The sequence below is a fragment of the Variovorax sp. YR566 genome, assembly GCF_051992195.1.
Classification (GTDB): Bacteria; Pseudomonadota; Gammaproteobacteria; order Burkholderiales; family Burkholderiaceae_C; genus Variovorax.
The window spans coordinates 1,783,362-1,840,222 of the sequence record NZ_CP197092.1 but is presented as its reverse complement, the minus strand read 5'-3'; the positions used below and the strand labels follow the sequence as shown (position 1 = coordinate 1,840,222).

The 56,861-nt window shown below is 67.4% G+C and carries 47 protein-coding genes and 1 tRNA gene (2 of these 48 cut by a window edge); 21 read left to right on the top strand and 27 right to left on the bottom strand.

Annotation, left to right across the window (positions count from 1 at the left end):
• The 4 genes in view from ACTG4X_RS08465 to ACTG4X_RS08450 are tightly spaced (at most 33 nt apart) and all read left to right on the top strand, a layout consistent with a single transcriptional unit that may run on beyond the window.
• Nucleotides 1-510, top strand: partial view of a branched-chain amino acid ABC transporter permease gene (locus tag ACTG4X_RS08465; RefSeq protein ID WP_097199926.1) — the 3' portion only. The gene continues 429 nt to the left of window position 1, outside the view; 510 of the gene's 939 nt are visible here — the last part of the coding sequence; its start codon lies beyond the left edge, outside the window; the stop codon is at nt 508-510.
• Nucleotides 503-1,255 carry an ABC transporter ATP-binding protein gene (locus ACTG4X_RS08460; protein ID WP_440533596.1) on the top strand — a complete coding sequence of 251 codons (753 nt, stop codon included), beginning with the start codon at nt 503-505 and terminating at the stop codon, nt 1,253-1,255. The genes ACTG4X_RS08465 and ACTG4X_RS08460 overlap by 8 nt, the downstream gene beginning before the upstream one ends.
• A complete protein-coding gene (locus tag ACTG4X_RS08455; protein ID WP_440533595.1) occupies nt 1,252-1,962 on the top strand; it encodes an ABC transporter ATP-binding protein in 711 nt (236 codons plus the stop codon). The genes ACTG4X_RS08460 and ACTG4X_RS08455 overlap by 4 nt, the downstream gene beginning before the upstream one ends.
• A 33-nt stretch (nt 1,963-1,995) precedes the next feature.
• Nucleotides 1,996-3,447, top strand: a complete 1,452-nt coding sequence (locus ACTG4X_RS08450) for an aldehyde dehydrogenase (protein ID WP_440533594.1) — start codon at nt 1,996-1,998, stop codon at nt 3,445-3,447.
• 9 nt (nt 3,448-3,456) lie between these two features.
• Here ACTG4X_RS08450 and ACTG4X_RS08445 read toward each other — a convergent pair whose 3' ends face one another.
• The 6 genes from ACTG4X_RS08445 to ACTG4X_RS08420 form a co-directional block, all read right to left on the bottom strand.
• On the bottom strand, nt 3,457-4,086 hold the full coding sequence (locus ACTG4X_RS08445) for a hypothetical protein (protein ID WP_440533593.1): 630 nt from the start codon (nt 4,084-4,086) through the stop codon (nt 3,457-3,459).
• The gene (locus ACTG4X_RS08440; RefSeq protein WP_440533592.1) at nt 4,086-5,666 is read right to left on the bottom strand and encodes a substrate-binding domain-containing protein; all 1,581 of its coding nucleotides are present in this window, start codon (nt 5,664-5,666) and stop codon (nt 4,086-4,088) included. Before ACTG4X_RS08440 ends, ACTG4X_RS08445 begins: the two co-directional genes overlap by 1 nt.
• On the bottom strand, nt 5,663-6,916 hold the full coding sequence (locus ACTG4X_RS08435) for a toxic anion resistance protein (protein WP_307613743.1): 1,254 nt from the start codon (nt 6,914-6,916) through the stop codon (nt 5,663-5,665). The genes ACTG4X_RS08440 and ACTG4X_RS08435 overlap by 4 nt, the downstream gene beginning before the upstream one ends.
• Nucleotides 6,917-6,948: 32 nt before the next feature.
• Nucleotides 6,949-8,073 (bottom strand): hypothetical protein, encoded by a 1,125-nt coding sequence (locus tag ACTG4X_RS08430; protein ID WP_093048770.1) that lies wholly within the window; start codon nt 8,071-8,073, stop codon nt 6,949-6,951.
• A gap of 65 nt (nt 8,074-8,138) precedes the next feature.
• Nucleotides 8,139-9,440: an aminotransferase class V-fold PLP-dependent enzyme gene (locus ACTG4X_RS08425; protein ID WP_440533591.1), complete on the bottom strand. Its 1,302-nt coding sequence runs from the start codon at nt 9,438-9,440 to the stop codon at nt 8,139-8,141.
• Nucleotides 9,441-9,443: 3 nt separating this feature from the next.
• Nucleotides 9,444-10,340, bottom strand: coding sequence for an amino acid ABC transporter substrate-binding protein (locus tag ACTG4X_RS08420; RefSeq protein ID WP_093172423.1), 897 nt, complete (start codon nt 10,338-10,340; stop codon nt 9,444-9,446).
• Nucleotides 10,341-10,495: 155 nt separating this feature from the next.
• On the opposite strand from ACTG4X_RS08420, the gene ACTG4X_RS08415 reads away from it, so the two are divergent.
• Nucleotides 10,496-11,428 carry a LysR family transcriptional regulator gene (locus ACTG4X_RS08415; RefSeq protein WP_440533590.1) on the top strand — a complete coding sequence of 311 codons (933 nt, stop codon included), beginning with the start codon at nt 10,496-10,498 and terminating at the stop codon, nt 11,426-11,428.
• Nucleotides 11,429-11,442: 14 nt separating this feature from the next.
• On the opposite strand, the gene ACTG4X_RS08410 is transcribed toward ACTG4X_RS08415, so the two are convergent.
• Complete coding sequence (locus ACTG4X_RS08410) at nt 11,443-11,628, bottom strand: hypothetical protein (RefSeq protein ID WP_093048758.1); 186 nt, start codon at nt 11,626-11,628, stop codon at nt 11,443-11,445.
• 318 nt (nt 11,629-11,946) lie between these two features.
• Here ACTG4X_RS08410 and ACTG4X_RS08405 point away from each other — a divergent pair, with 318 nt between their 5' ends.
• Nucleotides 11,947-13,476, top strand: a complete 1,530-nt coding sequence (locus ACTG4X_RS08405; RefSeq protein ID WP_440533589.1) for an FAD-binding protein — start codon at nt 11,947-11,949, stop codon at nt 13,474-13,476.
• A 217-nt stretch (nt 13,477-13,693) separates the two neighbouring features.
• Nucleotides 13,694-14,929 carry a lactonase family protein gene (locus ACTG4X_RS08400; RefSeq protein WP_440533588.1) on the top strand — a complete coding sequence of 412 codons (1,236 nt, stop codon included), beginning with the start codon at nt 13,694-13,696 and terminating at the stop codon, nt 14,927-14,929.
• Here ACTG4X_RS08400 and ACTG4X_RS08395 read toward each other — a convergent pair whose 3' ends face one another.
• From ACTG4X_RS08395 to ACTG4X_RS08355, 9 genes are read right to left on the bottom strand one after another with little or no spacing between them, the layout of a single operon-like run.
• A complete protein-coding gene (locus tag ACTG4X_RS08395; protein WP_093172431.1) occupies nt 14,930-16,405 on the bottom strand; it encodes an N-acyl-D-amino-acid deacylase family protein in 1,476 nt (491 codons plus the stop codon).
• On the bottom strand, nt 16,402-17,316 hold the full coding sequence (locus ACTG4X_RS08390; RefSeq protein ID WP_093048748.1) for a MurR/RpiR family transcriptional regulator: 915 nt from the start codon (nt 17,314-17,316) through the stop codon (nt 16,402-16,404). Before ACTG4X_RS08390 ends, ACTG4X_RS08395 begins: the two co-directional genes overlap by 4 nt.
• 10 nt (nt 17,317-17,326) lie before the next feature.
• Nucleotides 17,327-18,634, bottom strand: coding sequence for an amino acid deaminase (locus ACTG4X_RS08385; RefSeq protein WP_257014929.1), 1,308 nt, complete (start codon nt 18,632-18,634; stop codon nt 17,327-17,329).
• 2 nt (nt 18,635-18,636) lie between these two features.
• Entirely contained in the window at nt 18,637-19,623 is a 987-nt protein-coding gene (locus tag ACTG4X_RS08380) for an ABC transporter ATP-binding protein (RefSeq protein WP_093172435.1), read from the bottom strand.
• Nucleotides 19,620-20,657, bottom strand: a complete 1,038-nt coding sequence (locus tag ACTG4X_RS08375) for an ABC transporter ATP-binding protein (protein ID WP_093048739.1) — start codon at nt 20,655-20,657, stop codon at nt 19,620-19,622. Before ACTG4X_RS08375 ends, ACTG4X_RS08380 begins: the two co-directional genes overlap by 4 nt.
• The gene (locus ACTG4X_RS08370) at nt 20,657-21,496 is read right to left on the bottom strand and encodes an ABC transporter permease (protein ID WP_093048736.1); all 840 of its coding nucleotides are present in this window, start codon (nt 21,494-21,496) and stop codon (nt 20,657-20,659) included. The genes ACTG4X_RS08375 and ACTG4X_RS08370 overlap by 1 nt, the downstream gene beginning before the upstream one ends.
• 3 nt (nt 21,497-21,499) lie before the next feature.
• Nucleotides 21,500-22,441, bottom strand: coding sequence for an ABC transporter permease (locus ACTG4X_RS08365; protein WP_093050319.1), 942 nt, complete (start codon nt 22,439-22,441; stop codon nt 21,500-21,502).
• A gap of 8 nt (nt 22,442-22,449) precedes the next feature.
• Nucleotides 22,450-23,712, bottom strand: a complete 1,263-nt coding sequence (locus ACTG4X_RS08360; RefSeq protein ID WP_097199938.1) for a lactonase family protein — start codon at nt 23,710-23,712, stop codon at nt 22,450-22,452.
• Nucleotides 23,713-23,728: 16 nt separating this feature from the next.
• On the bottom strand, nt 23,729-25,303 hold the full coding sequence (locus ACTG4X_RS08355; RefSeq protein WP_097200881.1) for an ABC transporter substrate-binding protein: 1,575 nt from the start codon (nt 25,301-25,303) through the stop codon (nt 23,729-23,731).
• A 190-nt stretch (nt 25,304-25,493) separates the two neighbouring features.
• Between ACTG4X_RS08355 and ACTG4X_RS08350 the strand changes: the two genes are divergently transcribed.
• Nucleotides 25,494-25,883: a RidA family protein gene (locus ACTG4X_RS08350; protein ID WP_093048728.1), complete on the top strand. Its 390-nt coding sequence runs from the start codon at nt 25,494-25,496 to the stop codon at nt 25,881-25,883.
• Here ACTG4X_RS08350 and ACTG4X_RS08345 read toward each other — a convergent pair whose 3' ends face one another.
• Nucleotides 25,884-26,498 (bottom strand): ATP-dependent Clp protease proteolytic subunit, encoded by a 615-nt coding sequence (locus tag ACTG4X_RS08345; protein ID WP_371127339.1) that lies wholly within the window; start codon nt 26,496-26,498, stop codon nt 25,884-25,886. It abuts the gene before it with no gap.
• A gap of 81 nt (nt 26,499-26,579) precedes the next feature.
• Here ACTG4X_RS08345 and ACTG4X_RS08340 point away from each other — a divergent pair, with 81 nt between their 5' ends.
• A complete protein-coding gene (locus ACTG4X_RS08340; protein ID WP_440533587.1) occupies nt 26,580-27,347 on the top strand; it encodes a sigma-70 family RNA polymerase sigma factor in 768 nt (255 codons plus the stop codon).
• On the opposite strand, the gene lolD is transcribed toward ACTG4X_RS08340, so the two are convergent.
• Complete coding sequence (gene lolD / locus ACTG4X_RS08335; protein WP_093048718.1) at nt 27,344-28,021, bottom strand: lipoprotein-releasing ABC transporter ATP-binding protein LolD; 678 nt, start codon at nt 28,019-28,021, stop codon at nt 27,344-27,346. The genes ACTG4X_RS08340 and lolD overlap by 4 nt on opposite strands.
• Nucleotides 28,014-29,270 carry a lipoprotein-releasing ABC transporter permease subunit gene (locus ACTG4X_RS08330; RefSeq protein ID WP_093048715.1) on the bottom strand — a complete coding sequence of 419 codons (1,257 nt, stop codon included), beginning with the start codon at nt 29,268-29,270 and terminating at the stop codon, nt 28,014-28,016. The genes lolD and ACTG4X_RS08330 overlap by 8 nt, the downstream gene beginning before the upstream one ends.
• Before the next feature lie 55 nt (nt 29,271-29,325).
• Between ACTG4X_RS08330 and ACTG4X_RS08325 the strand changes: the two genes are divergently transcribed.
• From ACTG4X_RS08325 to ACTG4X_RS08285, 9 genes are all read left to right on the top strand, one after another.
• A complete protein-coding gene (locus ACTG4X_RS08325) occupies nt 29,326-30,288 on the top strand; it encodes a hypothetical protein (protein ID WP_440533586.1) in 963 nt (320 codons plus the stop codon).
• Nucleotides 30,285-32,006, top strand: a complete 1,722-nt coding sequence (recJ, locus tag ACTG4X_RS08320; RefSeq protein ID WP_093075836.1) for a single-stranded-DNA-specific exonuclease RecJ — start codon at nt 30,285-30,287, stop codon at nt 32,004-32,006. The genes ACTG4X_RS08325 and recJ overlap by 4 nt, the downstream gene beginning before the upstream one ends.
• A gap of 9 nt (nt 32,007-32,015) precedes the next feature.
• Nucleotides 32,016-33,173, top strand: a complete 1,158-nt coding sequence (locus tag ACTG4X_RS08315; RefSeq protein WP_440533585.1) for a diguanylate cyclase domain-containing protein — start codon at nt 32,016-32,018, stop codon at nt 33,171-33,173.
• A gap of 111 nt (nt 33,174-33,284) precedes the next feature.
• Nucleotides 33,285-37,433, top strand: a complete 4,149-nt coding sequence (locus tag ACTG4X_RS08310) for a WGR and DUF4132 domain-containing protein (protein WP_440533584.1) — start codon at nt 33,285-33,287, stop codon at nt 37,431-37,433.
• Nucleotides 37,430-37,849, top strand: a complete 420-nt coding sequence (locus ACTG4X_RS08305; RefSeq protein WP_440533583.1) for a hypothetical protein — start codon at nt 37,430-37,432, stop codon at nt 37,847-37,849. The genes ACTG4X_RS08310 and ACTG4X_RS08305 overlap by 4 nt, the downstream gene beginning before the upstream one ends.
• Nucleotides 37,850-37,866: 17 nt before the next feature.
• On the top strand, nt 37,867-39,003 hold the full coding sequence (locus ACTG4X_RS08300) for an ATP-binding protein (protein WP_093075842.1): 1,137 nt from the start codon (nt 37,867-37,869) through the stop codon (nt 39,001-39,003).
• Between the two features lie 10 nt (nt 39,004-39,013).
• Nucleotides 39,014-41,458, top strand: coding sequence for a DUF5682 family protein (locus ACTG4X_RS08295; RefSeq protein WP_440533582.1), 2,445 nt, complete (start codon nt 39,014-39,016; stop codon nt 41,456-41,458).
• The gene (locus ACTG4X_RS08290; RefSeq protein ID WP_093172457.1) at nt 41,455-42,579 is read left to right on the top strand and encodes a VWA domain-containing protein; all 1,125 of its coding nucleotides are present in this window, start codon (nt 41,455-41,457) and stop codon (nt 42,577-42,579) included. The genes ACTG4X_RS08295 and ACTG4X_RS08290 overlap by 4 nt, the downstream gene beginning before the upstream one ends.
• On the top strand, nt 42,576-44,732 hold the full coding sequence (locus tag ACTG4X_RS08285) for an SWIM zinc finger family protein (protein WP_440533581.1): 2,157 nt from the start codon (nt 42,576-42,578) through the stop codon (nt 44,730-44,732). Before ACTG4X_RS08290 ends, ACTG4X_RS08285 begins: the two co-directional genes overlap by 4 nt.
• 41 nt (nt 44,733-44,773) lie before the next feature.
• On the opposite strand, the gene ACTG4X_RS08280 is transcribed toward ACTG4X_RS08285, so the two are convergent.
• From ACTG4X_RS08280 to ACTG4X_RS08250, 7 genes are all read right to left on the bottom strand, one after another.
• Nucleotides 44,774-44,849, bottom strand: a tRNA-Thr gene (locus tag ACTG4X_RS08280).
• 64 nt (nt 44,850-44,913) lie between these two features.
• Complete coding sequence (locus ACTG4X_RS08275; RefSeq protein WP_093048685.1) at nt 44,914-45,489, bottom strand: ClpXP protease specificity-enhancing factor; 576 nt, start codon at nt 45,487-45,489, stop codon at nt 44,914-44,916.
• A 41-nt stretch (nt 45,490-45,530) separates the two neighbouring features.
• Entirely contained in the window at nt 45,531-46,142 is a 612-nt protein-coding gene (locus ACTG4X_RS08270; RefSeq protein WP_007835362.1) for a glutathione S-transferase N-terminal domain-containing protein, read from the bottom strand.
• A gap of 96 nt (nt 46,143-46,238) precedes the next feature.
• Nucleotides 46,239-47,012 (bottom strand): cytochrome c1, encoded by a 774-nt coding sequence (locus ACTG4X_RS08265; RefSeq protein ID WP_093048682.1) that lies wholly within the window; start codon nt 47,010-47,012, stop codon nt 46,239-46,241.
• Between the two features lie 34 nt (nt 47,013-47,046).
• Nucleotides 47,047-48,483, bottom strand: coding sequence for a cytochrome b (locus ACTG4X_RS08260; RefSeq protein WP_093048679.1), 1,437 nt, complete (start codon nt 48,481-48,483; stop codon nt 47,047-47,049).
• Between the two features lie 14 nt (nt 48,484-48,497).
• Nucleotides 48,498-49,115 carry a ubiquinol-cytochrome c reductase iron-sulfur subunit gene (gene petA / locus ACTG4X_RS08255; RefSeq protein ID WP_093048676.1) on the bottom strand — a complete coding sequence of 206 codons (618 nt, stop codon included), beginning with the start codon at nt 49,113-49,115 and terminating at the stop codon, nt 48,498-48,500.
• A 168-nt stretch (nt 49,116-49,283) separates the two neighbouring features.
• Nucleotides 49,284-50,060 carry a LuxR C-terminal-related transcriptional regulator gene (locus ACTG4X_RS08250; RefSeq protein WP_440533580.1) on the bottom strand — a complete coding sequence of 259 codons (777 nt, stop codon included), beginning with the start codon at nt 50,058-50,060 and terminating at the stop codon, nt 49,284-49,286.
• A 618-nt stretch (nt 50,061-50,678) separates the two neighbouring features.
• Here ACTG4X_RS08250 and ACTG4X_RS08245 point away from each other — a divergent pair.
• From ACTG4X_RS08245 to mscL, 3 genes are all read left to right on the top strand, one after another.
• Nucleotides 50,679-53,009 (top strand): YadA-like family protein, encoded by a 2,331-nt coding sequence (locus ACTG4X_RS08245; RefSeq protein ID WP_440533579.1) that lies wholly within the window; start codon nt 50,679-50,681, stop codon nt 53,007-53,009.
• 158 nt (nt 53,010-53,167) lie between these two features.
• On the top strand, nt 53,168-55,657 hold the full coding sequence (locus tag ACTG4X_RS08240) for a tetratricopeptide repeat protein (RefSeq protein ID WP_440533578.1): 2,490 nt from the start codon (nt 53,168-53,170) through the stop codon (nt 55,655-55,657).
• A 59-nt stretch (nt 55,658-55,716) separates the two neighbouring features.
• Nucleotides 55,717-56,148, top strand: a complete 432-nt coding sequence (gene mscL / locus ACTG4X_RS08235) for a large conductance mechanosensitive channel protein MscL (RefSeq protein ID WP_093048667.1) — start codon at nt 55,717-55,719, stop codon at nt 56,146-56,148.
• On the opposite strand, the gene pdxA is transcribed toward mscL, so the two are convergent.
• Nucleotides 56,149-56,861 carry the 3' portion of a 4-hydroxythreonine-4-phosphate dehydrogenase PdxA gene (pdxA, locus tag ACTG4X_RS08230; protein WP_440533577.1) on the bottom strand. Its footprint extends 328 nt past the window's final position, so the window shows 713 of its 1,041 coding nt (coding positions 329-1,041); its start codon lies beyond the right edge, outside the window; the stop codon is at nt 56,149-56,151. It abuts the gene before it with no gap.

Genomic DNA, 56,861 nt, shown 5'->3' with positions numbered 1-56,861 from the left:
ACCGTGGTGCCGTCGAACGAGACGGTGTACCTCACGGTACTGGCGATTGCGGGTGCGGCGATTGCCACTGCCCTGCTGGTCAAGCGCAGCCGCTTCGGGCTCGCGCTGTCTGGCATCGGTGCGGACGAGCAGCGGGCGCAGACACTGGGCGTGGACACACGGCGCGTGAAGATCATGGGCTTCGCGCTCACCGCCGCTTTCGCCGGCGCAGTCGGCGCGGCCATGGCGGTGCGCTGGACCTACATCGACCCGCCCGCAGTGTTCAGCCCCTTCATCGGCTTCCAGACGGTGCTGATCGCGATGATCGGCGGCGCGGCCAGCATCGGCGGTCCGGTGGCCGCGGCCATCGTGTTCAGCCTGCTGTCGGAAACGCTGCGCCTGCAGCTGCCCTACGGCTACATGATGGTGCTCGGGCTGCTGCTGATCCTGTGCGTGATGTACCTGCCCAACGGCCTCGCGTCGCTGTGGCAGCGCAAGGCGATGGTGTTGCGGAGGCACGGCCATGAGTAGCCGGCAGCTCCTGCTCGAAGCCCGCGAACTCACGGTGCGCTTCGGGGGCCTCACAGCCGTGGATGCGGTCAGCGCCACGCTGCATGCGGGCGAGATCGTCGGAATCATCGGACCGAACGGCGCGGGCAAGACGACCTTCTTCAACGCGATCTCGGGCGTGGTCATGCCGACATCTGGCACGCTGCTGGTCGAGAACGGAATCGACCTGACGCGGCGTGGCCCGCATCTCTACGCCGCCCACGGCATCGCGCGCACCTTCCAGACGCCGCGCGTGATGGCCGACATGACGCTCGAAGACAACGTGCGCTTCGGCATGCAGTTCGCGGGGCGGCATCGCGCGCCCATCGCGGGACTGGGCAGCACGGGAGAGATTCTCGACATGCTGGGCCTGGGCGGCCTGGCTCAGAACATCGCCGCCGACGTGACACCGTCGCAGCAGCGGCTGCTCGAAATCGGCATGGCGCTGGGCACCCGGCCGCGCGTGCTGCTGCTTGACGAGGTGGCTGCGGGCCTCACCGAAGCCGAGGTCGACGCGATGGCACGGCGCATCCACCGGCTGCGCGACGAGCACGGGCTCACGGTCGTGTGGATCGAGCATGCGGTCACCACGCTGCTGAAGTACGTCGAGCGCGTGCTGGTGCTGCACCAGGGCCGCAAGATCGCCGACGGCACACCGGCCGAGGTGGTGCGAAATGCGGAGGTGGTCGAGGCCTATCTGGGCGACGAGATGGAGGCGACAGCATGAGCACCAGCCAGATGAGCGTGCGCGGGCTGTTTGCCGGCTACCACGGCTTTCAGGTCATTCAAGATATGAGCCTCGACGTGAAGCCCGGCATCACCGTCGTGCTCGGCCCCAACGGTGCGGGCAAGACCACGCTGCTGAAGGCGCTGGCCGGCCTGCTGCCGCGCTCGGGTGAGGTTTTGCTCGACGGCGCGGCGCTGCCATCGAACGAGGCCACCGCTTGCGTACGGCGTGGCCTCGCGCTGGTCGCCGAGGGTCGGCAGCTCTTCGCGCAGATGACCGTCACAGAGAACCTCGAACTCGGCGGCTGGCTGCTGCCCGCGCGGCTGCGCACCGAACGCCTCGCGCGCGCCTTCGATGACTTCCCTCGCCTGAAGGAACGCGCCACGCAGCTCGCCGGCACCATGAGCGGCGGCGAGCAGCAGATGGTCGCGGTGGCGCGCGCCATGATGAGCGGACCGCGCCTGCTGATGCTCGACGAGCCCTCGCTGGGCCTCGCACCGCGCATGGTCGACGAGCTGCTGGCCATCGTGCGACGCATCGCCTCGCAGGGCGTAACCGTGCTGATGGTCGAGCAGAACGTGCGCAAGGCGCTGCAAGCCGCCGACCGCGGCTATGTGCTCGAACGCGGCCGCGTCGTGGCCTCGGGTGAGGCGCAGGCGCTGCTGCATTCCGACGCGGTGCGCCAGGCCTACCTGGGCGTCGCCTGAACAACCCCTCCCCTCTTTTTGCAAAGGACACCCATGACCGACATCTCCATGCTCATCGATGGCGAACGCCGCGCTGCCACAGGCGGCGCAATCTTCGAGCGCCGCAACCCGTTGGACGGCGGCATCGCCACGCGCGCACCGGCCGGCACGCCAGCCGACGCAGTCGCTGCCGTCGAGGCTGCGCACCGCGCCTTCGCCGCATGGTCGACAGCCGGACCCAACGAACGCCGTGCATTGCTGCTGAAGGCCGCGCATGCACTCGAAGCGCGCGCCGGCGCCTTCGTGCAGGCGATGGCGCGCGAGACCGGCGCTTCGGCGCTGTGGGCCGGCTTCAACGTGCACCTCGCGGCCGGCATCCTCACCGAAGCAGCCTCGCTCACCACGCAGATCGCGGGCGAGGTGATTCCGTCCGACGTGCCCGGCAGCCTGGCACTGGGCGTGCGGCAGGCGGCCGGCGTGGTGATCGGCATCGCACCGTGGAATGCACCGGTGATCCTCGCCACCCGCGCCATCGCAACGCCGCTGGCCTGCGGCAACACGGTGGTGCTGAAGGGCTCGGAGCTGTGCCCCGAGACGCACGCGCTGATCATCGAAGCGCTGAACGAGGCCGGGCTGCCTAAGGGCGTCGTCAACTTCGTCACCAACGCGCCTGCCGATGCCGGCGCGGCGGTCGAGGCGATGGTGGCGCACCCGGCCGTGCGGCGCGTCAACTTCACGGGCTCGACGCGCGTGGGACGGCTCATCGCGCAGACCTGCGCCAAGTATCTGAAGCCCGCAGTTCTCGAACTCGGCGGCAAGGCGCCCTTCGTGGTGCTGGACGACGCAGACATCGACGCGGCCGTGAACGCTGCCATCTTCGGCTCGTTCGCCAATTCGGGGCAGATCTGCATGTCGACCGAGCGCATCGTGGTCGACAACGCGGTGGCCGATGAATTCGTCGCGAAGTTCGCGGCCCGCGCGCAGGCACTGCCGCTCGGCGATCCGCGCGAAGGCCCGGTGGTGCTCGGCTCGGTGGTCGATATGAGCACGGTGAAACGCTGCAATGCGCTCATCGACGACGCACTGTCCAAGGGCGCGAAGCTGGTGTGCGGCGGCAAGGCCCAGAACACGCTGATGCCCGCCACCGTGCTCGACCATGTGACGCCCGCAATGGAGATCTACCACGAGGAATCCTTCGCGCCGGTGAAGGCGGTGGTGCGCGCGAGCGGCGTGGAAGAAGCCGTGGCCATTGCCAACGACAACGAGTTCGGCCTTTCATCGGCCGTGTTCGGCCGCGACGTGGCGCGTGCGTGGAACGTGGCGCAGCGCATCGAGTCCGGCATCTGCCACGTCAACGGCCCCACGGTGCACGACGAGGCGCAGATGCCCTTCGGCGGTGTCAAGGCATCGGGCTACGGGCGCTTCGGCGGCCGGGCCGGCGTGGAGGCCTTCACGGAACTGCGCTGGATCACGGTGCAGACGACGCCGCGGCACTACCCGTTCTGAAAGAGCGCTTCAACCCGCCAGGAAGTCCGGCTGGCGAAACTTCTTTTCAAGAAACTGCCCGTTGGCCACCAGCGCGGCCGCATCGCTCGAAGCCACGTTGGCGACGATCTCGCGCAGCTTTGCATCGAGCAGGCCCAGTTGCTCGCCGAGCAACTGGCGCGCGGTCTTGCCGTCCTTCACCGCATGCGTGATGCGAAAGGCCGGCGGCAGCGCGACGTAGTTGGCGAGCGTTTCGGGCAGGTAGCGCAGCACGGTCTCGCGCACGGTGAACAGGTCGTCGCCATGCGAGCCCGTACCGACGAGGCGCGGCAGCACTTCGCCCACCGAGCCGCGCACGTTGTCCAGGCTCTTGCGCATATCTTCGGTGAGATGCGGCTGCGCCTGCGCGACCACGCGGTCGAGGCGCTCCAGCGTCTGCTCGACGCTGAGGCTGTCTTCGATGCGGCGTTCGAGTTCGGGTGCCCTGCGGCCCAGCAGCCAGCCGGCCACGTACAGGCCGGCGGTGATCGGCAGCCACCCGGTGTCGATGACGCCGGCAAACAGCAGTGCCGGCCCCAGCAGCGCCAGCGCGCAGCCAAGGATGTTGCCGTTGCCGTAGAGAAACAGCAGCGCGCGCAGTTTGAGCGAGCGCTCCGGCATCACTGGTAGCCCCGGATTTCCTTGAACACCTGCCCCAGCTGCAGCTTGCGGCCGTCGAACTCGCGCCCGCCAGAGAGCTGCGCGATCTCCTGCATCTCGCTCACGTTGGCCTCGCCGAAGAGGATGGGGAAGATGCGCGCGGGCAGGCCGCCCGCGGCATAGCGCTCGCGGAACTCGCGCGGCTTCAGGCCCGCGTTGTTCTCGCCGTCGGTCAGCAGCACGATGCTCACGAAGCGGTCGGGTTCGCGCTGCTGTTCCTTGCGCGCCACTTCTTCAGCGACGGCGAGTGCCGAATAGATGGCCGTGCCGCCGTTGGCCGTCATCGCGTCGGCCTGCTCGCGCAGCGTGGCGCGGGCCGCATCGATCCGGTCGGCATCGAAGCGCACCCACACCGGCTCCTGCACCTCGGTTGAGAAGGTGATGAGCACCACGCGCTCGCGGCTCTGGAAGGCGCTGTAGCGAGCGCTTGCGGTGGTGGCCTCGTCGGCGCCCGAAAGCAACTTGAGCGCCTCGCGCATCGACGCCAGCCGTTTGCCCGCCATCGAGCCGCTGAGGTCGAGCACGAAGATCGATGTGGCGGGTTTGCGCCATTTCGACTGGTAGGTGCCGAGCACCGCGTCGATCACCTCCAGCCGGTTGGGAAAGCCCAGCTCGGCCACGGCGGCGGTGGGCAGGGCACTGGCGGCGGCAACCTCGGGGTTGGCGGGGCGCAGGAAGGCAGTCGAGAGTGCATCGCGCTGGAACGGCGCGGCCTTCAGCGTGGCGACGAGCTGGGTGTAGGCCTCGCGCTTGTCGGCGTTGAGCAGCATCAGCGGGTAGTCGGCCGAGATCATGCCGTCGCGCGGGTAGATCAGCGTGAGCTGGTCGGCGGCGGGCAGCTTCTCGTTGGCGCGCAGGATCACGGCTTCGTAGTTGACCATCGCGTCGATGGCCGACGGGTCCTTGATGTAGGCATCGGCCAGCCAGCCCGAGCTGCCGGCGGTGAGCTTCTGGCCGGAGAGAAAGGCCTTCAGCGTTTTCTCGTCCACGTCTTGCGCGGTCAGGTCTTCGGTCTTGCCCGCGAGCGCGGAGGCCACGGCGAACAGCGCGCTCATGCCGGTGTTGGAGCTGGTGGCGTTGGTCATGCCGTAGCGCAGTTGGCCGGCGCCTGCGGCCTTCGCGATTTCGGCCCAGCCCGGCGGTTTCTTGTTCCACCCGAGCTGCGCGGCCTTGGCGCTCTTCACGCCGAGCGCGATGCGCGAATAGAAGAGCTTGTCGCGCGCCAGCGGCTTGGCCTGCAGCGCGAGCGCGGGATACGCACCGTTGGGCGGCAGGATCGCGTCGAAGCGCTCGCCAGCGTTGATGCGCTCGACGATGTCGAGCGTGCCGGCGTATGAGAGCTTCACGTCCACGCCGGCTGCCTTTGCGGCGGCGACGATAGGGGCTTCGAGGTCCTTGAGTTCGGAGCCCGCGAGGATGGTGAAGGTCGCGGTGGCTTGCGCGGCCGGCGCGGCGTTCATCGCCTGTGGCGGCTCTTCCTTGCCACAGGCCGCAAGGCCCATCACCAGAGCCAGAGCTAGCAGCCGGGACAACAGGCTCACAGCGCGACCTCGCCGCGCGGCGATTGCAGCGCCTCGGTCGTTTCCTGGCGGCGCACGCGGTCGAGATAGGTGCGGCTCTTCGCGACTTCATTCGTCAGCGTGTCCACCGTGGTCTGCATGGAGTCGAGCGCCTTGCTCTTGAAGTCGGCGATCGTGTCCATGGTCTGGTAGATGTTGGCGAAGGCCTGCTGGAGCTTGGCGATCTCGATGGTGCTGGAGGCTGCCTGCTGGTGGATGGCGCTGCTCTGGTCGCGCAGCATCTCGCTGGTGCTGGCAATGAGGTTGCCGGTGGTGGCGTTGAGCGCGCTGATCTGGTCGAGCACCAGCTTCTGGTTGGACAGCGCCTGCGCCACGATCACCGCGGTGCGCAACGCGGCCACGGTGGTGGTGGTGGCGCGGTCCACTCCCTTCATCAGCTCCAGGTTGTTCTTGCGGATCATGTCCAGCGCGAGATAGCCCTGGATGTTCACCGCGAGCTGCGTGAGCAGGTCGGTGACCTTCTGGCGCGAATAGAACAGCATTTCCTCGCGGATCACGCGGGCCTTCTCGGGGTCGGTGGTTTCCAGCGCGCGGGCCTTGGCGTCGAGCTGGCCGTCAAGGGCCTTGCCGATGTGCACGTATTTCTCGAGCCGCTCCATCAGCGTCCAGAGGTTGACCTTTTCCTGTTCGATGGCGGTGTTGTCGCGCAGCAGCTCGTCCTTGCCGCGCTTGAGCGATTCGATGATGGCGTTCAGGTGCGTCTGCGACGACTGGTAGCGCTCGAAGTAAGCGAGCAGCTTGTTGCCCAGCGGAATGATGCCGAGCAGCTTGCGCGCCGAGAACAGGTCGCCCTGCTTCGAGGGGTCGAGGTCTTCCACCTGGTGGCGCAAGTCGATCAGCGACTGGCCGATCTGCGCGCCCTTGTCGAACAGCCCGTTGCGCAGCGAACCCACGGGCCGGTCGAGCATGCGGTTGGAGACCGATGCAGAGGCCTCGATGTCCTTGTTGCCCATCGAGTGGATGCGCTCCACGGCCTCTTTGAACTGCGGATGCTGGCTGTCGTGTGCGGTGATGTCATCGATGAAGCGCGCCACCTGCGCGTCGAGCTCGGCCACGTCCTCGGGCTTCAGGCGCACCTTGCCGCTGGCCGACTCGACCGGCACCAGGGCAACGGGCGCGGGCGGTTCGAGCGTGAAGGCCTGCGGCGGCTGCAGGTCGATGGGCGCGGGGGCCGTTGCGGTGGTGGTGGTTGCGGTGACAGGCGCGTTCATGGATGCGTTCCTTGGTTCAGTCGTTCGGTCGTTCACTTGAAGCGGGCTTCGATGCCCGTGGTCATTCGCTCGAGCCACTCGAAGCTCGGCGGGTCGATCACGTCGACCAGCACGTCGGGCACCTTCACGCCGCGCGCGGCCCAGGTTTCGGGGCCCTTGGCGTCGCCGCCGGTGCGGTAGCCGTATTCGTGCGCGAGCTCGCGCAGGGCCGGGTCGTTTTCCAGCGCCGCGCCGAGCCGCGCGCCGCCGGGCGTGTAGGGCACCAGCACGTGCTTCGAATAGACGGTGGGCTTGGGGTAGAGCAGCACCATGTCGCTCTTGAGCCGGTCGGGGTTCTTCAGCCAGAACTCGATCATTTGCGACTCGTAGGCCACCAGCAGCGGCGCCTTGCCCATGCCGAGCGCGAGATAGTCTTCGAACGGCCCGGCCGACGATTGCTCCTGGAAGCCCTGGCGCAGGAAGAGCGGTGCAACCACGGGCATGACGCGATCCACGTCTTCCTGGCTCTGCACGATCTGCTGGCTGTTGGCGAGGTAGCTCGCGAGCGCGAGGTACATGGCCGCCGAGTTGGAGGTGCGTACGTCGGTCGAGTTGATGAGCAGCGACTTGCTGGTGGAAAACGCGCTGCTGGCCTTGAGCTCCTTCCAGCGCGTGCCCTTCTCGATCATGGCCATCAGGCCCGGCAGGTCGACCACGTAGTAGAAGTCGCCCTGCTTCTGCGCGATGCCGTTGGCCACGAGGATCTCGGCAATCGGCCGCCAGCTGGCCAGCACGATGGGCGTGTAGAACGGGTTGAAGACGTTAGGCGCCTTGGCCAGCGTCTTGAGCTGCGCCGCAGCGGGCGCGCCCGAGGGAAAGCCGAAGTCGAACTTGGTGGCGTCGTAGCGGCTGGCAATGGCACGCGAACCTGCCTTCTCGACGGTGACAGTGATGCCCTGCGCGGCCAGCGCCTTCTGCACGCGCGGGTCGGCAAAGAAGGTTTCTTTTTCGGAGCCGATCAGGCCGCGCAGCGTGACCTGTTTCTGCTGCTCGATGCGCGCGGCGGCGGCGGTGGCCGATTCATCGTGCAGGCGGGTGTTCGAGTACCAGACGCCGGACCCGACCGCGGCCAGCAGGACGACGGCCAGCGCTGGTGCGATCAGCTTGCGGATTTCCAAATCTCATGCTCCTCTCCCCCTGTGAACGGGGGTAGAGAAACATACTAACTACCGAATATGACGGTTTATGACAATCCGATGTCAGCCGCGATGTCCTGGGTGATCCGCAGGAATTTCTCGATGTCGGCGACGGAATTGCAATGCAGCGGCGACACCCGAACGGTGCCCGCGAGCCCGAAGGATTCGAGCATGCGCTTCGAGTAGATGCTGGTTGCCACACGCTCGTAGACGGTCACGCCGCGCTTGCCGTACTCGACCACCGCCTGCGTGCAGTCGATACGGTCGAAGCCGATGCCCAGGATCAGGTCGCGCTTCGTCAGGTCTTCGTGATCGAGAAAGACGTTGACGCCCTTCATCTCCCGCATGCCGGTGGCGTTCGCGTTGCCGTCGAGCAGCAGCGCCAGCAGCGCGCGCTCGTGCAGTTCGATGTGCGTGATGCCCGCAACGAACAATGCGCGCCGGTCGGTGGCGTCGCTGAAGTGGCCGCCCAGCCAGCACACGTAGTCGACGATCTCCGTGAGCACCGCGAACTGCCATGGCGCCGCGCTGCCCAGGTCCCAGTAGTCGGGCTTCTTGCCCGCCAGCTTGTGGTGCGGCAGCACGGCCGCGCGCTCGGACACCCACGAGAGCCCCGAGCCCCGGCAGCCGAAGAACTTGTAGGGCGCGAGGTTGATGCCGTCCACCGGCGTCTTCTGCAGGTCGATGAGGCCGTGCGGCGCGTGCTGCACGGCGTCGACCAGGATGTACAGGTCGGGCTTGATCTCGCGCGCGCGGCGCACGATTTCGGCCATGTCGAGCTTGGCGCCGGAGATGTTCGACGCGTAGATCACGTTGAGCAGGCAGGTATCTTTGTCGACCAGCCGCACGATCTCTTCCACGTCGACGCCACCGGTGACGGGGTTGCTCTGCGCCACGCGCAGCTCGCAGCCGAGGCGCTGGGCATAGAGGCTCATCGCGTCGAAGGCCGACGGGTGTTCGAGCACGGTGGTGACCATGTTCGTGCCCGGCACGTTCTCCGCGATGGCGCGCACCATGTCGAACATGGCGCCCGAGGCGCTGAACGAGGCGTACACGCTGCCGCCCGTGGCGTTGAGGATGGTGCGCAGGTCGGCGCTGCCCTTGGCCTGGATGTTCTGCAGCTCGACGGCCGTGGCGTGGATGCGCTCGGCGTTGTCGGGAATGGCATCGACCTGCGCGAAGCGCTCGACCGCGGCCTTGAGGCGGAACGAGCCGCCGGCGTTGTCGAAGTACAGGCGCTCGCGGCCGTGGTGGTCATGGTCGACCTGCAGGAAGCGTGCTTTCACCTCGCGCATCAGCGCATCGGAAAAGGCCTGGCCGCGGTCGAGATCAGGAAGCTGGAGAGTCATCGCTCAGACGCCCTTGTTGTTCGGGTTCTTGTAGATCTCGCGCACCGCATCCGTCATCGGGAAGTTGAGGTTCGCGTTCTTCGGCGGGATCGGCGACATGAACCACTTGGTGTAGAGCTGCTCGATGGCGCCCGACTTCATCAGGCCCGTGACGGTCTCGTCGACGAGTGCCTTGAACTGCGGGTCGTCCTTGCGCAGCATGATCCCGTAGGGCTCCTGGCGCAGCGATTCCTTCAGGATCTTGTAGTCGCCCGGGTTGGTCGCGCTGGCGATCATGCCGGCGAGCTGCACGTCGTCGAGCACATAGGCGTCGGCGCGGCCGGTGGACAGCAGCAGGAAGCCGTCGGAGGTGTCCTTGCCGGCGATCTCGTTCACTTCGATGGTGCCGCTCTTGCGCGCGCCGCGCAGCAGCTGGATCGAGGTGCTGCCCGAGACGGTGGCCACGTTCTTGCCGTTGAGGTCGCCCAGTGCATTGATGCCCGAAGCCTTCTTCACGGCGGCGGTGATGTTGGTGACGAAGTGGCTGGGCGCGAAGTCGACCTGCTGCTGGCGCTGCGTGGTGTTTGTGGTGGTGGCGCAGTCGAGGTCGACGGTACCGTTCTGCAGCAGCGGAATGCGGTTGGTCGAGTTGAGCATGGTGTAGCGCACCTCGATCTTGGCCAGGCCCAGCTTGGCCTTTACGGCGTCGACGATCTTCAGGCAGATGTCGTTGGTGAAGCCGATGGGCGCGCTGTCGGCGCTGAGCTTGTACGAGAACGGGATCTGGCTGTCGCGCGCGCCGATCTGGATCGTGCCGCTCTCCTTGATCTTCTGCAGCGTGCCGCCGTCCTGGGCGCTGGCGGCGCCGCAGGTGAAGGCAAAGGCAAGTCCGAGCGCGAGGGGCAGTTTCTTGAAGTCCATGGAGAGTTCCTTGAAGAGTCGATGACGTTGGTCGAACGCGGTGGTTTTGGCGAATCTTCTGCCTCGCAATGAATTTCTAAAAGCGATTTTTTGTGATCGAATCGCATGAATAAAAGCGTTCTTTCAGTCAGCCTTCACAGGAGCAACGCACCGTGATGACCTTCAAGCAACTCGAAGCCCTGTACTGGATCGCCCGGCTCGGCGGCTTCGCGCAGGCGGCCAACCAGCTCAACACCTCGCAGTCGGCCATCTCCAAGCGGGTGCACGAGCTGGAGCAGCTGTTCGACACCGAGCTGTTCGACCGCAGCCAGCGCGCCGCGCGGCTCACCGAGAAGGGCGAAGAGATGTTCGTGCTCGCCCGGAAGCTGCTGGAGCAGCGCGACGCCGCCGTCGAGCAGTTCGGCAAGCCCGGTGTGGTGGAGCGCCGCATACGCCTGGGCGTGACCGAGCTCACCGCGATGACGTGGCTGCCGCGGCTGGTGGGCCTCATCCAGCAGCACTATCCCAAGGTGATCCTCGAACCCGACGTGGACGACAGCCTGCAGCTGCGCGACAAGCTGCTGGCCGACGAGCTTGACCTGGTCATCGTGCCCGACACCTTTGCCGACTCGCGCCTGCCGCACAAGGTCATCGGCCAAGTGAAGAGCGCGTGGATGTGCAAGCCCGGCGTGGTGCCGGCCGGCGGCACCGTGCGACTGCACGAACTGGCGCGCCATCGCATGCTGGTGCAGGGCAACAACTCGGGCACGGGCCGCGCCTACGACGCGTGGATGAAAGAACAAGGCGTGCAGCCCGCCAACGTGATCGTGGTGAGCAACCTGGTGGCGCTGACCGGGCTCACCGTGTCAGGGCTGGGCGTGAGCTACCTGCCGCGCGAGTGCCTGCAGCCGCTGGTGGCGGCGGGGATGCTTACGGTGATCGACGTGACGCCAGCCTTGCCCGTGGTGCGCTACGTGGCGATGCACAAAGGCGAGCACCGCAGCGCGCTCACCTCATCCATCGTGATGCTGGCGCAGGAATGCTGCGACTTCACGCGGATGTTCCAGGCGCAGGCGGAGGGGGAAGAAGAGGAGCCGGCGAGCAACTGAGCGCGAGCTTCGTCCTAGCTGTTGTCGTCGACGGGGGACAGGTCCGGATGCAATTGCCGCAGCGCCAGAGACAACCGGAGCACTCGCTCCCGCGCACCCGGCTCACCCCGGGCCAGTGCGCCCAATGCTGCTTCATAGTCGTCAGTGAGCTGCTGCCACAGCTCGAAATCGGCGCCAAGGCCTTCAGCGTCCTTGTCCATCTTTGCTCCAAGTCGGAATTCGACGGCCGGTGAGTGCGTCAGTTTGACCGATTTTTGCCGGGAGCGTTAGAACTTTAGGGGTCGTGGGGTCATATTCAACTGGATACGACGCAGTGCCGGTACCGCGGCCCCTGACTTTGAGGACCACCGATTCGGGGTTGTCCTTATGAAAATATCTTTCAAACAATCCAATAATTGACGTCAATATAGGCGGCGTAGCGCGATATTTTCGTCAAATCAAGGAAATTAAGAAAAAGTCTTTCATTTCAGGCGCCTGCTTCCCGCTCACCGTCGCAAGACGTCCATCAGAAAGTGCCCATGACCATCACCGTGACACGCCAGGATGCTCGCTACAACACCCTGAAAAAGGGTTTCAACCTGCGATGGCCTGCAACGGAGTCGGACGCCGCTTCGCGCATCGAGCTGGCGGAGAACGCCGGCGATGCCGCCGCCGCCCTGCAGCGCATCGTCGATGCTGGCCTTCGGCCCACGTTGCGCAGTGGTGGGCATTGTTATGAAGACTTCGTCTCCAACAACCCCGACGGCGCGATCCTCGACCTGAGCCTGCTCAACCAGGCGAGCCCCGCCAGCGGCGACGGGCGCTACCGTGTCGGCCCCGGCACGCAGAACTGGAACGAATACCTCGACCTGTACAAGCGCAGCAACGTCACGCTGCCCGGCGGCTCCTGCTATTCGGTCGGCGCGGGCGGGCACATCTGCGGCGGCGGCTACGGCCTGCTGTCGCGCCTGCAGGGGCTGACGGTCGATTGGCTTTCCGCCGTCGACATCCTCACGGTCGACTCCCGCGGCAAGGTGGTGCCGCGCACCGTGGATGCGCGCCGCGAGCCCGATCTGTTCCGCGCATGCCGTGGCGCGGGCGGCGGCAACTTCGGCGCGATCACCAGCTACGTGTTCGACACCCTGCCGCCCGCGCCGCGCGAGGTTGCGCTGGCGGTGGTCGCCTTCGACTGGGCCACCATGACGCCCGAGCGCTTTGCCACCCTGCTCTCCACCTACGGCGAATACTGGGCGACCCGCGGCAAGTCGCCGGACACCTGGGGCATGTTCTCGCTGCTCAAGCTCACGCATCGCTCGTCGGGCCAGATCGTGATGCTGACGCAGTTCTGCAACCCCGACGGCACCTGCAACGACCTGACGGTGCTCAACGAATTCCTCGATCGCTTTCGCGCCTGCGCGCCGGTGCCCGCCAAGGGCCGGCCGCCGGGCGTGGGCCCGGCCCCGCAACGCGACGCGGGGCAGTTGCTGTGCTCCAAGCCGCACACGGTGACGCGCTACGACTGGCTAACAGCCACGCAATACCTCAACGGCTCGGGCGACAACCAGCGCGGCAAATACAAGTCGGCCTACATGAAGCAGAACTTCAGCACCCGAGAGGCGCAGCGCATCTACACGCACCTGACGCGCGTGATACCGGGCGTCGATCTCAGCCAGTCGCTGGTGCAGGTGGATTCGTACGGCGGCGCCGTCAACAAGCCCGAGCGCATCGCCGACACGGCGGTGCCGCAGCGCGCTTCGATCATGAAGCTGCAGTACCAGACCTACTGGCGCGATGCGAAGGACGATGCCGGGCATCTGCGCTGGATCGGTGATTTCTTCCGCGACGTGTACGGCACACCCGACGTGCCCGAGCGTTACGCCGGCACGCCCTACCCCGGCGAGCGCTACGAGGGCTGCTACATCAATTACCCGGACAGCGACATGCTGGCCTACCCCTTCTGGTCGCAGCTCTACTACGGCGACCAGGGGCTCTATGACTTCCTGCGGAAGGTGAAGCGTCGGTATGACCCGAACAACATCTTTCACCATGCAATGTCTGTACGGCCTTGAGATGAGCCCTCGCTCTTGTTTGGAGCGTGATCGGTCAGCGCAGCGTTTGATCGGCCCGCACAACGACTGCGTCCATGTGCGAATGGCATCGGGTGCTCCCCGCAGCGAAATAAAGGAGGAGGCCGAAGGCCGGGGGACATTCGCGGAGGGGAGTACCCGGTGGCATTCGTACACGCCCTGAACAAAAACCATCGAGCCTAATCACAAGAGGAATCCCATGACACATCGCCCCCAACGCCGCACAGTCATGCAATGGATCGGCGGCACCTCCGCCCTCGGTGCCTTGACGCCGTGGCTACCTGCCAACGCACAAACCCCAGACGCCGCAGCCACCACTCGCAGCACACCCGCACCGCGCTTTGCATATGTCGGCACCTACACCAGTGACGCCCCGGGCGGCACCGCTGGCGGGCCAGCGTCGAAGGGCATCTACATGCTCGCCATTCAGGACAGCGCCTGGACACAGGTGCAAGCAGTCACCAGCGCGAACCCTTCGTTTCTAGCGGTGCACCCCAGCCAGCGCTTCCTGTACGCGATCAACGAGATCGACACCTACCAGGGCCTGCCCACCGGAACGGCCGAAGCCTATGCCATCGATGAGCGCAGTGGCCGCCTGACGCTGATCAACCGCCAGCCGCTGTCGCTGTCAGGCGTGATCCCGGCGCACTTGGCAGTGTCGCCCGACGGGCGCGCCCTGGTCGTGGCGCTGTATGGCGGCGGCGCCTACAACGTGCTGCCGATCGGTGCATACGGCAAGCTCGGCAAGGTATCGAGCATTGAGAAGGAAACCGGCTCCGGCCCCGACACAGAACGACAGGAGTCGCCACACCCGCACATGGTGCAGTTCGACGCCTCGGGCCAGCGCGTGCTAGCCACCGACCTCGGCAGCGACCGCATCAACGTCTTCACGCTCACCGACGGCAAGCTGGCACTGGTCGGCCGCACTGCCACGCAGCCCGGCAGCGGCCCGCGCCACCTGGCGCTGCATCCGTCGCAACGCTTCCTGTACCTGGTGAACGAACTCGACGCCACAGTCGCCTGCTTCGGCTACGACGCGGCCAGCGGCCTGATAGACGGACAACGCCAGCGGATCTCGACAGTGCCGCAAGACTTCACCGGCCAGAAAAACTCGGCGGCCCTGGTGATGCATCCCTCGGGGCAGTTTCTCTACGCGAGCAACCGCCGGCTGAAGTCGGAGCATCCGCTGGCCGACAGCATTGCAGCATTCCGCGTCGATGCAACCAGCGGCACGCTGACACCGCTGCAACACTGGAGCGAAGGCCTGCGCTTCCCGCGCGCGCTCGCGATGGTGCCCAGTGGCAGTCACCTCTACGCGCTCAGCCAGAAGGGCGACACCATCCTGCGCCTGCGCATCGACCCCGCGAGCGGCAAGCTGGACCAGCCGGTGCAGGTGGCACAAGTGCCGACGCCGGCCTGCCTGGTGTTCGCCTGATCAGCTCCCGCGCGTGAGCATCCGCCCCGCGCGCGCCAGCACCCGTGCTTCGGCCTCGCCACCGCGGTAGGCCAGCACACCATTCACGAACACGCGCTCCACGCCCAGACTCACGCCGTGCGGCTGGTCGTAGGTCGCGGTGTCGGCGATGGTCTCGGGGTCGAACACCACCACATCGGCCATCGCGCCGGTGCGCAGCAGGCCGCGGTCGGCGATGCGCAGGTTGCGCGCGGTCATGCCGGTCATCTTGTGCACGGCCTGCTCCAGCGTGAACAGCCTGCGCTGGCGCCAGTAGCGCGCAAACACGCGAGGAAAAGCCCCCCACAGGCGCGGATGCGGATGCCGGTCGTGCGGCAGGCCGTCGCTGCCTATCATGGTGAGCGGATGCGCGATGACGCGCTCCACGTCTTCCTCCTGCATCTGGAAGTAGCAGGCGCCGCCCGGCTTCAGGCGCAGGCAGGCCTCCTGCTCGGTGACGCCCCATTCGCGCGCGATGTCGGAGACAAGGCGCCCCGTCATCTCCGGATGCGGGTCGGACCAAGTGAGCAGCACGTCGATCACGCCATCGACAAGATCCTCGCGCAGCACGGTCGAGCCGGCCACGTAGGGGTACACGTCCATCGCGATCTTCTGGCGCTGCGCCAGCGATTCGATCAGCGGCAGCGTCTCCTTCGTGCGGCCCCAGTTGGCGGGGCCGGCGCACTTGTGGTGCGAGATGACGAGCGGCACGCCGGCATTGAAAGCCGAGTCGCCGGCCTCGTGCAGCGCCTCGATGATCTGCTGCATCTCGCTGCGCAGGTGCGTGGCGTACACGCCGCCATGGCGGGCCACGACGCGCGCCAGCGCCGTCACTTCTTCGGCGGGCGCCGCGAAGGCTTCTTCGTAGAACAGGCCCGACGACATGCCGTGCGCACCGTCGGCCATGCAGCTGTCGAGCAGCGCTTCCATGCGCGCCATCTCATCGGCGCTGGCGGGGCGGTCCAGCGCTTCCATGGTGGCGAAGCGCAGTGTGGTGTGGCCGACCAGCGCTGCCACGTTGAGCGCGGGCTGCGTCGCATCGACCGCCGCGCGGTACTCCGCCATGGTCGCGTGCTTGAACGAATCGGCGCCCAGCAGCGTGAGCGGCGGCAGCGACTGCGGCGTGCGGTACGGCGCGAGCGAGATGCCGCAGTTGCCCGTCACCACCGTGGTGATGCCCTGCGACACCTTGGGCAAGCACAGCGGGTCGCGCAGCACGATGGCGTCGTCGTGCGTGTGCGCGTCGATGAAGCCAGGGGCGATGACCTTGGCGCGGCAGTCGACGATCTCGACGTCGGCCAGCGCGAGGCCATCGGGCAGCCGCTCGCGCAGGCCTTCGCCGAGCGCGACGATGCGGTCGCCCTGCAGCAGCACGTCGCCGGGCCACGAAGGGCCGCCCGAGCCGTCGACCACCAGGCCAGCTTCGAGCAGGATGGCCTTGCCTGTCGTCGCACTCACGATGCGGCTCCCTTGTTGCTGTTGATGCCGCCGCCGTCCCAGCTTTGCAGCGGGTGCGTGGTGGCGTCGATGCCGTGGCGCTGGAAGGCTTCGCGCGCGCGCTGAAGGCGCTGCACGGCGGGCTCGCCGCGGCGCTGAGCCACGAGCACGGTAAGGATCTCGATGGCAGTGAGGTGCGTCAGGTAGGCATCGATGCCCACGTGCATCACCGCATCGTCGGGCACCGACAGGCCGAGCAGAAAGTCGGCCTTGGCCGCGAGCGCCGTTCCCGGCCGCGTCAGCGCAACCACCTTGGCGCCCTGCCCGCGCGCGATGTCCACCGCGTCGAGCAGCGAGGGCATGCCGCCCACGTGCGAGATGGCGATGACCACGCCGCCCGGCCGCTGCGCCGCGCCGGCCACCTGCTGCAGGTGGTAGTCGGCCCAGGCATTGGCCGACAGGCCGAGCCTGAAGAGCCGAGCCTGCAGGTCGTTGGCCATGAACCACGAGGTCGCGCCCGCACCGTACAAGTCCACGTGCGGCGCGGCCGCAATCGCCGCCACGGCGCCGTCGAGCACCTGCATGTCGAGCTGGCCGCGCACGCCCGAGACCGATGCCGCCGCGCTGCGCGCGATCTTGCCGACCACTTCGTCGGCCGCATCCTCGATGTTCACGCGGCGGTGCAGCGGCGAGCCGCCGAGCGCCAGTTCCTGCGCGAGCGCGAGCTTGAATTCGCGCAGCCCGGCAAAGCCGAGGTCGCGGCAGGTGCGCATGATGGTGGGCACCGAACTGCGCGAGCGCTCGGCCAGCTGTTCGAAGCTCTCTTCGAGCACGCGGTCGGGGTCTTCGAGGATCAGGTCGAGAATCGCGCGCCGCGTCGCCGGGGCGTCGCTGCGGATCTGCGCGATTTTCTGAAGCAGGGAGGGTGTCATCGCAGCGTGCTCAGAAGTGCATGGCGACGGCGTCGCTCACGCGGTAGTCGTTCTCGACCACGGGCATCCAGTGCCATTTGTCGAAGGTGGTGCAGGGGTGCGAAATGCCAAGGCCGACCCGGTCGCCGACCTTGGGCGCTTCGGCTTCCTCGCTCGCGTCCCAGCGCAGGTAGGCGTGCTGGTCGTTGAGCGCGGTGATCTTCCAGCCCGCGGGCACGGCCTGCGGCTGCAACACGCAGCGCGCCGCGCGCGCGATGGGCACGGGCAGCGAGAGATCGAAGGAAATGTCGCGCTTGCCGACCGCAAGAATCGCCAGGCCCGGCTCGGGGCGCGATTGCACCGTGGCCCAGACTTCCATCGCCGGCACCAGGCTCTCGCCACAGCCGCAGCCCAGGCGCTCATCGACCGCGCTCACCATGCGCTTGTAGAAGCCATGGTCGTGCGTGACGTAGCAACCCGAGCGCAGCAGGCCGCGCACCGGCGCGCCGAGCGCGGGCTTCAGGCGCCCTGCCACGAGGTCGAAGATGGCCGAGCCACCGGCCGAAACCAGCACCTCGTCGGTCTCGAAAAGCTTGTTGGTGTCGCAGTGGCGTGCCACAGCTTCCACACGGTCCATCAGCGTCTTCGCGTAGGCCGCATCGGGCTCGCTCTGGCCGGTGGCGCCCTGCCCTTCATAGCACTCGATGCCCACGAGCTTGACCGCATCGCTCGCGCGCAGCCGTGTGGCCAGCTCCACGGCTTGCTCGTGCGTACGGCAGCCGGTGCGCGCGCCGTCGACGCCGATCTCGATCATCACCTCGAAAGGCACGCTCGCGGGGTGGCGCTTCGCCCAGTCCTCTATCAGCGCGAGCTGCGCCAGCGAATCGACCAGGAACACGATGCGCAGGTCGACATGCTCGCTCAGCAGCATCTGGATGCCCGCGAGGTCTTCGTCGCTCACCACCTGGTTGGCGATGACCGTGCGGCGCGCGCCGGCCGCCACTCCCACGGCCAGCTGCGTGACGGTGGCGAAGGTCAGGCCCCAGGCACCGGCGTCGAGCTGGCGCTGGAAGAGCTGCGGCGACATGGTGGTCTTGCCATGCGGCGCGAGGTCGATGCCCCATTCGCGCACGCGCGACTGCATCCAGGCGAGGTTGTGTTCGAGCGCCTCGCGCTTGAGCACGGCCAGCGGCAGCGGCAGGTCACCGGCGAGCACGTTCCATCCGGCAGCGCCGATCTCGCTGCGGCGGCGCGGCGCCTGGGTGCGCGGGTAGCCCTTGAAGTTGCTGCCCAGCAGCGGGTCGTTGAAATCGTTGGCGGCGACGGCTTTGTCGGTCATGGTCATGCGGCAATGTTGGAGAGCAGTTCTTTGCGGATGCAGGCGCTGTAGTGTCCTGCCGAAATTTCTTCGAGCGGCGGCACAGTCTGCGCGCAGGCCTCGATGGCATGCGGGCAGCGCGTGCGAAACACGCAGCCCGAGGGTGGCGAGATGGGGCTCGGGATGTCGCCTTTCAGCGCAATGCGCTCGGTCGCCACCTCGGGGTCGGGCTTCGGGCTCGCGGCCAGCAGCGCCTGTGTGTAGGGATGCGAGGGCCGCGCGAACAGCTCTTCGGTGGTGGCGACTTCCATCACCTTGCCCAGGTACAGCACCACCACGCGGTCGCACAGGTACTCGACCACGTCGAGGTCGTGCGAGATGAAGAGCATCGTCAGGCCCAGCCGCTCGCGCAGGTCGGCCAGCAGATTGATGACCTGCGACTGAATGGACACGTCGAGCGCCGACAAGGGCTCGTCGGCCACGATGAATTCAGGCTCCACGGCCAGCGCGCGCGCCACGCCGATGCGCTGGCGCTGCCCGCCCGAGAACTCGTGAGGAAAGCGGCTCGCATGCTCGGCGCGCAGGCCCACGGTCTCGAGCAGCTCGGCAATGCGCTTGTCGCGCGCCGCCGCGCCCTTGTGCAGGCCGTGCGTGGACAGCGCCTCGCCGAGGATCGCGCTGATGCGCATCTTGGGGTTCAGGCTGGCGTACGGGTCCTGGAAGATGATCTGCAGCTTGCTGCGCAGCTTGCGCATGCGCTCGCCCGACAGCGTGCCGATGTCGTCGCCGCGGTACAGCACTTGCCCGCTGGTGCGTTCGAGCAGGCGCAGCACGGTGCGGCCGATGGTGCTCTTGCCCGAGCCCGATTCGCCCACCAGGCCCAGCGTTTCGCCGGGCTGGATCGCGAACGACACGTCGTCGACCGCACGCACCGGACGGTCGCTGCTGCCGAAGTATTTCTTGAGTCCGCGGACTTCGATGAGTGGAGAAGAGGAAGAAACAGCGGTCATGCGACCCTCACGAGTGGTTGCGCCGGCTGCACGCGGATGCAGCGCGCCTGGCGGCCGTGGTGCGTTTCGATCAGCGGCGGCATCCCGGCGGTGCAGCCGGCCAGCGCGAGATCGCAGCGCGGCTCGAAGGCGCAGCCCGGCGGCGGTGCCAGCGGGCTCGACACCTGGCCGCGAATGGCGAACAGGCGCTTGGGCTTGGGCTGGCCGGGCAGGCGCGCCTTGCCCGGCAGGCAGGCCAGCAAGCCCTGCGTGTACGGATGCTCGGGCTGCGCGAACAGCGGCCGAACCGGTGCGCTTTCGACCACGCGGCCCGCGTAGAGCACCACCACGTCGTCCGCATGGTGCGCGACCACGCCGAGGTTGTGCGTGATGAAGAGGATGCTCATGCCCGTCTCGGCCTGCAGCCGGCGCATGAGCTCGAGGATCTGCGCCTGGATGGTCACGTCGAGCGCGGTGGTGGGCTCGTCGGCAATCAGCAGCGTCGGGTCGCAGGCCATGGCCAGCGCGATCATCACGCGCTGGCGCATGCCGCCAGAGAGCTGGTGCGGGTACTCGTGAATGCGCTGCGCTGCGGCCGGTATCTCGACCAGCTCCAGCATGCGCAGCGCATGGGCCAGCGCCGCCTTGCGGTCGAGGCCCTTGTGCAGGCGCACGCTTTCCGCGATCTGCTCGCCGATGGTGAACACCGGGTTCAGGCTGGTCATCGGCTCCTGGAAGATCATCGACAGCTGGTTGCCGCGCAGCGAGCGCATCTCGCGTTCGCCGATCTGCAGCAGGTCGAGCGTCTTGCCTTCGCGCGTCACGAAAGAGGCGCTGCCGCTGACCTGCGCGTTCGCGGTCTTGGGCAGCAGGCGCATCAGCGTGAGGCTGGTGACCGACTTGCCCGAGCCCGATTCGCCGACCAGCGCGGTCGTCTTGCCGGGCTGTATGGAGAAGCTCACGTCGGCCACCGAACGCACGAGGCCGTCTTCGGTGGGGAAGCTGGTGCTCAGGTTGCTGACCGTGAGACGTGGTGTTTGATTGGCGTTCGTCATCACGATGTCTTCTTGAGCTTCGGGTCGAGCAGGTCGCGCACACCGTCGCCCAGCAGTTGCAGCGACAGCGCCGTGAAGATGATCGCGAGCCCCGGGAATAGCACAACCCAGAAGGCCTGGTGCGCGTACTGCTGGCTGCCCGCGACCATGGTGCCCCAGGTCGGGATCTCGGGCGGCACGCCGACGCCGAGGAACGAGAGGCCCGCCTCCGCCAGGATCGCGTACGCGAAGATGAACGACACCTGCACGAGGATCGGCGACATCAGATTCGGCAAGATGTGTCGCCACAGGATGCGCGAGGTGCGCACGCCCAGCGCGCGCACGGCCTCGACGAACAGCAGCTCTCGCACCACCAGCGTCGAGGCCCGCACCACCCGCGCCACACGCGGCGTGTAGACCAGCACCAGCGCCAGCACGGTGTTCATCAGCGAGGGCCCGAGGATGGCCACCAGCGCGATGGCCAGCAGGATGTCGGGGAAGGACATCATCGCGTCGACCACGCGCATCAGCGGCGCGTCGAGCCGGCGGAAGAAGCCGGCCATCAGGCCCAGCACCGTGCCGGCGATGACCGCGCCCAGCGCGGTGAGCGCCGCGATGGCCAGCGAGTAGCGCGCGCCGTGCACGATGCGCGAATACAGGTCGCGGCCCAGTTCGTCGGTGCCGAGCAGATGCTCGGCGCTCGGCGCCTTCAGGCGCTCCAGCACGGCCGTGTCGTTGGGGTCGATGGAGGCGAACAGCGGCGCGCCGATCGCGAGCACCGCGATCACCAGCAGCACCAGGGCGGAAACCATCACGATGCGTCGATGCATCAGCTGACGGAGCATTCGGGGCATACGCATCGCTCAGACCTTCACGCGCGGATCGACCACCGCGTACAGCAGGTCGATCGAGAAATTGATGAGCACATAGATCGCGGCGATCACGAGCAGCGCACCTTGAATGACGGGGTAGTCGCGCCGCAGCACGGCACTGACCACGAGGTTGCCCACGCCGGGCAGGCCGAACACGGTCTCGGTGATGACGGCGCCGCCGATCATCAGCGCGACCGTGAGGCCGATCACCGTAACGATGGGCACCAGCGCGTTGCGCAGCGCGTGCTTGAGCACCACCGTGCTTTCGCTCAGGCCCTTGGAACGCGCGGTACGCACATAGTCTTCGCCGAGCACGTCGAGCATGGAGGCGCGCGTGAAGCGGATGATGAGCGCGGAGTTCAGCAGGCCCAGCACCGTCGCCGGCAGCACCAGCGAATGCAGCCGCTCGGCCAGCGCCGCATCGGGCGCGCCATAGCCCGACACCGGGAACCAGCCGAAGGACACGGCAAAGATCTGGATCAGCACGATGCCGAGCCAGAAGCTCGGGATGCTCGCGCCCAGCATCGCGATGCCGGTGAACAGCTGGTCGACCGCGCGCCCGCGGAACACGGCGGAGACGATGCCGCACGGCACGCCGATCAGCGCCGCGATGGCCACGGCCATCAGCGCGAGCAGCGTGGTGGGTTCGGAGCGCTCCCACAGCGCCTGCGTCACGGGGCGCTGCAGGAAGATCGAAGTGCCCAGGTTGCCCTGCAGCACCTCGCGCAGCCAATAGCCGAACTGCACAGGCAGCGGCTTGTCGAGGCCGTACTCCTTCTGCACGCGGGCGATGTCGGCCGCGGTGGCCTGGTCGCCCAGCAGCACCGAAACCGGATCGCCCGAGGCCGCACGCGTGAGCACGAAGACGAGCACCGCCACGATGGCGAGCACGACCAGCATGCCCGCGGCGCGGGAGGCGATGTAGCGGAACATCGATTTCTTCATCGCGCGGAAAACTCGATGGCGGCGGCGCTGCCCACTGCAACGTACTGGCCGGTGAACTTGATGTCGCCACCCTGCACGCGGAAGACGGTGACGTTGTCGCCCTGCTTGTTGTGGCACACGTAGAGGAACCTGCCGCTCGGGTCGAGCGTGCAGCTGCGCGGGTAGTTGCCGCGCGACCATTCCTCGCGCACCAGCGTGGGCGCGCCGGTGCGGGCGTCGATCTTGAAGAGCGAGATCGAATCGTGCAGGCGGTTGAGCGACACGAAGTGCTGGCCGTCCGGCAGCATGCGGATGCCCGATGCGTAGCTGGTGCCCTTGAAGCCCTTGGGCAGCGCCGAGGTCTCGCTCACCAGCGTGAGCACGCCGGTGGCGCTGTCGTAGCGCATGAAGGCGATGGTCGATGCCTCTTCGTTCACCAGGTAGAGCCACTTGCCGTTCGGGTGGAACACGAAGTGGCGCGCGCCCGAGCTTTCCGACACGGCCACCGTGCTCGGCTGGCTCAGCACGCCGGTGATGCGGTCGAAGCGGTAGGAGATGACGCGGTCCAGCCCCAGGTCGGCCACCAGCACGAAATTGCCCTTCGGGTCGGCGTGCACCATGTGCGCGTGCGGGCCATCGTGGTCGCTGGTGGCAAAGCCTTCGTGCGAGCGCGCGGCTGCCGGCACCACGTCGGCGCCGGGCTTGCAGGGCGTGGATGCGCCGCAGGCCTCGACGTCCTTGTAGACGACTGCAGGGGTGCCGGCATCGGGCGTGCCGTCGGCGCGCAGCGCGATCACGCTGACGTCGCCGCTGGCGTAGTTGGCCGTGAACAGGAAGCGGCCATCGGGGTGCACGCTGATGTAGGCCGGGTCCTTGCCGCCGCAGGCCGTCTCGGAGACGAACGACAGCGCGCCATCTGCACTGATGCGGAAGGCCGAGACCGAGCCGGCCTCGAACTCGTTGGCCGCATAGAGCATCGGCAGCTTCGGGTGGCGCGCGAGCGACGCGGGGTTGCGCAGTTTCGCGCCCTCGCCTGCACTGGTCACGGCCGGCGGCGCGCCGGGGATGGGCTTGAGCGCGCCGGTGGCGCTGTCGAGCACGAACTGGTGCACACCCAGTCCGCGCCCGCCGCGCCACGGCTTGCCGCCGTCGCTGTAGGTGCCGACGTAGGCGTAGACCGGGCCGGAGGTTGCGGCTTGAACGGTGGAGGCCGTGAGGCCGAGGGCTCCGAGGCCGGAGGCCAGTGCGCTGGCTTGCAGAAGTTGGCGACGCGATGGCATGGCTGGTATCCCTGCCTTACTTGATCTTCGCGTTCCAGAAGAACGGCCAGGTCGCGGGCGTGTAGTTGTCCAGCGCCGGGCTCTTGGCCGAGAGGCCGTTGAACTTGCCGACGTTGATGTACGGCACTTCGTCATAGACGACCTGCTGCACCTTGCCCCACAGCGCGCCGCGCTTGGCCGGGTCGCTCTCGACATTGAAGGCCTGCAGCGCCGACTTCTTCGCGGGCGTGTCCCACCAGCCGGGCGCGCCGTCGCCGAGTTGCGGCGGCGAGAGCATCGGCTCGGGGAACTGGCCCGAATGGGTGACGTAGATGTCCCACAGCTTGGCGTCGTTGCGGCGCTGCACCAGCGTGGCCCAGTCGACCACGTTGAGGTCGACCTTGAAGCCGGCGCGCTTGAGCTGCTCGGCCATCAGCAGCGCCATGTTGTAGTGGAAGTCGTACTGGCGGCTGGTGAGCACGCGGATCGGCTCGCCCTTGTAGCCGGCCTTGGCCGCGGCTTCCTTGGCCTTGGCGGCGTTGCGCTGGTTGTACTGGTCGGTGCCGGCCGTCGAATAGAACGGCGAGCCCTTGGGGAAGTGGTTGCCCTCGGCCACGAAGAAGCGCGTGTCGCCGAAGCCGGCCGCGAGCATTTCGCCTTCGCCCAGCGCGGTCTGGATCGCCTGGCGCACCGGCTGGCTGGCGGCCACGCCTTCCTTGGTGTTGAGCACGAGGTACGGGAAGCCGAACGAGGGCGTCATGATCGGCACCGTCTTGCCGCCGGACTTCTCCAGGCGCGGCAGTGCTTCCACCGGCAGCAGGTCGGCAAAGTCGTACTGGCCGGCCAGCGCGCCTTCGACGCGCGTGCTGGCGTTGGGCACGGGCACGAAGCGCAGCTCCTCGATGGCCGCTTCGCGCTTGCCGCCGTAGCCGCTCGCGGGCTCCTTGCGCGCCGTGTACTTGTCGAAGCGCGTGAGCAGCACGAACTGGTCGGGGCGGCGCTCCTTGAACTTGTAGGGGCCGGTGCCGACGAAATCCTTCAGCGGCGAGGCGATGGAGTCCTTGGCCATGATGGCGGCCATGCCGCTGGGCAGCGCGAGTTGCGAGAGCAGCGGTGCATAGGGTTCCTTCAGCACCACCTCGACCGCCAGCGGGCCCTTGGCCTTGAGGCTGTCGACTTCCTTGCCCACGGCCTTGCCGCGCGGCGACTGTTCCATCCAGCGCTGCAGGCTGGCCACCACATCGTCAGCCGTGAGCTCGCGGCCGTTGTGCAGCATGACGCCCTTGCGCAGGGTGATGGCGTAGGTCTTGCCGTCGGCCGAGATCTTCGGCATGCCTTCGGCCAGCATCGGCACCACGTTCCACTTGGCGTCGAAGGTGTAGAGCGTCTCGTACACGTGCTGCATGATGGTTCCGACCAGGTCGGCGGTCGAGGCCATCGGGTCGAGCGTCTGCGGCTCGGCCACCATCGCCAGCGTGGCGAAGTTGCGCGGGCCCTGGGCCTGGGCGCTCTGGTAGGGCAGCGCGGCGCACAGCATCGCGAGCAGGGAAGCGCCCAGCAGGCTGCGCTTCGACAGCATGGGCAGGCGCTGGACAAGACCGACGTGGGGCATGGGGAACTCCTTCATGGGGCGGGCGAGTTTGTGAAAGAAAATTTCTCTTCGGCCCGGACTTTGAAGCAGTATTCATGCCAAATCATCCGTGTTAACCCTCGATAAAGGGTTTTTCTGAAATAGATTTTCAGATTGGATGGATACTCGCCAATCCCCTTCCATCGTTCACTTCAACCCCAGGAGCCCTCCCATGCCTCTCGAATACCTCGGCGCCCCGCCCCTCGCCTCCGACCGCCAGGTTCGCCCCTTCTCCCCGGCCGTGCGCGCCGGCGACTTCGTCTATGTGTCGGGCCAGGTGCCCGCCAACAAGGACGGCGAGATCGTGGTGGGCGGCATCGAGGCGCAAACGCGCCAGGTGATGGAAAACCTCAAGACAGTGCTCGCGCTGGCCGGCGCCACGCTCGACGACGTGTGCAAGAGCACCGTCTGGCTGCAGGACGCGCGCGACTTTGGTGCCTTCAACCGCATCTACATGAGCTACTTCGGTGAAAACAAGCCGGCGCGCTCGACGACCGAGGCGCGGCTGATGGTCGACGCCAAGGTAGAGATCGACGTGGTCGCCTACAAGCCCAAGGCCTGATCAGGCCTGCAGTTCGGTCTTGCGCTGGATGATGCGCGAGACCAATCCATATTCGACGGCCTCCGTGGCCGACAGCCAGCGGTCACGCTCGATGTCGGCCAGCACCACGTCGATGGGCTTGCCGGTCTCGCGCGCGATCTCGTGCGCGATGCGCTGGCGGGCCTTGATGATTTCCTGCGCCTGGATGGCGATGTCGGTCGCCTGCCCGCCCGCGCCGCCGCTGGGCTGGTGGATCAGGAAGCGCGTGTTCGGCAGGCACACGCGGCGCTCGCGCGGCGCCGCCAGGAACAGGTGCGTGGCCGCACTGCCGACCCAGCCGGTGCCGATCATGTTCACCGGCGCGCTGATGAAACGCACGATGTCGTGGATGGCATCGCCCGACTCCAGATGCCCGCCCGGCGAACTCACGAGGATGTCGATGGGCTTGTCGGGGCTGTCGGCGTCAAGTGCGATGAGCCTGCGCGTCACATCGGCCGCCACTGAGTCGCTGATGGTGCCGAAGATCAGCAGCGTGCGCGACTTGAACGCCTTCTCCTCCAGGTAGGAGTTGCGCGGCTCGGCGGTGGCGGCGGGCTTGGTGTCGTCGTCGGATTCCATTGAAAACATGGGCTGCATGGAGAAAGCTCCTGTGGTTGAACTGTCTTGACGAACAAGCCCACAGTTTCGTGACATTGCGCGCTATGGCAAGCTGCGGCGATGCTCGATGAACGCTATCTCTCGCAATTCCCGGCGCTGCGAAGCCGGCTGGTTCGCGCGGCGGCGCGAATGCTGGGTGGCCCGGCGGATGCCGAGGACGTAGTGCAGGAAAGCTACCTGCGCGCGCTCGAGGCTGGCGGCATGCCCGAGCCCGCCTCGGTGCAGGCCTGGCTGACGACGGTGATGCAGAACCTGGCCATCGACAAGTTGCGGCGGGAAAACTGGATGCAGCGGTGGCTGCGGGATGCCGGAGGGCTTGCGCCCGAGGCACCTTCGGCGGGAGTGGATGCGGCGCAGGCCGAATCCATCGAGCGGGCGCTGCGTCTGATCGCCGCGAGGCTGTCGCCAGCGGACGGCGCCGCGGTGCTGCTGCGCGAAGTATTCGAAGCCAGCTTCAAGGAAATTGCCCAGGCCAGCGGCAAGACCGAGGCGGCTTGCCGGCAGCAGTTGCATCGGGCGCTGCTGCGTCTTCGGCAGGACAAGGAGGGAACAGAAAGCGCCTCGGAAGCGGCCTTCCATGTGTATCGGCAGGCGCTGAGCGACTGCGATGCACGAACGCTGTTTGCGACGCTGCGGCAGCCACCGACGCGTGCTGTCGCAGTGTCGGCAACGGCTGCCCCAAGACCTGATGCTCCGCGCGTGGTCTGCCAGGTGATGCAGATTGGCGGCCGGCTCGGCCTTGTGCTCACGCTGGGTGGAAAGGTGTTGTGCGTGCTGCCGCTGGATGTGCGGCAACAGGAAGAAATGACCGAACTGCTGGCTGTCTAGCCCGCCAGCCGCCCCGCCACCAACTGCAACACCCGATCGCACCGCTTCGCCAGATCCTGGTCATGCGTGACCATCACGAACGCAGTGCCATGCCGGTGCGCAAGTTCGAGCATCAGCTCGAACACCGTGTCCGCCGTGCTGCGGTCGAGGTTGCCAGTAGGCTCGTCTGCCAGCACGCAGGCCGGTTTCGTGACCAGTGCGCGCGCGATCGCAACCCGCTGGCGTTCGCCGCCCGACAGCTCGGCCGGCCGGTGATGCAGGCGCTGGCCCAGCCCCACGCTTTCGAGGATCTTCGTGGCCGACTGCGCGGCCGCATGGGGCTCCACGCGCCGGATCTTCAGCGGCATGGCCACGTTGTCGAGTGCGCTGAACTCGGGCAGCAGGTGATGGAACTGGTAGACGAAGCCCAGGTGCTGGTTGCGCAGCCGCCCCTGCTCCGCCGCATCGGCGTGCGCGATGTCCTTGCCCAGCAGTTCGACCTTGCCGGCCGTGGGCTCGTCGAGCCCGCCCATCAAATGCAGCAGCGTGCTCTTGCCGGAGCCTGAGGCGCCGACGATTGCCAACGTTTCACCGGCATGCACGTCGAGGTCCACGCCGTGCAGCACGGTCAGGTCGAGCCGGCCTTCGTGGAAACGCTTGGTCAGGCCTCGGGCCTTCAATACAACTTCACTCATAGCGCAGAGCCTCGGCCGGGTTCACGCGGCTGGCGCGCCAGCTCGGGTACAGCGTGGCCAGGAAGGCCAGCACGAGGGAGATGATTGCAATGGGCATGATGTCGCTGCGCTGCGGATCGCTCGGCATCTTGCTGATCAGGTAGATGTCCTTGGGCAGGAAGCTCGCGTGGAACAGCTGCTCCAGGAAGGGCACGATCACGTCGATGTTGTAGGCAATGCCAAGCCCCAGCAGCAGCCCGGCCACGGTGCCGATCACGCCCACCATCGCGCCCTGCACCACGAAGATGCCCATGATGCTGCGCGGCGAGCTGCCCAGCGTGCGCAGGATGGCGATGTCGGCGCGCTTGTCGGTCACGGTCATCACCAGCGTAGAGACGAGGTTGAAGGCCGCCACCGCCACGATCAGCGTGAGGATGATGAACATCATGCGTTTCTCGACCTGCACGGCCGCGAACCATGTCTTGTTCTGGCGCGTCCAGTCGCGGATGAGGAACTCGCCCGGCAGGGTCACTGCCAGCTGGTCGGCCACGTCGCGTGCCTCGTTGAGGTTCTTGAGCTTCAGGCGGATGCCGGTCGGCCCTTCGAGGCGGAACACCTTGGCCGCGTCCTGCTCGTGGACCATGGCCAGCGCCGAGTCGTATTCGTAGTGGCCCGAGTCGAAGGTGCCGACCACGGTGAACTGCTTGAGCCGCGGCACCACGCCCGCCGGCGTGACCTGCCCGCCCGGCGCCACCAGCGTGACCTGGTCGCCCGGCTGCACGAAGAGCGAGCGCGCCAGCTCGGCGCCGAGCACGATGCCGAATTCGCCCGGCACCAGCTTGTCGAAGGTGCCCTTCGAGGCGATGCCGTTGATGTCGGTGACTTCGGGTTCGAGCTTGGGATCGATGCCGCGCACGATCGTGCCCTTCATGTCCTCGCCGCGCGCAATCAGCGCCTGCGTATTGATGAAAGGCGCCGCGCCGACCACTTCGGGGTGCTTGCGCGCTGCGGCCATGATCTGGTCGAGGCTTTGCAGCGCCTGCCCGTCGCGCGAGAAGATCTCGATGTGCGACACCACGCCGAGCATGCGGTCGCGCACCTCCTTCTGGAAGCCGTTCATCACACTGAGCACAATGATCAGCGCCGCCACGCCCAGCGCGATGCCGAGCATCGAGACACCGGAGATGAAGGAGATGAAGCCGTTGCGCCGCGTCGCCCGGCCTGCGCGTGTGTAGCGCCAGCCGAGCTGCAGTTCATAAGGAAGTCGCATAGGGGCGGAATTGTGGCATTCCGGATGACCTTGGGGCTTCCCGGACAATACGGGAATGGCCGAAACCTCCCCACGTCACTTGTTGATCCCCTTTGCCGGCCGCGGTTCCCCGGCATGCCGCGCGGCGCTGCCGACGCTTCGGCTCCCCAATCTCGAAACCCTGCTGCAGCGGCTCACCCTCGCGGACACCGACACGCAGGACGAAAGCACGCGCTCGCCTCCGCATGAACGCGCGCTGGCTCAGGCGCTGGGCATCACGGCCGCCGACGGCTGCATCCCCTGGGGCGCGCTCGATGCGCGGCGGCTGGGCATCGCCACACCCGGCGATACCGAAGGCTGGGGCGTCGTCATGCTGTGCAACTGGCAGGTCGGCATCGACGACGTGGTGCTGGGCGACCCCGCCGCCATCGAGATCGACGCCGACGAATCGACCGCCCTGCTGGAAGCCGCGCGTCCCTTCTTCGAGGAAGACGGCATCGTGCTGCACCCCTCCCCCGTGCCCGGCCGATGGCTGGCGCGGGCGCGCATCTTCGACGGGCTGGCCACCGCCTCCATCGACCGCGCCGTGGGCTACCCGATCTCGCAGTGGTCGCCGCTGGCCGATGCCGCGCGGCCGCTGCGCCGGCTGCAGAACGAAATGCAGATGCTGCTGTACACGCAGCGCGTGAACGACGACCGCGCCGCGCGCGGCGTGCCGCCCATCAATTCGTTCTGGCTCAGCGGCACCGGCGCGCTGAACAAGGAAGCCGCACCTGCCGCGGCACCGACAGTGAGCGACGCCCTGCGCATCGCCGCCCTGCGCGACGACGGCATGGCCTGGGCCGCCGCCTGGCAAGAGCTGGACGCGGGCCCCCTCGCCGCGCTTCTGGCCGACTACACGCGCGGCGACGCCGTGTCGCTGACGCTGTGCGGCGACCGCACCGCCCAGCGCTACACCGTGCAGCCACGCGGCCTGGCCGGCTGGGCCAGGAGCCTGTTCGACCGCAAGCGGGCCGCCACAGTGCTGGAGGCGCTATGAAGATCATCGCCAGGGAGATTCCCCCGCGCACCGTCTGGGCGCTGGAGCAGGCCGGCGTGCATCCGCTGCTGGCAAGGCTCTTCGCCGCCCGCGGTGTGCGCGCCAAGGAAGAACTCGACGACGGCCTCGCACGCCTGCTGCTCCCCGACACGCTGCGCGGCACGCACGAGGCCGCAGTGCTGCTGGCCGACGCCATTGCGCAGGACAAGCGCCTGTGCATCGTCGCCGACTACGACTGCGATGGCGCCACCGCTTGCGCAGTCGGCGTGCGCGGCCTGCGTCTGCTGGGCGCCAGGCACGTGAGCTACCTCGTGCCCGATCGCGTGGTCGACGGCTACGGCCTCACGCCACCCATCGCCGAGCGCGTGGCCGACAGCGGCGCCGACATGCTGATCACCGTCGACAACGGCATCGCCAGCGTCGAAGGCGTGGCGGCCGCCAAGGTGCGCGGCCTGCAGGTGCTGGTGACCGACCACCACCTGCCCGGCCCCGAGCTGCCCACGGCCGACGTGCTGGTCAACCCGAACCAGCCCGGCTGCGAGTTCGAGAGCAAGAGCATCGCCGGTGTCGGTGTGATGTTCTACGTGCTGCTCGCACTGCGCTCCGAGCTGCGCAAGCGCGGCGTGTACGACACGGCCACGCAGCCCAAGCTCGATGTGCTGCTGCCGCTTGTGGCGCTCGGCACCGTGGCCGACGTGGTGAAGCTCGACGCCAACAACCGCCGCCTTGTGGCGCAGGGCCTGCGCCGCATCCGTGCCGGCACGATGCCCGCCGGCGTGGCGGCACTCTTCAAGGCCGCGGGCCGCAATGCCTCGGCCGCCACCACTTTCGACTTCGGCTTTGCACTCGGCCCGCGCATCAACGCCGCCGGCCGGCTGGCCGACATGACGCTGGGCATCGAATGCCTGCTGACCGACGACGCAGGCCGCGCCGAAGAACTTGCGCGCATGCTCGACGGTATCAACCGCGAGCGGCGCGACATCGAGGGCGGCATGCGCGACCAGGCGCTGCTGCTGGCCGAATCGCTGTTCGCCACCGATGGCGAAGGCATCGAAGCCCCGCCGCCTGCCATCAGCGTGTTCGATGCGGGCTTTCATGAAGGCGTGGTGGGCATCGTGGCCTCGCGCATCAAGGACCGCTTTCACCGCCCCACTTTCGTCTTCGCCGCGAGCGGCGCGCCGGGCAAGGAGCAGGAGCTGAAAGGCTCGGGCCGCTCGATTCCAGGCTTCCATCTGCGCGACGCGCTCGACCTCGTGGCCAAGCGCCATCCGGGCGTGCTGCTGCGCTTCGGCGGCCACGCGATGGCGGCCGGCTGCACGGTCGCGCGCGAGCACTTCGAGACTTTCGAAAAAGGCTTCGCGCAGGTAGCCGGCGAATGGCTGGCCGAGGCCGAGCTCACGCGGCAGATAGAAACCGACGGGCCGATAGCTCGCGAGTACATGCGCATCGACCTCGTCGACACGCTGCACCGCGAGGTGTGGGGCCAGGGCTTTGCGCCACCCACCTTCAGCGAAGAGGTGGAAGTGGTGTCGCAGCGGTTGGTGGGCGAGAAGCACCTGTCGCTCAAGCTCAGGCACCAGGGCCAGCCTATCGACGCGATCTGGTTCAGCCACACCGAGCCGCTGCCGCCGAAGGTCAAGCTGGCGTTCCGGCTCGATGCCGATGAATGGCAGGGCGTGCGCAGGCTGCGCTTCCTGGTCGAAGGCGCTGAGTTCTAAGGGGCCTCGATGTTCGACGGCGTGAGCTACGGCCTGCTGGCCGGCCTGACGACCTGCGGCCTGGTGCTGCTGCTGGTGTTCGGCACGAAGATCCACGGCTGGTACGCGTTGAGCTGCGCGTGCGCGCTGGCAGCCTTCGCCGGGTTGAACAGCCTCGCGCCTTCCACGCAATTCGCGCAATGGCCCGCGGCGGCGCTGGTGCTGTGGACGGCCTGCCGGCTGCAGTTCGTGCGGCACTTGCTGCGGCTGGAAGATTTCTCGCCCCGGCTCGACCGGGTCGCGCGGGCAACGCTGGTCATCTTCGCGATCGCCACGCTCTATGCCACGCTCGAGACGCAGCGCCTGTGGACGCTGCGCATGGTGCAGGCGCTGGCGGTGGCTTCCACCGTGATCCTCGCGGCAGGCGCTGTGAAGGTGCTTCGCCGCCAGCCGTGGCCGGCGGCGCTCTTCCTGGCCGGCGCGGCACTGCTGCTCGGCGGCCTCTCGACCGCGCGGATGTCGGCCTGGATCGGGCCGGCGTGGGCGCCGCCCCAGCCGAACCTGGTGCAGGCCGCAGTGATCGCCGAACTCGTGGTCTTCGTCCTCGCGCTCGGCATGCGCCTGCGGGGCGATGGCGCTGGCGAGGCACGCGTGCAGCAGAAGGCGGGAGACTCGGGCACCGACGCTCTCACCGGCGCCGCCAGCCGCGCCGGCTTCGAGAGCCGCGCCGAGGAATGGCTGCGGGACGGCCGGCCTTTCTCGCTGATGCTGATCGACCTGAACGGCTTCAAGGCCGTGAACGAGCGGCATGGCCGCGCGGGCGGCGACGCGGTGCTGACCGCCATCGCCCAGCGCCTGCGCGAGCAGGTGCGCGCCGACGACATGGTCGCCCGGCTCGGCAGCGACGAGTTCGCGATTCTTCTGGTCGGCAGCCCGCCGCGGCAAAAGCTCGCGGAGATGGCCATCCGCATCGAGACCGCAGGCGCCAGGCCGGTGGCCTACGAAGGCCGGCTGCTCGCAGGGGGCGAGCTCAGCATGGGCATTGCCTGCCACCCCGCCGACGGCGACACGCTGGCCGGCCTGCTCGAATCGGCCGGCCGCGCGCTTCAGCATTGCAAGCGGCAGCGCATGGGGCCGGCCTATGCCTTCGCGGGGGAACATGCGGGCGGCGCGGTGGCACGTGAATGATTTCTTCGTAAGCGTTGTCGCGCGGAGCGAAATCTTCTTGCTATAGAGGGGCCGAGCTTTCACGCAGGCCCTTTATCCTCTGCGGCGAACTCACAGGAGGATGTTTTTTCCATGCGCCGCTTTGAACTCATCGAGGGAACCGCCAGCAAATTCTGGGAAATCGAGCAGGCAGACACCGAGCTCAACATTCGCTGGGGCCGCATCGGCACCGCGGGCCAGAGCCAGACCAAGTCGTTCGACGACGCCACCAAGGCTGGCACCGCGCTGACCAAGCTGGTGGCCGAGAAGACCGGCAAGGGTTACTCCGAAGTGGGCGTGGCCGCCAGCGCGGCCATCGGCAAGACCGAGGCGAAGCCGAAGGTGGAGAAGCCAGAGCCTGCGGAAAAGCCCCCTACGCCGACGGCCGTCGCCGCCAGCACCACGGCCGCGGATGCGGCGCCCACCGAAGGCATCGACAGCCAGGCCGACCGCGTGTTCGAAACCGTGCGCGCGCAGATCGAAGCCGGTACTCTGACCTCCAGCGACACGCTCTCGGCCGGCACTCTCAAGCGCCAGCACGGCGTGAGCGAGCAAGGCGCGGCGCTTGCCTTCAAGCGCCTCAAGAACGAGGGCCTGCTGTCAGGCTGGGGCACCAGTTGCACGCCAGCCAAGGACGCCCAGGCCATCGCGAAAGCACTGGGCGCCGCAGCGCCAGGCGCATCGCACGCAGTTCCCCCCGCGACCAGCGTCGAAATACCCGCAAGCGCCGACACCCCGCCCTGGCTCGCCGCCGGCACGCCCATACGGCTCTCGCCCGACATGCAGCGCGAAGCCTTCCCGTCGCGCCGCTTTCCGCCAAAGCCCTCCGACGAAGCGGTGAGCGTGGCCGCAGCCTGGCTGCCGGTGCGCCGCAAGCTCGAGCTCAACGTCAACATGACCGGCACTGACGCGGCCCTACGGGCGGCCACGCAGCGCATGGTCGACCGCAGCACGCAGCCCGACCCCGCGGCCGACGCCGAGGCCGACACCGTGCTGCTGGCACTCGCGCTGGGCACCGGGGGCCGCTACAACGTGCACGAGATAGGCAACGTGCTGGTGAACTACCTCGTGAAGCAGTACGGGCTGCCAGCCACCATCGACATGGCGCTGGCCGCGCAGCAGATCGATGTGCAGACCGCCTACGACCGCGCAACCCAGAAGCACCAGAGCAGTTTCGGCACCGCCGTCGCCCGCCAGATGGGCGACTCTTACTACGGCCCGCTGGGGCAAGGCGAACAGACGCTGCGCGCGCACCTGGCGTTGGCCACCCCCGATGTCTGGCAGGACTGCCGCGACCGCATCGAAGCCGGCCTGCCCAAGGTGCACCCCAGCCGTCAGCCCGCGCTGGCAATGCTGCTGCCCGATGCGCCCGAGATCTCGAACACGCTCGTGCACACGCTCGCGGCCGACAAGACCACGCCCGAAACCATGCACTGGCTGCTGCTGACAGCCACCGACCCCGACGCCATCGCGCTGGCCGCGAAGGTCCGCCTGAGCTACTCGACCGGCTTCTGGGGCAGCGGCCCCATGACGAGCACGCTGGTGCAGGAGCGCGGCCTTGACGCGGTGCCGGTGCTGGAGCGCGGCGCCGCCACTGACGATGCGGGCGATGCGCTGGCTTGCATCGGCACGCCCGAAGCCGTGCAGGCGCTGGCCCGCGTGGCGAGCAATTCGAAGGGTGCGCTGGCGCGGCTGGCGCTGGCCGTCGACCGCTGGCCGATGGCGGCCATTCCCGCGCTGTCGCGGCTGGTCGCGGCGGGAGGGAAAGACGCCAACCTCGTCACGCCCAGCCTCACGCGCCTGCTGCGCGCGCACAGCGCGTCCCTGCCGGCCTTGCGGCCCTGGCTCGATGCCGGCGCGCAGGCGGTGATCGACCGGCAACTGGCGCTGCTGGCCGGCCCCACCGAAGTGGCCGGCGCGAGCGAGCTGCCCGGCGTGCTGGCAGCGCCGCCGTGGCTCGCCAAGGTGCAGAAGAAGGCGGCCGGCGCGCTCGTGCTGGAGCCGCTGGCGCTGGCGCCGGTGGAGCAGTGGGGCGAAGGCGAGCGCGAGAAGGCGCTGCGCCTGAACTCATGGCAAACCGGCCGCTACGACGCTGCGCGCAAGAACACGGAGGCGCTGCTCGACTCGCTGGGCTTCGACAAGGGCAGGATCAGCCTGGCGCCCTTCGCCAAGACCGCCGCGGCGGCCATCGCGGCCGGCGACGCCGACGGCCTGACCGCCAGCTGGCGCGCGATGGTGGCCGAGCGCAAGAAAGACCGCTACTACTGGTTCACCTTCAATGCAAGCTTCTCGGCGCTGCTGCCGGCGGCAATCGGCGTGCCGTTCTGGAATGCGGTCGCAGGCGAAGCCGAGAGCGACAGCATCGGCATGATCCTGGCCACGCACGGCCTCGCCGTGCTGCCGGGGCTGGTGGCCATGGTGCGCTCCAAGCCCACCGACAATCTCTCGTACGCCCTGAACTACGGCGCCGCCGAACTGGCCATGCCGGCCGCGCGCGCCTTCGCCAAGCTCAAGACGCTGCGCGCCGAAGGCCGCGAATGGCTGCTGAAATATCCAGAGCACGCCGCCGCCGGCCTGATTGCGCCCGCGCTCGGCAAGGCCGGCGAAGCACGTGACTGCGCGGGTTCGGCGCTGCGCCTGCTGCAGGCCAACGGCCACGAAGCGCTGCTGCTCGACGTGGCCGGCCGCTACGGCAAGCCCGAGGTGGTTGAAGCGCTGCGCGCCGTGCTCGACGAAAGCCCGCTCGACCGCTTTCCCACCAGGCGCGCGAAGCTGCCCGAGTTCTGGCAGCCGCGCGGCTGGCGCCGACCCACGCTGAAGAACGGCAAGGCCCTGCCCGACGACGTGCTCGACAACCTCGGCCAGATGCTGACCTTTCCGACCAACGAGGAAATCTACGGCGGCATCGCCGTGGCCAAGGAGGCTTGCGACACCGACTCTCTTGCCGAATTCGCCTGGGACGCCTTCACCGCCTGGCTCGAAGCCGGCGGCCCGAGCAAGGAAGGCTGGGCGCTCACCGCACTCGGCTTCTTCGGCAACGACGACACCGCACGCAAGCTCACGCCCTTCATCCGCGCCTGGCCCGGTGAGGCCGCACACGCGCGCGCCGTGACCGGGCTCGACGTGCTCGCCACCATCGGCAGCGACGTCGCGCTGATGCTGCTCAACGGCATTGCGCAAAAGGTCAAGTTCAAGGGCCTGCAGGACAAGGCGCGCGAGAAGATCGATGCCATCGCCGAAGCACGCGGCCTCAGCACCGAGGAACTCGAAGACCGGCTCGCGCCCGACCTCGGCCTCGACGAGCAGGGCACGATGCGGCTCGACTTCGGCCCACGCGCATTCAAGGTCGGCTTCGACGAAACGCTCAAGCCCTACGTGCGCGAGACCGGCGCCGACGGTGTCGACGGCGCGCGCCTGCCCGACCTGCCCAAGCCCAAGAAGACCGACGACGCCGAACTGAGCAAGGAAGCGGTCGAACGCTTCAAGCTGCTGAAGAAGGACGTGCGCACCATCGCCAGCCAGCAGCTGCTGCGCCTCGAAGTGGCAATGTGCGCGCGCCGCCGCTGGACGCCCGAGGTGTTCCGCATGTTCCTGGTCGAGCACCCGCTGGTGCGCCACATCGTGCAGCGGCTGATCTGGGGCGTGTACGCGGTGCAGGGCAGTGCCAGCTACGGCGGCACGCTGCAGGCCTGCTTCCGCGTGGCGGAAGACGGCAGCTACACCACGGCGGAAGATGATCCATTCGAACTGCCCGAGGGCGAGAACATCCGCATCGGCGTGCCGCATGCGCTGGAGCTGCCAGCCGCCGACGCAGCGGCCTTCGGCCAGGTGTTCGCCGACTACGAACTGCTGCAGCCCTTCGCGCAGATCGGCCGCGACATCTACACGCTGACCGACGAAGAGAAGAAGAGCCTGAAGCTGGAGCGCTGGAAAGACGCCAAAGTGCCCACCGGCCGCGTGCTGGGGCTGGCCAACAAGGGCTGGCGCCGCGGCCAGGCGCAGGACGGCGGCTGCATCTGGTATTTCAGCAAGCCGCTGGGCACGGACCGCGTGATCGAGCTGAGCCTGGACCCCGGCATCATCGTCGGCATGGTGGACGAATACCCCGAGCAGACGCTCGGCCAGGTGCAGGTGGGCAAGCCCTCGGGCTGGGGCGACATGCGCGATGCCGAGGCGCTGCACCAGCTCGATCCGATTTCCGCCAGCGAACTCATCCGTGACATGGAAGGCCTCAGGGCATGAGGCTGCGCTGCTGGATGTTGGCCACAGGGCTCGCTCTGGCTGTGACCACGGCCGCAGCCCAGGGCATGGCGCCCGAGGTGCCGACGCAGGTCCGCACGGTGGCAACAGGCGGCGAATGGCTCTCGCCGAAAGGCGGCGGCGTGCTCCGCGTCGTGATTGCCGACGAGGGCTTCGAGCATGTGCACTCGCGCCTCTGGATCGAATGGCTGACCATTGGCGAGCGCGGTACGCCACGGCGAACGGCCCGAGTGCTCGTGAAGGAACTGTCGAACGGCATGGCTGTGCTCAGGCTGGACGACCGGGGCGAGGCTTTCCAGGGCAGCAAGATCCGGCTGAGGTCCACCCACACCTATTCTCAAGACACCACGGACATCACGATCGAGACCGGCAAGCCCGGTCACTACAGGATCCTCTAGCTTCACCCGCACCCATCATGGCCACTTCCAGCAAGTCCTCCCCAGACACCGGCGCATCGAACCTGCAGCGCCCGCCAGCCGAGATCCTGTACGCCGCACAGCTCGCGCGGCTGCAGGCGCAGGACAAAGACCCGCGCCCGCCCGGCTGGGTGCTCGGCCTGAAGGCCGCACGCTCGTTCATCCTCGGCGACGCGGCGCTCGACATCGCACCGAAGATCGTCGCGCCCGTGGCCAGCATCGAGCGCATGCTCGTCACGCTCGCCACCGGCCGCGGGCTGATGCTGGTGGGCGAGCCGGGCACGGCGAAGTCGATGCTGTCGGAGCTGCTGGCCACGGCCATCTCTGGCATCTCGACGCTCACCATCCAAGGCGGCGCATCGATCACCGAAGACCAGATCAAGTACGGCTGGAACTACGCGCTGCTCATCAACGAAGGGCCGAGCCCGCGCGCGATGGTGCCGGCGCCGCTGTTCCTGGGTATGCAGAAGGGCCAGGTGGTGCGCTTCGAAGAAATCACGCGCGCACCGCTCGAAGTGCAGGACTGCCTGCTCGGCATGCTGTCGGACCGCGTGATGGCGGTGCCGGAGCTGTCGGGCGAGCACGGCATGCTCTACGCGCGCGAGGGCTTCAACATCATCGCCACCGCCAACACGCGCGACCGCGGCGTGAACGAAATGAGCGCGGCGCTGAAGCGGCGCTTCGACTTCGAGACGGTGTTTCCCATTCTCGACTTCGACCGCGAACTGGCGCTGGTGCAGGAATCGTCGACGCGGCTGCTTGCGCAGAGCGGCATTCCGAAGACGGTGCCCGCACCTGTGCTGGAGCTGCTGGTGTCGACCTTCCGCGACCTGCGCGGTGCGCCCGCGAAGGGCGACAACGGCAATGCGGGCAGCGATGCGGCCATGGACCGGCTCACCGCCGTGATGTCCACCGCCGAAGCCGTGAACGTGGCGCATGCGGTCGGCGTGCGCGCATGGTTCCTCGAACAGCGCGAAGGCTCGCCCGCAGACTTGGTCGACTGCATCGCCGGCACGGTGGTGAAGGACAACGCGGACGACCGCGCAAAGCTGCGCCGCTACTTCGAGCAGAAGGCCGCCAAGCGCAACGGTGCCCACTGGCGCGCGTACTACGAAGCACGCCACCGCCTGCCCTGAACACGCGCCGATGCAGCAACCCCACATCGTCGGTGTGCGCCACCACAGCCCGGCCTGCGCGCGGCTGGTGGCCGAGCGCATCCGCACGCTGCGCCCGGCATACGTGCTGATCGAAGGCCCAGCCGACTTCAACGAACGGCTCGACGAGCTGTACCTGCCGCACCAGTTGCCGGTGGCGATCTACAGCTATCTCTCGGGCGACCAGACGCACCGCGGTTCGTGGTCGCCCTTTGCCGAGCATTCGCCGGAGTGGCAGGCGCTGCAGGTGGCGCGCGAGGTCGGCGCCGCCGTGCGCTTCATCGATCTGCCGGCCTGGCACGACGCCTTCTCGCGCATGGAGAACCGCTACGCCGACGTGGCCGACCACGAGCACGAGGAGCGCGCCGAAGCCTACGAGCGCGCGCTGACCGAAAAGCTCTCGGTGCAGGGCCGCGATGCGCTGTGGGACCACCTGTTCGAGGACGGCTGCAATGCGGCCGAGCTGGCGCAGCGCCTCTCGACTTATTTCGACAACCTGCGCGGCGAGGACCGCGGCTCGCAAGGCAACCAGGCACGCGAACAGATGATGGCGCGCTGGATCGCCTGGGCGATGGCGCAGCCGGGCGAACCGGGCCGGGCGCAGGCGCTGGTGGTGTGCGGCGGCTATCACGCGCCCGCGTTGGCGCGGTTGTGGCAAGGCCTGCCGACTGAACTGCCCGCCACGCCACAACCTTCGCTCGAATCCTCAGACGATGAAGAAGCACCGGGGACGCCCGACCCCGAGGCCACGCTGCGCTTCGGCTCCTACCTCGTGCCCTACACCTTCAAGCGCCTCGACGCCTTCGCGGGCTATGCCTCGGGCATGCCCTCCCCGGCCTACTACCAGTGGGTCTGGGACCACGGCCCCGAAGGCGCCGCGCGCCGCGCGCTGCAACACGTGATGCAGCGCCTGCGCGAGAAGAAACTGCCCGCCTCCACCGCCGACCTGATGGCTGTGCACCTGCGCGCACAAGGGCTCGCGCGGCTGCGCGGGCACGAGAAGCCGCTGCGCTCCGACTGGCTCGACGCACTGGCCGGCGCGCTCGTGAAAGACGCGCTCGATGCGCCCCTGCCCTGGACCTATCGCGGCGCGATCCGCCCCGGCACCGACCCTGTGCTGGTGCAGGCCATGGACGTGCTGGCCGGCGACACCGTCGGCCGCCTCGCGCCCGGCACGCCGCAGCCGCCGCTGGTGGCCGCCGTGCAGGCCGAGCTGGCGGCACACGGCATCGTGCTGCGCGGCCAGCTCAAGCTCGACCTGCTGCTCGAAACCGACCGCGCGAAGAGCCGCGTGCTGCACCGGCTGTCGATCCTGCGGCTGCCCGGCGTACGCCGCACGCAGGGGCCGAAGCTCGCGATGTCGGGCGAACGCACCGAACTCTGGTCGCTGAGCGAGCCGCTGGAGCAGCAGGCTGCGCTGATCGAGGCCGGCGCCTGGGGCGCGAGCCTGCACGACGCGGCGCGCGCCCGGCTCGAGGACGATCTGCGCCAGGCCCACGGCCGCATCGGCCCGCTGGCCGACGGACTCAACCAGGCCGCGTGGGCAGGGCTGTCGGCGCTCAGCGATGCGCTGCTGCGCGAGTTGCGCGGCGCGATTGCCAGCGAGCCGCGCTTCGAGGCACTGGGCCCTGCCCTGTCGGTGCTGCACACGCTGCTGCGCCACGGCCAGATGCTCGGCATGGCCGATGCGCCGGTGCTGCGCGTGGTGATCGAATCGGGCTTCGACCGTGCGCTGTGGCTGCTGGAGCCGCCCGCCGCCATCACGCCGGCAGACATGCAGGCGCATCTCGAAGGCCACCTCGCGCTGCGACGGATCGTGGCCGACGTGCTGGCCCATGCGCAGGACAACGCGCACGATGCGCACGCACCATCGCTGCTCGACGTGGAGCCGGCCCGCGCGCTCGCCGTGTGGCAGCGCAAGGCCGCCGACACCAGCGCCGCGCCCGTGAGCCGCGGTGCGGCGCTCGGCGCAACGCTGAGCCTGGCTGGCCGGATTGCCGATGCCCGAACGCACAGCGATCACGGTGTGAGCGAAGCCATGCAGCTGCTGCACTCGCTGCCCGCGCCGGTGCTCGGCGACGCGCTCACCGGGCTGCTGGCGCTGGCACGCGAAACGTTGTCGTCCGAGCCCGCTTTCGTCGCCGGCATGGACCGCACCGTGCAGGCGCTGGACAACGCCGACTTCGTGCGCGCCATGCCCAGCCTGCGCGCCGCCTTCGCCTGGCTGCCGCCGCAGGAGCGCGGGCTGCTGGCCGACCAGGTGCTGGCGCTGCACGACGCCACGCACCTGTCGCGCCGCGCGCTCACGGCCCACCGCGCCGGCGAGGCCGCGCCCGAGCAACTGGCCGAGGCCCGCCACGTGGAAGACGCCGTGCTCGCGCGCCTCGCGGCCTGGGGCGTGACGCTGGAAGACGCGCAAGGAAGGCCTCACCCATGAGCCTCGACATTCCCGATCCGCTGCAGCGCTGGCGCCTGTTGCTGGGCGACCCCGCCGAATCGGCCTGCGGCAGCCTGAGCGCCGAGGCGCAGGCCGCCGATGCCGCGCTCGACTGGCTCTACGGCCGCGACGGCGACCGTGCGACCCGCGGCGAACGCAGCGCGGGCCTGGGGCCGTCAGCGCTCAGCACGCCGGACTGGATCAACGCCATCCACACGCTCTTTCCGAAGGAAGTGATCGAGCGGCTGGAGCAGGACGCAGTCGAGCGCTACGGCATCGACGAGGTGGTGACGAATCTCGAAGTGCTGGAGCGCATCGAGCCTTCGGAATCGCTGCTGCGCGCGGTTCTGCACACCAAGCACCTGATGAACCCGCAGGTGCTGGCGGCCGCGCGCAAGCTGGTGGCCGAGGTGGTGCGGCGCATCATGGAAAAGCTCGCCACCGAAGTGCGCCAGGCCTTCAGCGGCAGCCGCGACCGGCGCCGCCGCTCGCGCATGAAGGTGGCGCGCAACTTCGACTTCAAGCAGACGCTGGCGGCCAACCTGCACCGCTACGACCCGGAACGCCGCAAGCTCTACGTGGAGCGGCCGGTGTTCATCAGCCGCACCAAGCGGCATGCGGAGCCATGGGACATCATTTTGCTGATCGACCAGAGCGGCTCGATGGTCGACTCGGTGATCCACAGCGCGGTGATGGCCGCCTGCCTGTGGCAGCTGCCCGGCATGCGCACGCGGCTCGTGGCCTTCGACACCGCGGTGGTCGACCTGACTGCCGACGTGTCGGACCCGGTAGAGCTGCTGATGAAAGTGCAGCTGGGCGGCGGCACCGACATCGCCAAGGCTGTGGCCTATGCGCAATCGCTCGTCGCCAATCCGCGCAAGAGCATCGTGGTGCTGGTGAGCGACTTCTACGAAGGCGGCAGCGAGCATGAACTGGTGCGCCGCGTGAAGGCGCTGGTCGAGTCCGGCGCGAAGGTGCTGGGGCTGGCCGCGCTCGATTCGAAGGCCGAGCCCAACTACGACCGCGAGATGGCCGCCCGGCTGGTGCGCGAAGGCGCGCAGATCGGCGCGATGACGCCTGGCCAGCTCGCGGGCTGGCTGGCCGAGAAGGTGCAGGGATGAGTGGCTCCACGACAACATGGCGCGCCGATCTGCTGGAGCTGACGCCAGAGGCGCTGACAGCGCTGGCCAATGCGGGCTTCGTCAAGCGCGCGCAGAAAGACGTGGCAGCGGGCCTGCTGCCGAAGATGGAGACCGGTGCCGATGGCGTGGTGCAGGCGCAGTTCGACGACGGCGTGCGCACCAGCCTGCCACCGGGCCGCACGCTGCGCGACGCGCAATGCAGTTGCCCGGCAAGCGGCATGTGCCGGCATCGGGTGATGCTGGTGCTGGCTTACCAGGCGCAGGCGGCGTCGGCAAAGGCCGATGCGCCGGACACGCCCGACGAGGCTTCGGCAGAGCCTGACGGCGCATGGAACCCCGCGCAGTTCGACGATGCCGCGCTGGCCGCGAGCCTCGCGCCCTCGGTGCTCGAACAGGCGAACAAGCTCGCCGCCGCGCGCCCTGTGGTCGGCGTGCAGGCCTGGCGCAGCGCCAGCGCGCCGCCCGTGGCGCGGCTGCCGATGTGCAGCGTGCGCTTCTTCTCACGCAGCTCGCTGGTTCATGCGCGCTGCGACTGCAAGCAGGGCAGCGGCTGCGCGCACGTGGTGATCGCGGTGTGGGCCTTCCGGCAGGCCGGATCGCTGGTGCCGGGTTCGGCGGAGGTGATGGTCGAGGTGCAACCGTCCACATCCGCGGGCGTGGACGCGGCGGAACCCGCGCCGCTGCCCTCAGCCATGCAGGGCGAAGCCGCGCTGGCCCTGCGCGCGCAGATCGACGCCCTGCTGCTGTCGCTCTGGCTCGACGGCTCCAGCCAGCCGCTGATGGCGCTTGCGGCCCGCTTCGAGTCCGTGCGCAGCCAGGTCCGCGCGCTGGGCTGGAACTGGATCGACGACGCGCTCGACGAACTCTGGCAGCTGCTGCAGGCCCAGCAGGCGCGCAGCAGCCGCTTCGAGCCGCTGAGGCTGGTGCGCGTGCTGACCGAACTGTGGGCGCGGCTGCAGGCAGCGACGCATGCCGGGCGGCCGCAGAATGGCTCTGCACGGCCCGCGCTGCCGGCCAGCCAGATCCTCGGCATCGGCGTGAAAGGCGAGGTCGCGCTCGATCATCTGCGGCTGGTGTCGCTCGGCGCGGAGCTCTGGTCCGACGAGACGGCCGAGGGAGCGAACATTCTCTTTGCCGACCCCGACACGCAGAACGTGACCGTGCTGGAGCGCCAGTGGTCGCGCGAGGCCGATGCGGCGGCCGGCGGCGCGGCGCCCAACCTGCTGAACCGGCGTGTCGCGGGCTTTCCGCTGCGGCAACTGGCGAGCGGACAGGTCGTCACAAAGACCGCGACGCGGCGCGCCAACGGGCTGGTCGACATCACGGCGGGCGCGCGGCAAACGGGCGTGCTGCCGCTGTCGCCGAAATCGTGGGACGACCTGGTCGCGCCGCTGCGACAGGACAGCGTGGCGGGGCTGGTGGCGCATCTGAAAGAGGCCCAGCCCGATTTCGTCCGGCCGCGGCAGGCTGCGAGCGGCGCGTCGGCTGGTGCCTCAGGGCAGCTGCATGTGGTGGCGTTCGAACGCATGGAGGTGGCGTCTTGCCATTGGGATGCGGCGGCGCAGGTGCTGCATGCGCGGCTCGGACAGGCAGCGGCGGACGAAGCGAACGAGGCCAAGACCGAAGACGCGCAGCTGCACCTGGCGTTGCCGCATCGCGCGGCCACACCTGGCGCGGTCGATGCGCTGGCACGCACGCTCGCCGGCGAATACGGCGCGCTGCGGGCCGTGGCGGGCACGGTGCATCTGCAAGGCAGCCAGGCAGTCATGCAGCCTCTGAGCCTGCTGACGGCGCAGCGCGCCGTGGTACTGCAAGTCGAAGCGGTCGCGCCGAAGCCGCTGGATCTGGAAAGCGACGCCGAAGAAGTACCGGCGTTGAACGCGCTGGCCGGCGACACGCTGGAGCTGCTGGCGCTGTGGCTGCGCCAAGGCCTGCGCCATCAGGGCGGCGGCGCAATGTCGAAAGCGCAAGCGCAGGTGCTGCGGTTGAAGCAGGCCGGGCTGGGGCGAGGCGCAACGCTGCTGGAGGCCGTGCTCGAGAATCTGCGGTCAGCGCAACGGCCGGCGCTGGTGGCGCAACTGGCAATGCTCGGCTTGCTGATGCAGGGCGTGGCGCAATCGGCCTCGGCATGAAAAAACCCCTGAGCCGGTTCAGGACTCAGGGGTTCTTTGCATGGTGCCGCTTGTCGGAATCGAACTGACGACCTTCCGCTTACAAGGCGGGTGCTCTACCAATTGAGCTAAAGCGGCGAAATTCCAGTGCGTGATTCTAGTAGCGCCAGCCGGCATGCCCGGCTGCTCGCTCCTGCCACTGCTACTTGATGCGCTTGAGCGAGGGCCTGGTGCCGCCACCGGCCGGCGGGCGCGGCGGCTCGTCGACCGGATCGGCGGGCGAGCCCGCATCGACCGTTTCGTCGCCGTCCTCGCCCGTCACCAGGTGAACGATCTTGCCGGCATCGCCTTCGGTGCCGCGCGAGGCGTCACGCAAGGGCATGCGGGCAGGGCCCTGGGGCGAAGGCGCGGAGACCGGGCCATCGCTGCCGTCGTGCTCCGCAGGAACCGACGGCGCCGGCGCGGGAAACGCCATGCCCTGTCCGTTTTCGCGTGCGTAGATGGCAATCACGCGCCCAACCGGCACGCTGATTTCACGCGCCGTGCCCGCAAAACGGGCCTTGAACTCGATGAAGTCGTTGCCGAGCTTGAGCGAGCTGGTCGCGTCGAAGCTGATGTTGAGCACGATCTCGCCGTTCTTCACGTACTCGCGCGGCACCTGGACGGTGTCGTCGACCTGCACCGCGACATAGGGCGTGAACCCGTTGTCGGTACACCATTCGTACAGCGCCCGGATGAGGTACGGGCGGGTGGAAGACGACTCGAGCGCGTTGATCATGAAAAGCGACGGAAAACGATGGAAGCAGGCACGAAGCTTACTTACTTTCGCATGACCTTTTCAGAAGGCGTGAGTGCTTCGATGTAGGCCGGGCGCGAGAAGATGCGCTCGGCGTACTTCAAGAGCGGTGCCGCGTTCTTGCTGAGGTCGATGCCGTAGTAGTCCAGGCGCCACAGCAGCGGCGCGATGGCCACGTCGAGCATCGAGAAGTTGTCGCCCAGCATGTACTTGTTCTTGAGGAACACGGGTGCCAGCTGCGTGAGGCGGTCGCGGATGTGCGAGCGGGCCTTTTCCAGCGCCTTCTCGTTGCCCTTGGTGGTGCGGTTCTCGAGCGTCGAGACGTGCACGAAGAGTTCCTTCTCGAAGTTGAGCAGGAACAGGCGCACGCGGGCGCGGTCGACCGGGTCGCCGGGCATCAGCTGGGGATGCGGGAAGCGCTCGTCGATGTACTCGTTGATGATGTTCGACTCGTACAGGATCAGGTCGCGCTCGACCAGGATCGGCACCTGGCCGTACGGGTTCATCACGCTGATGTCTTCGGGCTTGTTGTAGAGATCGACGTCGCGGATCTCGAAGTCCATGCCCTTTTCGAACAACACGAAGCGGCAGCGGTGGGAAAAGGGGCAGGTCGTTCCTGAATACAAGACCATCATGGCGAGAGACTCCTAAAAATCAAAAAGAGTGGGTCGCGTTGGCAACCCACTCTGTGGGACCGGATGCCCGAGGGTATCCGGTCGGCGTGGACGGAACTACTTGACGTCTTTCCAGTACGAGGCGTTCAGTCGCCACACGAATACCACCGACATGGCCAGGAACAGCAGCACCCACACGCCGATGCGGATGCGGGTGTTCTGTGCCGGTTCGGCCATCCATTGCAGGTAACTCACCAGGTCGCCGACCGCATTGTCGTACTGCACGGGCGTCAGGGTGCCGGGAGTGACTTGCTCCCAGCCCTTGAACACTTCGGTTTCGTGGCCGTGCTGTTCGACCTTGGTGTAGACCGGGCGGCGTTCGCCTTGCAGTTCCCACAGGGGGTTCGGCATGGCGACGCTCGGGAACACGAGGTTGTTCCAGCCGGTGGCCTTGGTGTCGTCGCGGTAGTAGGTGCGAAGGTACGTGTAGAGGTAGTCGGCGCCGGTGCCGCCGTGGCCGGCGCGCGAGCGGGCGACCAGCGTCAGGTCGGGCGGCGTGGTGCCGAACCATTCCTTGGCCTGGCGCGCATCGATGTTGGCCTTCATGGTTTCGCCGACCTTGTCGGTCGCGAACAGAAGGTTGTCCTTGATCTGCTGCTCGGTGATGCCGATGTCCTGCAGGCGGTTGTAGCGCATGAAGGCTGCCGAGTGGCAGTTCAGGCAGTAGTTGACGAACAGCTTGGCGCCGTTCTGCAAGGCGGCCACGTCGGTCGTCTTGTTGGGCGCCTTGTCCCACGCGATGCCTTCGGACTCGGCCGATGCCGCCGCGGAAAAGGTCAGGCCCAGTGCGAGACCCAGGACCGCGAGCCAGCCGGAAATGCTTTTCTTCATCGTGTTTCTCTCAGCTCTCTTGCGCTTCTGGTTCTCAATGAGCGGCGAAGACCACGCGCTCGGGCACGGTCTTGAACTCGCCCTTGCGGCTCCACCACGGCATCAGCAGGAAGAAGCCGAAGTAGAAGAGCGTGCCGATCTGCGAAATGGTCTGCGCGATGTCGAGGGCGAAAGAGCCGATGACCAGGTTGCCCCAGACGCCGGGCGCCTGGATGCCCAGGTAGCCCAGGATCAGGAAGAAGAACACGAACACGCCGTACACATACTTGTGCCAGCCCGGACGGTAGCGGATCGACTTGACTTCGCTGTGGTCGAGCCACGGCAGGAAGAACAGGATGATGACCGAGCCGCCCATGATGACCACGCCCCAGAACTTGGCGTCGAAGTTCTTGAGCAGGAAGATCACGACAGCCGCCACGACGACGCCGGCAATCTTCAGGCCCATGCCCGACTTGCCCTTGACGAGGTTCCAGATGGCGGCCGCGGCAACGATGAGCGCGAACACGTTGACCATGTCGTCGGTGGTCGCACGCAGCATCGAATAGAAGGGCGTGAAGTACCAGACCGGAGCGATGTGGTTTGGCGTCTTCAGCGAATCGGCCGGAATGAAGTTGTTGTATTCGAGGAAGTACCCGCCGGCTTCAGGGGCGAAGAAGATCACCGCCGAGAAGATCGTGAGGAACACCACCACGCCGAAGATGTCGTGCACCGTGTAGTACGGATGCGACGGAATGCCGTCCAGCGGATGGCCGTCGGGACCGCGCTTGGCCTTGATCTCGATGCCATCGGGGTTGTTCGAACCCACTTCATGCAGTGCGATCAGGTGGGCCACCACCAGGCCGAGCAGCACCAGCGGCACGGCGATCACGTGGAAGCTGAAGAAGCGGTTCAGCGTGGCGTCGCTCACCACGTAGTCGCCGCGGATCAGCAGGGCCAGGTCAGGGCCGACGAAGGGAATGGCGGCGAACAGGTTCACGATGACCTGGGCGCCCCAGTAGGACATCTGGCCCCAGGGCAGCAGGTAGCCCATGAAGGCTTCGGCCATCAGGCACAGGAAGATCGCGCAGCCGAACACCCAGATCAGCTCGCGCGGCTTGCGGTAGCTGCCGTACATGAGGCCGCGGAACATGTGCAGGTACACCACGATGAAGAACGCCGAGGCGCCCGTCGAGTGGATGTAGCGGATGAGCCAGCCCCACGGCACGTCGCGCATGATGTACTCGACCGATGCGAACGCCTGGTTCGCGTCGGGCTTGTAGTGCATGACGAGGAAGATGCCGGTGACGATCTGGATCACCAGCACCAGCATGGCCAGCGAGCCGAAGATGTACCAGAAGTTGAAGTTCTTCGGCGCGTAGTACTTGCCCCACTGGTCGTTCCAGAGCTTGCTGAGCGGGAAACGGTTGTCGACCCAGTTCAGCAGCTTCTCGCTGGCAGGAGCGTTGGGGGAAATCTCGTGGAATTCAGCCATGTTCTTCTTCCGCCTCAGGCCTTCTTGGAGTCTTCACCGATCAGGAGCTTGGTGTCCGACAGGTACATGTGCGGCGGCACCGGCAGGTTGTCGGGCGCGGGCTTGTTCTTGAAGACCCGGCCAGCCAGGTCGAAAGTGGAACCGTGGCAGGGGCAGAGGAAGCCGCCTTCCCAGTCGTTCGGCAGCGAAGGCTGCGGACCGGCCTGGAAGCGGTCGGTCGGCGAGCAGCCCAGGTGGGTGCAGATGCCGACCACGACCAGCACGTCGGGCTTGATCGAGCGGTGCTCGTTCTGCGCGTACTTGGGGGTGAATTCGTCGGGATGACGCTTGGAGAGGGGGTCGGCCAGCTGGCCGTCCAGCTTGGGAAGTTCGGCGATCTGCGCGGGGGTGCGCTTGAGGATCCAGACCGGCTTGCCGCGCCATTCGACGGTGATTTTCTCGCCGACCTTGAGGCCCGAGATATCGACCTCGACCGCGGCGCCCGCGGCCTTGGCCTTCTCGGAAGGCTGGAAAGTGCTCACAAAGGGAACGGCGGTTGCCACGCCGCCCACCACGCCGGCGCAGCTGGATGCAATCAACCACGTCCGCTTGCTGGTGTCGATCCGGGGCGAGCCGGAGGTCATGTCACTCATGGGGATCCTCTTGTCTTCTTCGCTGGAGCAGGAGTCAACCCGAGATTGTAGCGGGGCGCTCAAGGGATATTCAATGGCCGCCATGCGCGTGGCCGGCGAACGACGGCAAGGCGCGCCGCATTCGCGGGGCGCCCGCCGGGGGCGACAAGGGCTGTCGCCGCGGGGACTTCAGTTCAGAAGACCGTGCTGCATCGCCTCGTGGACCGCCTGGGTCCGCGACTTGACGGAGAGCTTGCGATAGATGCTCTTCGCATGAAACTCGATGGTGTTGACCGACAGGTAGACCGCGTCCGCGATCTGCCGGTTGCTCCAGCCCTGTGCGATGAGGCGCAGCACCTTGAGTTCCCGTGGCGACAGCAGGCCCTGCGGCAGCCTGGCGGCAGAAGCCTGCTCCGACGACGACGACGGCACCGGGGCCTGGACGCGGATGGGTTCGATCGTGCGCGCCTTCGCGTAGGCGGCAATCGAACCGAGGATGCGCCGCGCGATGCGCGAATCCATCGGCGAGCCGCCGCGCTCGATGGAGCGCAGCAGATAGGCGAGTTCGGCGTCGTCGGCTTCGGTCAGCAGATAGCCGATGGCGCCGGCAGCGATTGCTGCGTTCACGAGTTCCTGGTCGTCGGTTGCCGACATGCCGATGCTCTCGATGCGCGGATAAGCCTGGCGCACATGATGAAGCAGCGCGGCGCCGTCATTGCCCGGCAGCCGCATGTCGACCAGCACGAGGTCATAGGGCAATGCCGCCAGCAGGTTGAGCGCCTCGGCCCGGCCCGACGCGATCACCACGCGGCGATGCGGCGCGAGTTCGGCGAGGATGCGCCGCATGCGGTCGGCGGCGATGGAATCGTCAGCGACGATCAACGCTGCGTGAAAAACGCCGCCATACAACTGCGCGGCCGATGGCACATGCCGCACGGCGGCGGCGTATTGCATGCTCATTTCCATGACCGCTCTCCTGCCGGCACGCAGCGGACTTCGCCCGCGCTGCATGCGTTTTCAATGCCCAAGAAAAAATTGATCACGCGACGTCCTCTGGCTCTGTGTCTACCCGCAGGTAGCGACGAAATGTTGACTTTCGTTTCAGATACCGCAGGAACGATGCCCGCGCGGAGGAACACCGGGGCGCACGGCGCGCCAGCGCATGTAGTACTTTGATTTCATTGAAGAAATTGCCTCGAACGACCCGAAAAACGAGGGCTTGAGGAGGCCTTGAAAAGGCCGTTTTTTCGCCGTTGTTACGTGCGGGTTACTGCGTGTGTTACGTAGCACCGCGCCACACGAAACGCACTCCGGAACGCGTATCGAAACGTCACCACGCGATTTGCGCGATGTCTGCGAAGCCGCATGGGCGTTGGCTTTACGAGCACCTCGTTGATTTTCCGATGCGTCGTCAAGCTGCGTGCATACATCCAGAACTACGGATCCCGGTGATGTTCATCGAAGACCTCGATTCCTAGCATCAGTTGCATTGGGTAACGCAATGAAACCCAACCCTGCTTCCACGCGACGAGGGCGCTTGGAAGACCAGAAATGGCAACTGATTCTTCAAGGAAAAAAGTCCAAATGACTACATCCAAGCGCTCCAGCGTTCGCTCGTTCATCGTTCATCGCCCAGGCGTCAGCCGCCTTCTCGCTTCGGTGCTCGTGGGCGCCGGCTATGTGATGACGTTGCCGGTGGCATATGCCCAGGTCCAGGTGGGCGGAAACAACGTCAATGTGGTGGGGGGGCCGAACAACGGGGTCCTGACCTCCGCAGACGGAATATCTACGCCCACGCTGACCGCAACGAGCGTCAGTGCGGGCAGCGTGACTGCCAACAGCGGCACCATCAATACGTTGAGTTCGGGCAGCATCACGGCCGGCACAGTCGCCGCAGGCAGCATCACCGCAACTCGGGTGACCACAACCAGCCTGAGCGCAACATCGGCAACGGCCACCAACCTGACCTCGACCAGCATCAGCACCGGCACGATCACCGCAGGCACCGTGTCCGCAGGCAACGTCAGTGCCGCGACCGTCACGGCCGGCACCGGCACGATCACCAACCTGACATCCACCAGCATCAGCACGGGCACCCTCACCGCAGGCACTGTGTCTGCAGGCAACGTCAGCGCCGCGACCGTCACGGCCGGCACCGGTACGGTCACCAACCTGACCTCCACCAGCATCAGCACGGCCACTCTCACCGCAGGCACCGTGTCTGCCGGCAGCGTCAGCGCCACCAACGTCTCGGCCGCCAACGGCACGATCAACAACCTGGCCACGACCAGCATCTCGGCAGCCAACGGCACGATCAACACGCTGAGCGCGAGCAACGTGACCACGGGCAACCTGTCGTCGGGCAACGGCACTATCCAGTCGCTGACCTCGACCAACATCCTGACGACCGGCATCACCGCGACCAACGTGCAGGCAACCAATGTCGATGCCACCAGCGTCGTCACGACCAACCTGACGTCGAACACCGGCAGCATCTCAACGCTCACGTCCACCAATGTCAGCACCACCAACGTGACGGCGTCGAACGGCACCATCAACACGCTGAGCTCCGCCAATGTCAGCACGACGAACCTGACGGCGTCGAACGGCACGATCAACACACTGAGCGCAACCAACGTCAGCACCACGGACCTGACTGCTGCAAACGGCACCATCAACACGCTGAGCGCGACCAATGTCAGCACCACAGATCTGACGGCCAACAACGGCACCATCAACACGTTGAGCGCAACGAACGTCAGCACGACGGATCTGACTGCCAGCAATGGCACCATCAACACGCTGAGTGCCACCAACGTCAGCACCACGGACCTGACTGCCAACAACGGCACCATCAATACGTTGAGCTCGACCAATGTCAGCACGACGAACCTGACAGCCAGCAACGGCACGATCAACACGCTGAGTGCTACCAACGTCAGCACGACGGATCTGACCGCCAACAACGGCACCATCAACACGTTGAGCGCCACCAACGTCAGCACCACCAACCTGACGGCCAACGCCGGAACGATCAACACGCTGAGTGCTACCAACGTCAGCACGACGGACCTGACCGCCAACAACGGCACCATCAACACGTTGAGCGCCACCAACGTCAGCACCACGAACTTGACGGCCAACGCCGGCACCATCAACACGCTGAGTGCCACCAACGTCAGCACCACCAACCTGACCGCCAACGCCGGCACCATCAACACGCTGAGCGCCACCAACGTCAGCACGACGAACCTGTCGGCGAGCCGCGGCACGATCAACACGTTGAGCGCAACCAACGTCAGCACCACCAACCTGTCGGCAGCCAGCGCCACCATCAACGCGCTGACCGCCAACACGGTGAGCGCCACGACGGTGAATGCAAGCACGGTGAACGCCACCACCGGCAACTTCCAGACGGTCACGGCGGCCAACGGCAACATCACGGTGCTGAACACGCAGACCGGCAACATCACCACGATCAACGCCGTGACCGGCAACGTCACGACACTGAACGCGGGCACGGTCAACGTCACCGGCAACGTGACGGCGGGCGGCACCATCACGGCGGGCAACGGCGTGGTCGCCAACGGCCGCGTGCAGAACGTGGCTCCCGGTGTCCTGCCGACGGACGCCGCGAACATGTCGCAGTTGAACCAGGTCCGCAACGAAGTGCAGGACATGCGCAAGACCAGCAGCACCGGTGCGGCCATCGCCCTGGCAGCAGCCTCGGTGCCGGCGCTCGAAGCGGGCAAGAGCTTCGGCATCGGCGTGGGCGTGGGCTCGTACGACGGCCGCTCGGCCCTCGCTGCGGCGGCCAGCTTCCGCATCGGCGAAGGCGCGCAGATCAAGGTGAACATCGGCAGCGGCAGCAGCGGCAAGGTCGGCGGCGGCATCGGCGCCTCCTGGTCCTGGTAATCCGGCCCGGCGTGCCTGCGGCGCCCCTGCGCTGCGGGAACGCCCGCTGATGAAACGGAAGGCCGGCCCCTATACTGGGTTGCCGGCCTTTTTCACTTGCATGAAGGCCGGCATTTCCTGCAGCGGCCGACCTTCTGACCCGTCCATCACACGGCTTCATGAACTCACCTTCTCTCGCCCCCGCACCCTCCACATCGGCAGCAGATGCCGGCAGCCTTCTGGAACAGGGATTGGTGCTGCACCGGGTGGGCCGTTTCGCCGAGGCCATCCAGGTCTACGAAGCCCTGCTGTCGCGCTTTCCGGAGCATGCCGACGCGCTGCACCTGACGGGCGAGGCGCTGTACCGGCAAGGACGACCGAAGCTGGCACTGAACTACGTGAACCGCGCAATCGCGCGGTCGCCGCACCACTTCTACTTCAACACCCGCGCGACGATCTTCATGCACATGGGCCTGCCGGCCGAAGCGCAGCAAGACCTTCGCCGTGCGATCAAGGCGCTGCCGAACTACCCCGAGGCCTACGTGAACCTGTCGGCGGTGTACCGCCAGCAGAAGAAGTTCCGCCAGGCCCACGAGGCCGCGGCTGAAGCCACGCGGCTCGCACCACAGGCGCCCGCGGCATGGAACAACGCCGGCGCAATCGACATGGAGCAGGACCGCTTCGACGAGGCGATCGTGCAGTTCCGCCAGGCGCTCGCGCTCGATCCTGGCTATGCGGCCGCGCACAAGAACATCGGCAAGATCCGCGCGCATCAAAAAGACTGGGCCGCCGCGCTCGACTCGTACGAGCGGGCCGCGGCCGACCCGCAGGATTGCGAGGCCGCCTTCATGCTCTCCAGGGCGCTGCAGAGCTGCGGCCGCACCGAGGAGGCCATCGCACCCATGCAGCGCGCCATGCGCAACTGGCCGGCCGAGGAGCGCCACAAGGCGCTGTCCGACCCCGAAGGCGTGGCCGCGCTCTACGGCGTGTGCGGCGCGCTCGAAGGCGTGTCGATGCGCTTTGCGGAATCGGCCGAGCTCTACAAGCTGGCGCTGGAAAGCCTGCCCGAGCACGAGCTCCTGCTGAACAACCTGGGCACGGTGAACTTCCGCCTCGGCCATTTCGACACCGCCATCGAAGTGCTCAAGAAGGCGCTCGAAGTGCATCCGCGCCAGGTGCTCGCACGCTGCAACCTGGGCGTGACCTATGTGATGGCCGGCCAGTCGGAGGCGGCCATTGCGGAGTTCGAGCAGTGCCTGCGCGACGACCCCGACTTCATGCCGGCCATGGTGTGGATGCTGGGCGAAAAGGCGCACATCGCCGACTGGAACGGCGTACCCGAACTGCGCGCCAGGATCGCGGCGCTGCTGGACAACCCGAACAACGACCAGACCGTGTCGTCGTTCATCCTGATGTCGAACTACGACGATGCGCGCCGGCTGATGAACTGGACCCAGCGCTCCGCCACGCTGGCCGACCGGAACACGGGCATCAGGCCTTTCGCCGATGCCGGCGCGCGCCGCACGGCGCCGCGCATCCGCGTGGGCTACTACTCATTCGACTTCCGCAACCACCCGGTCGCGCACCTGACCGCCGAGCTGTACGGCCAGCATGACCGTAAAGATTTCGAAGTCTTCGTCTACTCCTACGGTCCGGACGACGGCCATCCTGCGCGGGCGCGCATCGCCGCGTCGGCCGAGCACTTCGTCGACATGCACGGCCAGTCGATCCAGCAGATGGCCGAGCGCATCCGCGAGGACGAGATCGACATCCTGATCGACCTCTCGGGCGACACGCGCGGCGCCAAGCCGCAGGTCATGGCCTATCACGCGGCGCCGGCGCAGCTCATGTGGCTGGGCTACATGGGCACCAGCGGCACGCCTAACTACGACTACCTGGTGTCCGACAACTTCCTCTCGCCGCCGGGCACGGAAGACTGCTACACCGAGAAGCTGCTGCGCCTGCCCGAGACCTTCCAGGTGATCGACACGAAGCGCCCGGTCAATCCGCAAAAGGCCACGCGCGCCGAGCACGGGCTGCCCGAAGACGCCTTCGTGCTTTGCAACTTCTCGCAGTCGTTCAAGATCCAGCCCGAGACCTTCGAGGCGTGGGTGCGCATCGTGCAGGGCATTCCGAACTCGGTGCTGTGGCTGGCACAGGGCCCGCACGGCTTCGAGCACAACCTGCGCGCGCAATGGGACAAGGCGGGCCTGCCGGCCGAGCGCCTGATCGTGTCGCCGCGCATGCCGGTCGACCAGCATCTGGCGCGCATCGGCCTGGCCGACCTGTTCATCGACACCTTCCCCTACAGCAGCGGCGCCACCGCGAACGACGTGCTGTGGTCGGGCGTGCCGCTGCTGGCGCTCACGGGCACGACGATGGTGTCGCGCATGGCAGGCAGCCTGCTCGGCGCCATCGGGCTGCCGGAGCTGGTGGCTACGAACCACGGCGAGTACGTGCAGAAGGCCATCCACTACGCCACGCACCCGGAGGAGCTGGCCGCATTGCGCGCGCGGCTCGTGGCGGCCAAGGTCGCGCGCCGCGGCTACTTCGACACGCCGCGCTTCGTGCGCCATCTCGAGGACGGCTTCAGGCAAATTGCCGCGCGCAGTCGTGAAGGGTTGCCGGCCGCGCATGTCGATGTTGCGCCACGCTCGCTGGAGAAGTGAGCAATCGCGGGCATACTCGACTTTCCTTCAACAGCAGAGCTCCAGCAGCCTTTTGAATCATGAGCATCCTCAGTGAATTCAAGGAATTTGCCGTCAAGGGCAATGTCATCGACCTCGCGGTCGGCGTGATCATCGGTGCAGCGTTCGGCAAGATCGTCGACTCGCTCGTGGCCGACATCATCATGCCGCTGGTCGGCGTGGTGTTCGGCAAGCTCGACTTCTCCAACCTCTATGTGGTGCTGGGCACGGCGCCCGCCGGCGTGGCGAACACGCTGGCAGACCTGAAGAAGGCCGGCGTTCCGGTGCTGGCGTATGGCAACTTCATCACCATCGCAGTCAACTTCGTGATCCTGGCCTTCATCATCTTCATCATGGTCAAGCAGATCAACCGCCTGAAGCGCAACGAAGAGCCTGCACCGGCCGCGGCCCCTGAGACACCCGAAGACGTGGTGCTGCTGCGCGAAATCCGCGACAGCCTCAAGCGCCCCTGATCAAGCGCCCTTGAGCACTTGGGCCATGCGCAGCGCCTCGACGAGGCTCGACGCATCGGCCAGCCCCGTTCCCGCGATGTCGAACGCGGTGCCGTGATCAGGGCTGGTGCGCACAAGCGGCAAGCCCAGCGTCACGTTCACACCCTTCTCCACGCCCAGGTACTTGACCGGGATCAGGCCCTGGTCGTGGTACATCGCCACCACCACGTCGAACTCGCCACTGGAGGGCACGCCGTGCCTGGCGCGTGCGCGCATGAAGACCGTGTCGGGCGCATAGGGCCCGCTGGCGTCGATGCCTTCGGCGCGCGCGGCCTCGATGGCCGGCGCGATGATCTCGCGCTCTTCCGAACCGAACAGACCGCCCTCGCCCGCATGCGGGTTGAGGCCCGCCACGCCGATGCGCGGCGCGCGGCCCAGCGCATGCGTCAGCGCGCGATGCGTGATGCGCAGCGTTTCGAGCACGCCTTCGAAGCGCACGGCCTCGATGGCATTGCGCAGCGACATGTGGATGCTGACGAGCACGGTGCGCAGCTCGTCATTGGCCAGCATCATGCGCACCGGCACGTCGGCCACGGTGCGGCCCAGATGCGCGGCCGCCTCGGCCTGCAGCAGCTCGGTGTGGCCGGGGTACGGAAAGCCGGCGGCCGACAGCGCTTCCTTGTGCAGCGGTGCGGTCACGATGGCGCCGATCTCGCCGCGCAACGCGGCCCGCG

What these genes read in the sequence shown, in the direction of transcription:
- ACTG4X_RS08460 (WP_440533596.1), top strand. Translation starts at nt 503, where the DNA reads ATGAGTAGCCGGCAGCTCCTGCTCGAAGCCCGCGAACTCACGGTGCGC.
- ACTG4X_RS08455 (WP_440533595.1), top strand. Translation starts at nt 1,252, where the DNA reads ATGAGCACCAGCCAGATGAGCGTGCGCGGGCTGTTTGCCGGCTACCAC.
- ACTG4X_RS08450 (WP_440533594.1), top strand. Translation starts at nt 1,996, where the DNA reads ATGACCGACATCTCCATGCTCATCGATGGCGAACGCCGCGCTGCCACA.
- ACTG4X_RS08445 (WP_440533593.1), bottom strand. Translation starts at nt 4,086, where the DNA reads ATGCCGGAGCGCTCGCTCAAACTGCGCGCGCTGCTGTTTCTCTACGGC.
- ACTG4X_RS08435 (WP_307613743.1), bottom strand. Translation starts at nt 6,916, where the DNA reads ATGAACGCGCCTGTCACCGCAACCACCACCACCGCAACGGCCCCCGCG.
- ACTG4X_RS08425 (WP_440533591.1), bottom strand. Translation starts at nt 9,440, where the DNA reads ATGACTCTCCAGCTTCCTGATCTCGACCGCGGCCAGGCCTTTTCCGAT.
- ACTG4X_RS08420 (WP_093172423.1), bottom strand. Translation starts at nt 10,340, where the DNA reads ATGGACTTCAAGAAACTGCCCCTCGCGCTCGGACTTGCCTTTGCCTTC.
- ACTG4X_RS08415 (WP_440533590.1), top strand. Translation starts at nt 10,496, where the DNA reads ATGACCTTCAAGCAACTCGAAGCCCTGTACTGGATCGCCCGGCTCGGC.
- ACTG4X_RS08410 (WP_093048758.1), bottom strand. Translation starts at nt 11,628, where the DNA reads ATGGACAAGGACGCTGAAGGCCTTGGCGCCGATTTCGAGCTGTGGCAG.
- ACTG4X_RS08405 (WP_440533589.1), top strand. Translation starts at nt 11,947, where the DNA reads ATGACCATCACCGTGACACGCCAGGATGCTCGCTACAACACCCTGAAA.
- ACTG4X_RS08400 (WP_440533588.1), top strand. Translation starts at nt 13,694, where the DNA reads ATGACACATCGCCCCCAACGCCGCACAGTCATGCAATGGATCGGCGGC.
- ACTG4X_RS08390 (WP_093048748.1), bottom strand. Translation starts at nt 17,316, where the DNA reads ATGACACCCTCCCTGCTTCAGAAAATCGCGCAGATCCGCAGCGACGCC.
- ACTG4X_RS08385 (WP_257014929.1), bottom strand. Translation starts at nt 18,634, where the DNA reads ATGACCGACAAAGCCGTCGCCGCCAACGATTTCAACGACCCGCTGCTG.
- ACTG4X_RS08380 (WP_093172435.1), bottom strand. Translation starts at nt 19,623, where the DNA reads ATGACCGCTGTTTCTTCCTCTTCTCCACTCATCGAAGTCCGCGGACTC.
- ACTG4X_RS08375 (WP_093048739.1), bottom strand. Translation starts at nt 20,657, where the DNA reads ATGACGAACGCCAATCAAACACCACGTCTCACGGTCAGCAACCTGAGC.
- ACTG4X_RS08370 (WP_093048736.1), bottom strand. Translation starts at nt 21,496, where the DNA reads ATGCGTATGCCCCGAATGCTCCGTCAGCTGATGCATCGACGCATCGTG.
- ACTG4X_RS08365 (WP_093050319.1), bottom strand. Translation starts at nt 22,441, where the DNA reads ATGTTCCGCTACATCGCCTCCCGCGCCGCGGGCATGCTGGTCGTGCTC.
- ACTG4X_RS08360 (WP_097199938.1), bottom strand. Translation starts at nt 23,712, where the DNA reads ATGCCATCGCGTCGCCAACTTCTGCAAGCCAGCGCACTGGCCTCCGGC.
- ACTG4X_RS08355 (WP_097200881.1), bottom strand. Translation starts at nt 25,303, where the DNA reads ATGCCCCACGTCGGTCTTGTCCAGCGCCTGCCCATGCTGTCGAAGCGC.
- ACTG4X_RS08350 (WP_093048728.1), top strand. Translation starts at nt 25,494, where the DNA reads ATGCCTCTCGAATACCTCGGCGCCCCGCCCCTCGCCTCCGACCGCCAG.
- ACTG4X_RS08345 (WP_371127339.1), bottom strand. Translation starts at nt 26,498, where the DNA reads ATGCAGCCCATGTTTTCAATGGAATCCGACGACGACACCAAGCCCGCC.
- ACTG4X_RS08340 (WP_440533587.1), top strand. Translation starts at nt 26,580, where the DNA reads ATGCTCGATGAACGCTATCTCTCGCAATTCCCGGCGCTGCGAAGCCGG.
- lolD (WP_093048718.1), bottom strand. Translation starts at nt 28,021, where the DNA reads ATGAGTGAAGTTGTATTGAAGGCCCGAGGCCTGACCAAGCGTTTCCAC.
- ACTG4X_RS08330 (WP_093048715.1), bottom strand. Translation starts at nt 29,270, where the DNA reads ATGCGACTTCCTTATGAACTGCAGCTCGGCTGGCGCTACACACGCGCA.
- ACTG4X_RS08325 (WP_440533586.1), top strand. Translation starts at nt 29,326, where the DNA reads ATGGCCGAAACCTCCCCACGTCACTTGTTGATCCCCTTTGCCGGCCGC.
- recJ (WP_093075836.1), top strand. Translation starts at nt 30,285, where the DNA reads ATGAAGATCATCGCCAGGGAGATTCCCCCGCGCACCGTCTGGGCGCTG.
- ACTG4X_RS08315 (WP_440533585.1), top strand. Translation starts at nt 32,016, where the DNA reads ATGTTCGACGGCGTGAGCTACGGCCTGCTGGCCGGCCTGACGACCTGC.
- ACTG4X_RS08310 (WP_440533584.1), top strand. Translation starts at nt 33,285, where the DNA reads ATGCGCCGCTTTGAACTCATCGAGGGAACCGCCAGCAAATTCTGGGAA.
- ACTG4X_RS08305 (WP_440533583.1), top strand. Translation starts at nt 37,430, where the DNA reads ATGAGGCTGCGCTGCTGGATGTTGGCCACAGGGCTCGCTCTGGCTGTG.
- ACTG4X_RS08300 (WP_093075842.1), top strand. Translation starts at nt 37,867, where the DNA reads ATGGCCACTTCCAGCAAGTCCTCCCCAGACACCGGCGCATCGAACCTG.
- ACTG4X_RS08295 (WP_440533582.1), top strand. Translation starts at nt 39,014, where the DNA reads ATGCAGCAACCCCACATCGTCGGTGTGCGCCACCACAGCCCGGCCTGC.
- ACTG4X_RS08290 (WP_093172457.1), top strand. Translation starts at nt 41,455, where the DNA reads ATGAGCCTCGACATTCCCGATCCGCTGCAGCGCTGGCGCCTGTTGCTG.
- ACTG4X_RS08285 (WP_440533581.1), top strand. Translation starts at nt 42,576, where the DNA reads ATGAGTGGCTCCACGACAACATGGCGCGCCGATCTGCTGGAGCTGACG.
- ACTG4X_RS08275 (WP_093048685.1), bottom strand. Translation starts at nt 45,489, where the DNA reads ATGATCAACGCGCTCGAGTCGTCTTCCACCCGCCCGTACCTCATCCGG.
- ACTG4X_RS08270 (WP_007835362.1), bottom strand. Translation starts at nt 46,142, where the DNA reads ATGATGGTCTTGTATTCAGGAACGACCTGCCCCTTTTCCCACCGCTGC.
- ACTG4X_RS08265 (WP_093048682.1), bottom strand. Translation starts at nt 47,012, where the DNA reads ATGAAGAAAAGCATTTCCGGCTGGCTCGCGGTCCTGGGTCTCGCACTG.
- ACTG4X_RS08260 (WP_093048679.1), bottom strand. Translation starts at nt 48,483, where the DNA reads ATGGCTGAATTCCACGAGATTTCCCCCAACGCTCCTGCCAGCGAGAAG.
- petA (WP_093048676.1), bottom strand. Translation starts at nt 49,115, where the DNA reads ATGAGTGACATGACCTCCGGCTCGCCCCGGATCGACACCAGCAAGCGG.
- ACTG4X_RS08250 (WP_440533580.1), bottom strand. Translation starts at nt 50,060, where the DNA reads ATGGAAATGAGCATGCAATACGCCGCCGCCGTGCGGCATGTGCCATCG.
- ACTG4X_RS08245 (WP_440533579.1), top strand. Translation starts at nt 50,679, where the DNA reads ATGACTACATCCAAGCGCTCCAGCGTTCGCTCGTTCATCGTTCATCGC.
- ACTG4X_RS08240 (WP_440533578.1), top strand. Translation starts at nt 53,168, where the DNA reads ATGAACTCACCTTCTCTCGCCCCCGCACCCTCCACATCGGCAGCAGAT.
- mscL (WP_093048667.1), top strand. Translation starts at nt 55,717, where the DNA reads ATGAGCATCCTCAGTGAATTCAAGGAATTTGCCGTCAAGGGCAATGTC.